The sequence below is a fragment of the Leisingera methylohalidivorans DSM 14336 genome (genome assembly GCF_000511355.1).
Taxonomy (GTDB): Bacteria; Pseudomonadota; Alphaproteobacteria; order Rhodobacterales; family Rhodobacteraceae; genus Leisingera; species Leisingera methylohalidivorans.
This window is the reverse complement of record NC_023135.1, coordinates 279784-336558: the sequence shown is the minus strand read 5'-3', so window position 1 is coordinate 336558 and position 56775 is coordinate 279784. Positions and strand designations below refer to the sequence as shown.

51 protein-coding genes, 1 tRNA gene and 2 pseudogenes (2 of these 54 cut by a window edge) are annotated in these 56775 nt (G+C 63.1%); 27 read left to right on the top strand and 27 right to left on the bottom strand.

The features are described from left to right. A protein-coding gene (locus METH_RS01730) for a DUF2254 domain-containing protein (RefSeq protein WP_024088673.1) crosses the window boundary here: on the top strand, window positions 1-673 show its 3' portion. Its footprint begins 521 nt before the window's first position; 673 of the gene's 1194 nt are visible here — the last part of the coding sequence; its start codon lies beyond the left edge, outside the window; the stop codon is at window positions 671-673. A 159-nt stretch (window positions 674-832) separates the two neighbouring features. On the opposite strand, the gene gltX is transcribed toward METH_RS01730, so the two are convergent. The 4 genes from gltX to METH_RS01710 form a co-directional block, all read right to left on the bottom strand. Beyond that, complete coding sequence (gene gltX / locus METH_RS01725) at window positions 833-2158, bottom strand: glutamate--tRNA ligase (protein ID WP_024088672.1); 1326 nt, start codon at window positions 2156-2158, stop codon at window positions 833-835. 158 nt (window positions 2159-2316) lie between these two features. After that, window positions 2317-2745, bottom strand: a complete 429-nt coding sequence (locus tag METH_RS01720) for a DUF1801 domain-containing protein (protein WP_024088671.1) — start codon at window positions 2743-2745, stop codon at window positions 2317-2319. 187 nt (window positions 2746-2932) lie between these two features. Next, window positions 2933-4264 carry an NAD(P)/FAD-dependent oxidoreductase gene (locus tag METH_RS01715; RefSeq protein ID WP_024088670.1) on the bottom strand — a complete coding sequence of 444 codons (1332 nt, stop codon included), beginning with the start codon at window positions 4262-4264 and terminating at the stop codon, window positions 2933-2935. 179 nt (window positions 4265-4443) lie between these two features. Next, window positions 4444-6102 carry an NAD+ synthase gene (locus tag METH_RS01710; RefSeq protein WP_024088669.1) on the bottom strand — a complete coding sequence of 553 codons (1659 nt, stop codon included), beginning with the start codon at window positions 6100-6102 and terminating at the stop codon, window positions 4444-4446. A gap of 180 nt (window positions 6103-6282) precedes the next feature. Between METH_RS01710 and METH_RS01705 the strand changes: the two genes are divergently transcribed. Beyond that, window positions 6283-7686, top strand: coding sequence for an MORN repeat-containing protein (locus METH_RS01705; RefSeq protein ID WP_024088668.1), 1404 nt, complete (start codon window positions 6283-6285; stop codon window positions 7684-7686). Between the two features lie 47 nt (window positions 7687-7733). Here METH_RS01705 and METH_RS01700 read toward each other — a convergent pair whose 3' ends face one another. Then, window positions 7734-8399 (bottom strand): pyridoxamine 5'-phosphate oxidase family protein, encoded by a 666-nt coding sequence (locus METH_RS01700; RefSeq protein ID WP_024088667.1) that lies wholly within the window; start codon window positions 8397-8399, stop codon window positions 7734-7736. Between the two features lie 96 nt (window positions 8400-8495). On the opposite strand from METH_RS01700, the gene pdxR reads away from it, so the two are divergent. After that, window positions 8496-9869, top strand: coding sequence for a MocR-like pyridoxine biosynthesis transcription factor PdxR (gene pdxR, locus METH_RS01695; RefSeq protein WP_024088666.1), 1374 nt, complete (start codon window positions 8496-8498; stop codon window positions 9867-9869). Window positions 9870-10111: 242 nt separating this feature from the next. Beyond that, window positions 10112-11710: a 2-isopropylmalate synthase gene (locus tag METH_RS01690; RefSeq protein WP_024088665.1), complete on the top strand. Its 1599-nt coding sequence runs from the start codon at window positions 10112-10114 to the stop codon at window positions 11708-11710. Window positions 11711-11782: 72 nt separating this feature from the next. On the opposite strand, the gene METH_RS01685 is transcribed toward METH_RS01690, so the two are convergent. Both METH_RS01685 and METH_RS01680 read right to left on the bottom strand, forming a co-directional pair. Beyond that, on the bottom strand, window positions 11783-13519 hold the full coding sequence (locus METH_RS01685; protein WP_024088664.1) for an adenylate/guanylate cyclase domain-containing protein: 1737 nt from the start codon (window positions 13517-13519) through the stop codon (window positions 11783-11785). Between the two features lie 95 nt (window positions 13520-13614). After that, window positions 13615-14409 (bottom strand): 23S rRNA (adenine(2030)-N(6))-methyltransferase RlmJ, encoded by a 795-nt coding sequence (locus tag METH_RS01680; RefSeq protein WP_024088663.1) that lies wholly within the window; start codon window positions 14407-14409, stop codon window positions 13615-13617. Between the two features lie 168 nt (window positions 14410-14577). Between METH_RS01680 and METH_RS01675 the strand changes: the two genes are divergently transcribed. From METH_RS01675 to METH_RS01645, 7 genes are all read left to right on the top strand, one after another. Then, window positions 14578-15312 carry a lysozyme family protein gene (locus tag METH_RS01675; protein WP_245602945.1) on the top strand — a complete coding sequence of 245 codons (735 nt, stop codon included), beginning with the start codon at window positions 14578-14580 and terminating at the stop codon, window positions 15310-15312. A 219-nt stretch (window positions 15313-15531) separates the two neighbouring features. Further along, window positions 15532-16578 carry a rod shape-determining protein gene (locus tag METH_RS01670; protein WP_024088661.1) on the top strand — a complete coding sequence of 349 codons (1047 nt, stop codon included), beginning with the start codon at window positions 15532-15534 and terminating at the stop codon, window positions 16576-16578. Between the two features lie 65 nt (window positions 16579-16643). Further along, complete coding sequence (mreC, locus tag METH_RS01665; protein WP_024088660.1) at window positions 16644-17585, top strand: rod shape-determining protein MreC; 942 nt, start codon at window positions 16644-16646, stop codon at window positions 17583-17585. Next, window positions 17578-18117, top strand: coding sequence for a hypothetical protein (locus METH_RS01660; RefSeq protein ID WP_024088659.1), 540 nt, complete (start codon window positions 17578-17580; stop codon window positions 18115-18117). Before mreC ends, METH_RS01660 begins: the two co-directional genes overlap by 8 nt. Continuing rightward, window positions 18114-20060, top strand: a complete 1947-nt coding sequence (gene mrdA, locus METH_RS01655; RefSeq protein ID WP_024088658.1) for a penicillin-binding protein 2 — start codon at window positions 18114-18116, stop codon at window positions 20058-20060. The genes METH_RS01660 and mrdA overlap by 4 nt, the downstream gene beginning before the upstream one ends. Then, window positions 20057-21208 carry a rod shape-determining protein RodA gene (gene rodA / locus METH_RS01650; RefSeq protein ID WP_024088657.1) on the top strand — a complete coding sequence of 384 codons (1152 nt, stop codon included), beginning with the start codon at window positions 20057-20059 and terminating at the stop codon, window positions 21206-21208. The genes mrdA and rodA overlap by 4 nt, the downstream gene beginning before the upstream one ends. Window positions 21209-21225: 17 nt before the next feature. Next, window positions 21226-22158, top strand: a complete 933-nt coding sequence (locus tag METH_RS01645) for a 2-hydroxyacid dehydrogenase (protein ID WP_024088656.1) — start codon at window positions 21226-21228, stop codon at window positions 22156-22158. A gap of 132 nt (window positions 22159-22290) precedes the next feature. On the opposite strand, the gene METH_RS01640 is transcribed toward METH_RS01645, so the two are convergent. The 7 genes from METH_RS01640 to METH_RS01610 form a co-directional block, all read right to left on the bottom strand. Then, window positions 22291-24306 (bottom strand): M3 family metallopeptidase, encoded by a 2016-nt coding sequence (locus tag METH_RS01640; RefSeq protein WP_024088655.1) that lies wholly within the window; start codon window positions 24304-24306, stop codon window positions 22291-22293. 479 nt (window positions 24307-24785) lie between these two features. Beyond that, the gene (locus METH_RS01635; RefSeq protein WP_024088653.1) at window positions 24786-25136 is read right to left on the bottom strand and encodes a hypothetical protein; all 351 of its coding nucleotides are present in this window, start codon (window positions 25134-25136) and stop codon (window positions 24786-24788) included. Between the two features lie 21 nt (window positions 25137-25157). Beyond that, entirely contained in the window at window positions 25158-26198 is a 1041-nt protein-coding gene (locus METH_RS01630; protein ID WP_024088652.1) for a HesA/MoeB/ThiF family protein, read from the bottom strand. Further along, window positions 26198-26653, bottom strand: coding sequence for a dUTP diphosphatase (dut, locus tag METH_RS01625; RefSeq protein WP_024088651.1), 456 nt, complete (start codon window positions 26651-26653; stop codon window positions 26198-26200). The genes METH_RS01630 and dut overlap by 1 nt, the downstream gene beginning before the upstream one ends. A 39-nt stretch (window positions 26654-26692) precedes the next feature. Then, window positions 26693-27889: a bifunctional phosphopantothenoylcysteine decarboxylase/phosphopantothenate--cysteine ligase CoaBC gene (coaBC, locus tag METH_RS01620; RefSeq protein WP_024088650.1), complete on the bottom strand. Its 1197-nt coding sequence runs from the start codon at window positions 27887-27889 to the stop codon at window positions 26693-26695. Window positions 27890-28107: 218 nt separating this feature from the next. After that, entirely contained in the window at window positions 28108-28947 is an 840-nt protein-coding gene (locus tag METH_RS01615) for a ChaN family lipoprotein (RefSeq protein WP_024088649.1), read from the bottom strand. After that, the gene (locus METH_RS01610; RefSeq protein ID WP_024088648.1) at window positions 28944-29822 is read right to left on the bottom strand and encodes an RNA polymerase factor sigma-32; all 879 of its coding nucleotides are present in this window, start codon (window positions 29820-29822) and stop codon (window positions 28944-28946) included. Before METH_RS01610 ends, METH_RS01615 begins: the two co-directional genes overlap by 4 nt. A gap of 282 nt (window positions 29823-30104) precedes the next feature. On the opposite strand from METH_RS01610, the gene cobU reads away from it, so the two are divergent. The 4 genes from cobU to METH_RS01590 all read left to right on the top strand — a co-directional run bounded on the left by cobU (window position 30105) and on the right by METH_RS01590 (window position 33566). Further along, entirely contained in the window at window positions 30105-30623 is a 519-nt protein-coding gene (gene cobU, locus METH_RS01605; RefSeq protein ID WP_024088647.1) for a bifunctional adenosylcobinamide kinase/adenosylcobinamide-phosphate guanylyltransferase, read from the top strand. Continuing rightward, the gene (locus tag METH_RS01600) at window positions 30620-31201 is read left to right on the top strand and encodes a histidine phosphatase family protein (protein WP_024088646.1); all 582 of its coding nucleotides are present in this window, start codon (window positions 30620-30622) and stop codon (window positions 31199-31201) included. The genes cobU and METH_RS01600 overlap by 4 nt, the downstream gene beginning before the upstream one ends. Window positions 31202-31259: 58 nt before the next feature. Further along, window positions 31260-31943 (top strand): glutathione S-transferase, encoded by a 684-nt coding sequence (locus METH_RS01595; protein WP_024088645.1) that lies wholly within the window; start codon window positions 31260-31262, stop codon window positions 31941-31943. Between the two features lie 114 nt (window positions 31944-32057). After that, window positions 32058-33566 carry a YifB family Mg chelatase-like AAA ATPase gene (locus METH_RS01590; protein ID WP_024088644.1) on the top strand — a complete coding sequence of 503 codons (1509 nt, stop codon included), beginning with the start codon at window positions 32058-32060 and terminating at the stop codon, window positions 33564-33566. Here the strand turns inward: METH_RS01590 and METH_RS01585 are convergent. From METH_RS01585 to rsmI, 4 genes are all read right to left on the bottom strand, one after another. Continuing rightward, a complete protein-coding gene (locus tag METH_RS01585; RefSeq protein WP_245602944.1) occupies window positions 33537-34430 on the bottom strand; it encodes an alpha/beta hydrolase fold domain-containing protein in 894 nt (297 codons plus the stop codon). The genes METH_RS01590 and METH_RS01585 overlap by 30 nt on opposite strands. Window positions 34431-34459: 29 nt before the next feature. After that, window positions 34460-35398: a glutathione synthase gene (gene gshB / locus METH_RS01580; RefSeq protein WP_024088642.1), complete on the bottom strand. Its 939-nt coding sequence runs from the start codon at window positions 35396-35398 to the stop codon at window positions 34460-34462. A gap of 71 nt (window positions 35399-35469) precedes the next feature. Beyond that, complete coding sequence (locus tag METH_RS01575; protein ID WP_024088641.1) at window positions 35470-35844, bottom strand: YraN family protein; 375 nt, start codon at window positions 35842-35844, stop codon at window positions 35470-35472. A 3-nt stretch (window positions 35845-35847) separates the two neighbouring features. Further along, window positions 35848-36705 (bottom strand): 16S rRNA (cytidine(1402)-2'-O)-methyltransferase, encoded by an 858-nt coding sequence (gene rsmI, locus METH_RS01570; protein ID WP_024088640.1) that lies wholly within the window; start codon window positions 36703-36705, stop codon window positions 35848-35850. A gap of 87 nt (window positions 36706-36792) precedes the next feature. Between rsmI and METH_RS01565 the strand changes: the two genes are divergently transcribed. Genes METH_RS01565 through murJ form a run of 3 tightly spaced genes read left to right on the top strand, consistent with a single transcriptional unit; the run spans window position 36793 to window position 42306 of the window. Then, window positions 36793-37959: a penicillin-binding protein activator gene (locus tag METH_RS01565; RefSeq protein ID WP_024088639.1), complete on the top strand. Its 1167-nt coding sequence runs from the start codon at window positions 36793-36795 to the stop codon at window positions 37957-37959. Beyond that, window positions 37919-40759, top strand: coding sequence for a [protein-PII] uridylyltransferase (locus METH_RS01560; RefSeq protein ID WP_024088638.1), 2841 nt, complete (start codon window positions 37919-37921; stop codon window positions 40757-40759). The genes METH_RS01565 and METH_RS01560 overlap by 41 nt, the downstream gene beginning before the upstream one ends. Next, a complete protein-coding gene (murJ, locus tag METH_RS01555) occupies window positions 40756-42306 on the top strand; it encodes a murein biosynthesis integral membrane protein MurJ (protein ID WP_024088637.1) in 1551 nt (516 codons plus the stop codon). The genes METH_RS01560 and murJ overlap by 4 nt, the downstream gene beginning before the upstream one ends. 112 nt (window positions 42307-42418) lie before the next feature. On the opposite strand, the gene METH_RS01550 is transcribed toward murJ, so the two are convergent. Further along, window positions 42419-43120, bottom strand: coding sequence for a rhomboid family intramembrane serine protease (locus METH_RS01550; protein ID WP_024088636.1), 702 nt, complete (start codon window positions 43118-43120; stop codon window positions 42419-42421). 101 nt (window positions 43121-43221) lie between these two features. Here METH_RS01550 and trpS point away from each other — a divergent pair, with 101 nt between their 5' ends. Together trpS and METH_RS01540 are read left to right on the top strand one after the other, a co-directional pair. After that, on the top strand, window positions 43222-44250 hold the full coding sequence (gene trpS, locus METH_RS01545; protein ID WP_024088635.1) for a tryptophan--tRNA ligase: 1029 nt from the start codon (window positions 43222-43224) through the stop codon (window positions 44248-44250). A 144-nt stretch (window positions 44251-44394) separates the two neighbouring features. Further along, entirely contained in the window at window positions 44395-46155 is a 1761-nt protein-coding gene (locus METH_RS01540; RefSeq protein WP_024088634.1) for an OmpA family protein, read from the top strand. Between the two features lie 57 nt (window positions 46156-46212). Here METH_RS01540 and METH_RS01535 read toward each other — a convergent pair whose 3' ends face one another. The 5 genes from METH_RS01535 to paaG all read right to left on the bottom strand — a co-directional run bounded on the left by METH_RS01535 (window position 46213) and on the right by paaG (window position 49677). Next, entirely contained in the window at window positions 46213-46422 is a 210-nt protein-coding gene (locus METH_RS01535) for a hypothetical protein (protein ID WP_024088633.1), read from the bottom strand. Window positions 46423-46525: 103 nt separating this feature from the next. Beyond that, window positions 46526-47122 carry a TetR/AcrR family transcriptional regulator gene (locus METH_RS01530; RefSeq protein WP_024088632.1) on the bottom strand — a complete coding sequence of 199 codons (597 nt, stop codon included), beginning with the start codon at window positions 47120-47122 and terminating at the stop codon, window positions 46526-46528. A gap of 15 nt (window positions 47123-47137) precedes the next feature. Next, entirely contained in the window at window positions 47138-48448 is a 1311-nt protein-coding gene (paaK, locus tag METH_RS01525; RefSeq protein WP_024088631.1) for a phenylacetate--CoA ligase PaaK, read from the bottom strand. A 15-nt stretch (window positions 48449-48463) separates the two neighbouring features. Continuing rightward, window positions 48464-48889 (bottom strand): hydroxyphenylacetyl-CoA thioesterase PaaI, encoded by a 426-nt coding sequence (paaI, locus tag METH_RS01520; protein WP_024088630.1) that lies wholly within the window; start codon window positions 48887-48889, stop codon window positions 48464-48466. A 2-nt stretch (window positions 48890-48891) separates the two neighbouring features. Further along, on the bottom strand, window positions 48892-49677 hold the full coding sequence (gene paaG / locus METH_RS01515; RefSeq protein ID WP_024088629.1) for a 2-(1,2-epoxy-1,2-dihydrophenyl)acetyl-CoA isomerase PaaG: 786 nt from the start codon (window positions 49675-49677) through the stop codon (window positions 48892-48894). A gap of 126 nt (window positions 49678-49803) precedes the next feature. Here paaG and paaZ point away from each other — a divergent pair, with 126 nt between their 5' ends. From paaZ to METH_RS01500, 3 genes are all read left to right on the top strand, one after another. Then, complete coding sequence (paaZ, locus tag METH_RS01510) at window positions 49804-51834, top strand: phenylacetic acid degradation bifunctional protein PaaZ (RefSeq protein WP_024088628.1); 2031 nt, start codon at window positions 49804-49806, stop codon at window positions 51832-51834. A gap of 83 nt (window positions 51835-51917) precedes the next feature. Then, on the top strand, window positions 51918-52718 hold the full coding sequence (locus tag METH_RS01505) for a PaaX family transcriptional regulator C-terminal domain-containing protein (RefSeq protein WP_024088627.1): 801 nt from the start codon (window positions 51918-51920) through the stop codon (window positions 52716-52718). 199 nt (window positions 52719-52917) lie between these two features. Further along, window positions 52918-52994, top strand: a tRNA-Met gene (locus tag METH_RS01500). A 502-nt stretch (window positions 52995-53496) separates the two neighbouring features. On the opposite strand, the gene METH_RS24645 is transcribed toward METH_RS01500, so the two are convergent. Beyond that, complete coding sequence (locus METH_RS24645) at window positions 53497-54084, bottom strand: transposase (RefSeq protein ID WP_245602943.1); 588 nt, start codon at window positions 54082-54084, stop codon at window positions 53497-53499. 43 nt (window positions 54085-54127) lie between these two features. After that, a pseudogene (locus METH_RS25330) lies at window positions 54128-54346 on the bottom strand (hypothetical protein); the annotation flags it as partial. Window positions 54347-54616: 270 nt separating this feature from the next. Between METH_RS25330 and METH_RS22910 the strand changes: the two are divergent. The 4 genes and pseudogenes from METH_RS22910 to METH_RS23720 all read left to right on the top strand — a co-directional run. Then, window positions 54617-54841 (top strand): annotated as a pseudogene (locus METH_RS22910) (IS256 family transposase); the annotation flags it as partial. A 119-nt stretch (window positions 54842-54960) separates the two neighbouring features. Beyond that, complete coding sequence (locus METH_RS01485) at window positions 54961-55116, top strand: PTS sugar transporter subunit IIA (RefSeq protein WP_169731231.1); 156 nt, start codon at window positions 54961-54963, stop codon at window positions 55114-55116. Window positions 55117-55235: 119 nt separating this feature from the next. Continuing rightward, window positions 55236-55712 carry a putative HlyD family type I secretion protein gene (locus tag METH_RS01480; protein WP_024088624.1) on the top strand — a complete coding sequence of 159 codons (477 nt, stop codon included), beginning with the start codon at window positions 55236-55238 and terminating at the stop codon, window positions 55710-55712. Further along, window positions 55713-55880, top strand: coding sequence for a hypothetical protein (locus METH_RS23720; protein ID WP_024088623.1), 168 nt, complete (start codon window positions 55713-55715; stop codon window positions 55878-55880). Between the two features lie 345 nt (window positions 55881-56225). Here METH_RS23720 and METH_RS01475 read toward each other — a convergent pair whose 3' ends face one another. Continuing rightward, window positions 56226-56775, bottom strand: the 3' portion of a protein-coding gene (locus tag METH_RS01475; protein ID WP_024088622.1) for a D-amino acid dehydrogenase. 710 nt of this gene lie beyond the right edge of the window; the window shows 550 of its 1260 coding nt (coding positions 711-1260); the start codon falls outside the window, past its right edge; its stop codon occupies window positions 56226-56228.

Here is a 56775-nt window from a genome sequence, read left to right as displayed (position 1 = left end):
CCGCGCCAGCCTGCGCGCCCGGATAAAAAAGCCCTGCCTGGGCGGGGTATGCGCGCTTGAAGATTCCAAACCCGAAGACGCAGTGGATATTCCCGCCGCCAAAAGCGGCTTTGTGCGCTTTGCCGGGCTCGCCCAGCTGGATGAGCTGGCCGCCGAGGCCGGCACGCAGATCACCCTGGCGCTGGCACCGGGCGAATACATCCTGCGCGGCCAGCCGGTCGCCTGGGCCACCGCCGGCGACAACAAGTTCTGCAAGGCGGCCTCTGCCGCGATCGACATCGGCGATGTGCGCAGCTTTGATCAGGACCCGTCCTTTGGGCTGTCGCTGCTGGCCGAAACCGCGCAAAAGGCGCTGTCACCCGGTGTCAATGATCCCGGAACAGCGGTTGAGGTCATGGGCCGCTTGGAACGGCTGCTGTGGGAAAACACACCCGCGGATAAGGTCAGTGACGCCCGCGAGGCCACCTATCCCAATGTCAATGTGCCGCCGGTGACCGCGCCGCAATTGCTGGCCTGCGCCTTTCCGCCGATTGCCCGCTGCGGCAGCGATGCCCCTTCGGTGATGCGCTGGATGGAGAAATCCCTCGTTGCGCTTGGCGAACATCCCAACCCTGAGATGGCCGAGGCCGCCAAGGGCCTGCGCCAGGAACTGCAGGACGGGCGCTGGGATTGAACGTTCCGTTTCCAGCAAAAAGATATTCTCCCGCTTGTTCCGGCGCATGAAACAGGCAGTTTTCCCAGACGGGCATGGGATCGCATCCGGCGGGAGCGTTCCACAGCTTAGGGGCGGTGCTCTGCAGCACCGCCCTGTTCCACTTTCAGAAGCAACCGGTCAGCCGCGGGCGCGCACTTTTTCCATCAGCGCCAGCAGCGCCGACATGTCGGGGCCGCGCTCCATACCGGTTACGGCCTTGCGCAGCGGCATAAACAGGCCTTTGCCCTTGCGGCCCGTCGCCTCTTTCACGGCAGCGGTCCACTTGCCCCAGCTTTCGCTGTCGTACGGGCCTTCCGGCAGCAACGCCATCGCCTCGGCGATGAAATCCTTGTCCTCATCCGCCACCAGCGGCGCGGCACCATCGCGGCACAGCTCCCACCAGCCGCCCAGATCCTTGAGCGTGGTGATGTTTTCCTTGGCCATGTCCCAGAACGCCGCCTGTTTCGCGGCAGGCACACCCAGCGCGTCCACTTCTGCCTGTACCGCGTCCAGCGGCAGCGACTGCAGGTGGCGGGCAGTCAGCGGATAGAGGTCCTCAACATCAAACTTGGTCGGCGCGGCGCCGAAGCGATTGATATCGAAGCCGTCGATCAGTTCCGCCAGTTCGCTGCGCAGCTCGACCGGGTCGGAGGAGCCCAGGCGGGCCATCAATGACAGCAGGGCCATCGGCTGCACACCCGCTTCACGCAGGTCGCGCAGGGCAAGCGTACCAAGGCGTTTGGACAGAGCCTCGCCCTGGGGGCCTGTCAGCAGCGAATGGTGCGCGAACGACGGCACCGTGCCGCCCAGCGCTTCGATGATCTGGATCTGGGTCGCGGTGTTGGTCACATGGTCGGAGCCGCGCACCACATGGGTCACGCCCATCTCGGTGTCATCCACCACCGACGCCAGCGTATAGAGAAACTGCCCGTCGCCGCGGATCAGCACCGGGTCGGAGACCGAGGCCGCGTCGATGGAAATATCGCCAAGGATGCCATCCGTCCACTCGATGCGCTGGTGATCCAGCTTGAAGCGCCAGACACCATCGCCGCGCTCCGCGCGCAGGGCAGCTTTCTCCTCGTCCGGCAGAGCCAGCGCAGCGCGGTCATAGACCGGCGGCTTGCCCATGTTCAGCTGCTTCTTGCGCTTCAGGTCCAGCTCGACCGGAGTCTCGAATGCCTCGTAAAAGCGGCCGATCCCGCGCAGCTTATCCGCCGCGGCAACATAACGGTCGAGCCGTTCCGACTGGCGCTCCACCTTGTCCCAGGTCAGACCCAGCCATTCCAGGTCCTGCTTGATGGCATCGACATATTCTTCCTTCGACCGCTCCGGGTCGGTGTCGTCGATGCGCAGAATGAAGGTGCCGCCGGCCTTGCGGGCGATCAGATAGTTCATCAGCGCGGTGCGCAGGTTGCCCACATGGATGTAACCGGTGGGCGACGGGGCAAAACGGGTGGTGGTCATCACGGTTCTCCTGTTGCCCTGCCCCTTGTCACATAGGCCGCGGTTTGTCCAGTTTCAGCAAAATTAACGCACCCTTGGCGCTTGCCTCCCCTCCCGGCAGCAAAGCCGCCTGCCCTGCAGCGGGCGCGGGTATCTTTCCAAAGAAGGAACTGCCCTCGTCAGAATGGCTGCACCGGCCAGATCGCGTCCAGATCCTTGAGGCCCGCGTGGATTAGTTCTGCCAGAACGTTCAGGTCAATATCGGCGAGCTTGTTCACGTAAAGACAGCTTCTGCCCAGCTTGTGCTTGCCCAGACGCGCCAGCAGAGCACCGTAGTTCTGATAGCCCGGCAAGATGTAAATCGAATGCCGCGCCTTGCGTGGAGAAAAACCGGTGGCGAGGAAATCGCCTTCGCGTCCGGTGGCATAACGGTAGTGGTAGCGCCCATAGCCAATGATCGACGGCCCCCACATCTGCGGCTCATACCCCGTAACCTCGCGGAACAGGCTGTCCAGCTGCTGCGCCTCCTCTGCTTTGCGCTCCGGCTCAACACCGGAAAGGAATTCCGCAACGCTGGCACCGGTGGGGACTGTCTTGTTCTGGCTCATATGCAGCCCTCCTCGGGCTGATACTGCCTTATTACGGCCCTTCTGACAGCCCCCTGCTCTTCCTTGCTGGGGTCCACTGCTGCCGGTCTTGGACCGGCACCCGCGATCTGATGCACCATACATTGGCGGCAGTCTTTGCCGGCATCAGCCGGCGCGCTGTCAGCCGAATTAATACGGCGGCGCCTTTTCAATAGCCGGTTTGCGGCCCGAACCTGCTGCCGTCCGCAAACCGGGACAGGCGGAAGTCATGCGGGTCCACCACCGGCTTGTCGCCGGTGACCAGATCGGCCGCGAGCCTGCCCGCGCCGGGGCCGATGCCAAAGCCGTGGCCGGAGAACCCGGTGGCGATGACCAGACCCGGCAGCCCATCAGCCTGGGAAATCACTGGAATCGCATCCGGGGTCACGTCGATCAGCCCGCCCCAGCTTTGCACAACATCGGCACCCTGCAGCACCGGAAACGCATTTTGCGCCGATGCCCAGCCGCTTTTCAGCGCCTTTTGCGACGGCGCAGGGTCCAGCACCCGGCACAACTCAAACGGGGTGGTCTGGTTCGGCTGCCAGCGGCGGTCCTGGGCCGCCTCTTCGCGCCAGCGGTCGGACAGGCGGAACTGCAGCGCCCGCCATTCCTGCCGGTAGCTGGGCAGAAACTTCCAGCCCAGGCGAAAGCTGTCCGGCACGATGTCAACGATGTTTTCATGGGCATCCGCCACCGTGTAACCGCCGTCGGCGCGTTTGCGCAGGCCCAGATTGGCACTGCGGATGGCGGTCTCCGGCCCGCCCTGCACAGGTGACGTGCGCAGGACAGAGTTCAGAACTTTCAGCTGCGGCAGGTTCACACCTGCGTTGCCCAGGAACAGCCGCGACCAGGCCCCGCCCGCCACGACTACAGCAGTGCAGGCTACCCGGCCGCGCTCGGTCATCACGCCGCTGATGCGGCCGGCCGCCGTCTCGACGCTGCGCACTGCGCATTCGGTCATGACTTTTGCACCCGCTGCCTGTGCGGCACTAGCAATGGCGTGCGTCGCCATCTGCGGTTCAGCCCGTCCGTCCATCGGCGTCAGCAGCCCGCTGCGGGTTTTGGTCTGATGACCCGGCATCAGCAGCTCCAGCTGATCGCCGCGGACCATGCGGACGCCCTGGTCATAGCCGTCAAGATTACGCAGCCAGCGTTCCAGCTGCGCCTCGCGCTTGCCGGTTTCTGCCGTGTAGAGGATGCCTGAGCGGGTAAAGCCGGTCTGCCGGCCCGTGCGTGTGTTCAGCCCCTCCCAGAGCCGCAGCGCTAGGGCCATCAGCGGGATTTCCCGCGGGTCGCGGCAGGACATCCGCACCCACCCCCAGTTGCGCGAGCTTTGCTCACCCGCGATCTGGCCCTTTTCACACAAGAGCACGGAATGTCCGCGTTCCGCCAGCTCCAATGCAGTGGTCGCGCCAATGATACCGCCGCCGATCACCACGGCGTCAACGGCCCTTGGCAGGGCCAAATCGGATTGGAAATGGGGCAGTCTTGGTCCAGGCATGAAGGCATCTATGCCTGCAGTGGAAACCCCGGTCCAGCATCCATGCGACGCGCTATGCCCCGCATACCGCCATTGTGTTTTTTCCGCCGCATGACAGAGCATTACTGCCGCCGGAGCGGTTTGATTTACGTAACCTAGCGCGCAGAAATTCACGCCGTTTCAAAGGGTTAAAGCGAAACTCAGGACGGATCTCGCCAGCGGTTCACAATCGGATAGCGACGGTCCAGCCAGAACGCGCTTGGGGTCAGGCGGGCGCCGGGTGCGGACTGGAAGCGTTTGTATTCGCTGATATAAACCAGATGTTCGACCCGTTTGGCCACATCGCGGTCAAACCCGGCCGCAACACAATCAGAGATTGAACCATCGTTATCGACGAGGATTTCCAGGATCGCGTCCAGCTCCGGGTAGTCCGGCAGGCTGTCGCTGTCCTTCTGATCCTCGCGCAGCTCGGCACTGGGCGGCTTGTCGATCACATTGGGGCGGATGACCTCCCCCGCCGGGCCCTTCATCCAGGGGCGGTGGTTGGCGTTGCGCCAGCGGCAGGTCTCGAACACGCGGGTCTTGTAGAGATCCTTGATCGGGTTGTAGCCGCCGTTCATGTCGCCATAGATGGTGGCATAGCCCACCGCGACTTCGGATTTATTGCCGGTGGTCAGCAGCATTTCCCCGAACTTGTTGGACATCGCCATCAGCAGGAGCCCGCGCAGTCGGGACTGGATATTTTCTTCGGTGAGGCCCGGCTCCATGCCCGCAAACAGCGGCGCCAGCGTGTTGGTGATTGCGTTGCGGCCTTCGGAAATCGGCACATAGTCGTAGTGCACGCCCAGCGCCTTGGCGACAGCCTCGGCATCCTCCAGCGACTCGTCAGAGGTGTATTCCGAAGGCAGCATCACGCAGCGGACGTTTTCGGCGCCCAGCGCATCCACCGCAATCGCCGCGACAATGGCCGAATCGACACCGCCCGAGAGTCCCAGCAGCACCTTCTTGAAGCCGGTCTTGCCCATGTAGTCGCGCAATGACTCGACCATCACCCGGTAGTCCTGCTCCCATGCGTCCGGCAGATGCGCCTTTTCGCCCTCGACCGCGTGCCAGCCGTCTTCGGTCCGCTCCAGATCAAGATGGGCATAGGCTTCGTCAAACACCGGCATCTGCAGCGCCAGGGCGCCGCCCGGATTCAGCACAAAGGATCCGCCGTCAAACACCTGATCGTCCTGGCCGCCGACCATGTTGAGGTAGATCACCGGCAAGTGGGTTTCGACGGCGCGCGCCACCATGTGGTTGAAGCGCACTTCCATCTTGTCGCGGAAATAGGGCGAACCGTTGGGGATCAGCAGGAATTCGGCGCCGGTTTCGGCCAGGGTCTCGGCCACATCCTGGTGCCAGCCATCCTCGCAGATCGGTGAGCCGATGCGGGTATTGCCAACCGCATAAGGGCCGCCCAAGGGACCGGCGTCATAGACGCGGACCTCGTCAAAGACGGTCTCATTCGGCAAGTGATGCTTGAGGCTGCGCGAGGCAATCCTACCGCCCTTCAGGATCAGGTAAGCGTTGTAGAGCCGCCCGCCCTCGATCCACGGGGCGCCGATTGCCAGCGCCGGGCCATCGGCACAGTCCGCCGCCAGCTTTTCCACCTCGGCAATGGCGGCCTGATGAAAGACCGGCTTCATCACCAGGTCCTGGGTGTTGTAGCCGGTGATGAACATTTCCGGCAGCGCCACCAGATCGGCGCCGGCCTTGCAGCCCTCTTGCCAGGCATCCCTGGCCTTGACGGCATTGCCCGCCAGGTCGCCCACCGTGGGGTTCAGCTGCGCCAGTGTCACGCGGAAACGGTCTGCCATGCTGCTTTGGCCCTTTGCAAAACTCACTGAGAGTCGTTTACCAGATTGAACGCTAAGTAAAAGAGCAAGGCGCGGAGGCCGGGTAAAAGACATTGCGGCCCCGCCTGCGGTAGCTTAGTTTCCGGGCGAGCAACCCAATATGGCAGCAGCACCGTAATTCCTGGGCAGGCAGAGGCTTCAATGACCCGTTTCGGCACCGCATTCGCGCTTTCCACACTTCTGGCACTGGCCGCACCGGCGCTGGCCCAGGAGGGTGACGTCATTACCACTCAGGACGAAATCGGCGGGGTCTACGAGGGCACCTTCCGCAACGGGCTGCAACATGGCACCGGCACCTACAAACTGCCCAACGGATATGAGTACACCGGCGACTGGGTTGATGGCGAGGTCCGTGGCCATGGCGTCGCGCGGTTCCCCGACGGCTCAGTCTACGAGGGCGGGTTTGCGCAAGGCAAGCCGCATGGTCTGGGTAAACTCACCCGCGCCGACGGCAGCACCTATGAGGGCGGCTGGCAGAATGGGCAAATTCACGGCGACGGCACTTCGGTCTATGCCAGCGGTGTGCGCTATCAGGGCAGTTTCGCTGAAGGCGAACGCCACGGCAAAGGTGTGATGTCGTCGCCTGACGGGTATACTTATGACGGTGACTGGGTTGCGGGACGCCAGCAGGGGCAGGCTAGGATCACCTATGCCGAGGGCACTGTCTATGAAGGCGCCGTGGCTGATGGCCAATTGCAGGGTCAAGGCAAGCTGGAGACCTCGGACGGGCTGGTCTACGAGGGCGAATGGGCCGCCAGCCAGATGCACGGCACCGGCAAACTGATGCAGCCCAATGGTGATATCTATGAGGGCGAGCTGAAAAAAGGCCGCCGTCATGGCACCGGCACGCAGAGATATGCCAACGGCGATATCTATACCGGCGACTTCCAGAACGATCAGCGCCACGGCACCGGCACCTTCACCGAGAAGGACGGCTACAGCTATACCGGTGAATGGGTAAAGGGGCAGATCGAAGGCAAGGGCAAGGCGGTCTATCCCGACGGCTCAGTCTATGAAGGGGATTTCCGCGATGATCTGGCCGAGGGTCAGGGCAAGATCACCTATCCCGACGGCTCCACCTATGAAGGCGCCTGGGTGGCCGGCGTGATTGAAGGCACCGGCACTGCCACCTACCCCAATGGCATCACCTACACCGGTGAATTCCAGAATGCCAAAAACCATGGCCAAGGCGTGATGACCTATGCCGACGGCTATCGGTATGAGGGCGGCTGGCAGGACGGGCAGCGCCACGGCGAGGCCAAGGTGACCTACGCCGATGGCTCGGTCTATACCGGTGCGTTCGCGGACAGCCAGCGGCACGGTCAGGGCAAGATCGTCATGCCCGACGGCTTCTCCTACGAAGGAGAATGGCGCGAAGGCAAGATTTTCGGTGAAGGCGTGGCCACTTATGCCAATGGCGACATTTACGAGGGCAGCTTTGTCAACGGCAAGCGCCAGGGGCCGGGCACGATGAAATATGCCAGCGGCCAGCAGGCGGAAGGCACCTGGGAAAATGGTGCATTGGTCAGCAAAGACGGCGGGTAAGGCGGAAATGGATCGGGGCGCTGTGCAGCGCCCCTCCTTTTATCCGGTCAGCCGATGCGGATGCGGCTGAGATGATCCGGCATCGCCACGCCTTCCAGATTGGCCGGATCGGACTGCGGCGGCTTCAGTTCCATTGCCATCGGCACCACGCCCGCCCAGATCGGCAGCGCATAGTCTTCCTCGTCATCCTTGGGCGGGCCGCTGCGGATCTTGGCGGCGCCTTCCTCAATCGGCATCCGCAGCAGGGCCGTTGCCTTCAGCTCCTGACGGGTCATGGGGCGCAGCGCGTCCCAGCGGCCGGGGAAGATGTGGTCCACCATGGTCTTGAGGCTGGCAGCCTTGGCGTCTTCATCGGTCACCTTCTCAGCCGTTCCGAACAGCATGACGGAACGGAAATTGACCGAATGGTGAAAGGCTGACCGCGCCAGCACATAGCCATCCATGCAGGTGACGGTCAGGCAGACCTCCGCCCCTTCCATCGCCCGGATCGCGCGGCTGGCTGCGGAGCCGTGCCAATAGACGTGATCGCCCTCGCGCCATTGCAGCGTCGGCAGCACGGACGTGGCCCCATCGAGCTGATAACCGATATGGGCAAGCGGCAGGGCGTCGAGAACCTGATAGACAGCGCCGCGGTCATAAAGGCCGCGCTCGTGCGCGCGCCGCAGGCGGCTGCGTTCGGATTTCAGGGCGTTTTCCGGTTCGGACTGGCTCATAGGCTGACCTCTTGTTCCTGATTGTCTTTCCAGGACAGCTATGCGCAAACTGGACTACAATTAACGTCCAGTTTCAGACAAAAAGAACAGTCCACTATGATTGACCTCTCCGGCATGGTGTCAGGGAACAACGCTGAGCCGCTATACCTGCAAATCGTCACCGCGCTGCGCCGCCGGATCAGCGATGGCAGCCTGGGTATCGGCACCCGCCTGCCCTCGTCCCGGGCGCTGGCGCAGGATCTGGGCGTGGCACGGTCCACTGTAGTGACAGCCTATGACCAATTGGTGGCCGAGGGGTTCGCCGGAACCCGGCGCGGAGCGGGGATCTTTGTTTGCGATATCGCACCGATCCGCCCGCCCGAGGCCCCGTCCCGGTCTTTGCCCGCCGTGACACCGCCTGCCCCGGGAATGCTGCTGCCCGGCGCACCGGACCCGGAGGTGTTTCCTGCCCGCCCCTGGGCGCGTTGTGTTTCACGTGTGGCAAGGATGGATCCGCTGAGCCTCAGCCACCAGGAAGATGCCTTTGGCGATCCTGAGCTGCGCCGCGAGATCGCTGCATATGCGGCCCGCTGGCGGGGGATCGAATGCAGCGCCGGCCAGGTTCTGGTCACCAGCGGCGCCCGCGAGGCGCTGGAACTGACGATGGATTTCCTGGTTGGCGGTGAGGACATCGCCCTGGAGGCGCCAGGGTTCACTCCGACCCAGCGGTTTGCCCTGGCGCGCGGCTGGGACGTGCGCTGGCTGCGCGCGGGAGCGCGCGGGGCCGAGGTTCCAAGGCAGATGGCCAAGGTCACGCTGCTGACCCCGTCGCATCAGTTCCCCCTTGGCGGCACCCTGCCGGTTCCGCAGCGGCAGGCCTTTTTGCAAGCGGCCAAGAACCGGGGCGGCTGGATCATCGAAGATGATTTCGACAGCGAGTTCCGCTATGCCGGGCAGCCGGTCCCTGCCATGGCCGCGCTCGACCGGGAGGGCCGTTGCATCTATGTGGGCACGTTCTCCAAGACATTTTCCCACGCATTGCGGCTGGGATATGCGATCCTGCCGCCCGCACTGGTGCCGCAGTTCCGCGCCCTGTTCATCCACCCAAGTGCAGGCGCAGCCATCACCGCGCAGCGGCCCTTGGCGGACTTCATGGCTTCAGGGCAATATGACCGCCACATCCGCCGCGCCCGCAGGCTGTATGCGGAACGCTATGCTGCAGCCGCGGAGGCCCTGGAAGCATGGCCGGATTGGCTGGGATATTTCCAGCGCCACAATGCCGGGATGCAGATTGCCTTTCATCTGGCCGGCGAACAAAGCGACACGCAGATCTGCCGCCGCGCGGTTGACGCGGGCTATGCCGTCAGGCCTCTGTCCCCGCATGATCCGGCCAAGCAGTCCCAAGGGCTGCTTATCGGATTTTGCCAAGGCTCCCCGGATGCGCTGCCCGACCAGATTGCCGGGCTGCGGCGGATCGTGGAGCAAAGCTGAAATTCTCTGCCTATGGGCTTTTCATTTACAATTGCCTCTGTATAAATCCTCTGCATGAGCATTTGCGCAGATATCCCCCTTGCCGCCGCCGCGTCCCGCGGTGCCGCTCTGCGCGCCCTACTGATCCTAGCCCGCCTCTGAGCGTGCCCTTCCGGCGCGCCCGCTCAGAGGATTGCCGCACGCGCGCCATCGAAGGCTTATGATGCCCCAAAGGGCCTAGGACAGAGACAAGAGACACCAGCATGACCAACACTTCCCCGATTACCGGCCCGAACTCCGGCGACAAATCCCGTGTCGTGATTTTCGACACCACCCTGCGCGACGGCGAGCAGAGCCCCGGTGCCACCATGACCCATGACGAGAAGCTGGAGATTGCCGGCCTTCTGGACGAGATGGGCGTGGACATCATCGAGGCCGGCTTCCCGATTGCCTCCGAAGGCGACTTCCGCGCGGTGTCCGAAATTGCCGAACGCTCGAAAAATTCCGTGATCTGCGGCCTGGCGCGCGCCAGCTTCAAGGATATCGACCGCTGCGCCGAAGCGGTGCGCAAGGCCGCGCAGCCGCGGATCCATACCTTCATCGGCACCTCGGCGCTGCACCGCGCCATCCCGAACCTGACCATGGACGAGATGGCCGACAAGATCCACGAAACGGTCACCCATGCCCGCAATCTGGTGGACAACGTGCAGTGGTCGCCGATGGATGCGACCCGGACCGAGTGGGACTATCTGTGCCGGGTGATTGAGATCGCCATCAAGGCCGGCGCCACCACCATCAATATCCCCGACACCGTGGGCTACACCGCGCCGATGGAAAGCGCCGACCTGATCAGGCGCCTGATCGAAACCGTACCGGGCGCGGATGAAGTGGTCTTTGCCACCCATTGCCACAACGATCTGGGCATGGCGACCGCCAACGCGCTGGCGGCAGTTGCCGGCGGTGCGCGGCAGATCGAATGCACCATCAACGGCCTTGGCGAACGGGCCGGCAACACCGCGCTGGAAGAGGTGGTGATGGCGCTTAAAACGCGCAATGACATCATGCCCTGGCACACTGGTATCGACACCACCAAGATCATGCATATCTCGCGCCGCGTTTCGACCGTGTCCGGCTTTGTGGTGCAGCCGAACAAGGCCATTGTCGGAAAAAACGCCTTTGCCCACGAAAGCGGTATCCACCAGGACGGGATGCTGAAGAACCGCGAAAACTTTGAAATCATGCGGCCCGAGGACGTGGGCCTCTCCGGCACTTCCCTGCCGCTTGGCAAACATTCAGGCCGCGCTGCGCTGCGCGACAAGCTGGAGCACCTTGGATATGAAGTCGGTGACAACCAGCTGAAGGATGTTTTTGTCCGTTTCAAAGAACTGGCCGACCGCAAGAAAGAGGTGTTTGACGACGACCTTATCGCGCTGATGCGCACCGGTGTGGACGCCGAGAACGACTACCTCAAGATCGTTTCCATGAAAGTGGTCTGCGGCACCGGCGGCCCGGCAGAATCTACAGTCGAGATGGAGATCGACGGCAAGGACGTCACCGAGACCGCCGAGGGCGACGGCCCGGTTGATGCCACCTTCAAGGCGATCCGCATGATCTATCCGAACACCGCCCGGCTGCAGCTGTATCAGGTGCACGCGGTGACCGAGGGCACCGACGCACAGGCAACTGTTTCAGTACGGCTGGAGGAAGACGGCATCATCGCCACAGGCGAAAGCGCGAACACCGATACGGTGGTGGCTTCGGCCAAGGCCTATGTGAACGCGCTGAACCGCCTGATCGTACGCCGCGGCCGGGTTGGCGAAGGCGCCGATACACGCGAGATTTCCTACAAGGATCTGGCTTGATCCCTTTCTTCCAAGCCAAACCGGAAAAGGGTGCCTGTGCGGCGCCCTTTTTTCGTTTTCCCGGCAGGCAGCCTAATCAAACCCGGCCTTGCGAAGCCCTTCGCTGAAATGTTCGGCGTCCTCGCTGCGGCCATAATGCAGTCCGGCCAGCAAGGCGGGAATGTCCGCCGCCGGATCCTGCTCGCGGACGTGGCCTGCGTATGCTGCGGCCTGTTCCAGATTGCCAAGCCAGCCATGGCTGGCGGCCACCAGTGCCGATTGAACGGCATCCAGCGCCGGCAGCCGCATGAAATCGGACAACGCCTGCTCATAGAGCCGGGCGGTGAAATGCGCCTTGCCCAGATGGCTCCAGAAGCGGGCCGGAAAATGCGGATTTAGACGCATCGCCTTTTCGATCCACTCAGCGCCCTCTTCCGGCCGGCCGGTCCAGGTCAGCAGTTCGCCCATCTGGACCACCGACAGGTCGTAATTCGGGTTCAGCGCCAGGGCCCGTTCCTGGTGGTAGCGCGCCCGCTCCAAATCGTTGCGGACAATCCCGAGCGCCGCCATCAGACGGTGCACATCCGCGTCGTTGTCATCCATTGCCGCGGCCTTTTCGATCGACTCGCTGGCCAGCGCCAGCATCGCGTCGCGATCGTCGCACCAGCCATAGCCCCAAGCCTGGCCGCGGATACAGCCGCGCCAAGCGTGCGCATGCGCGTATTCCGGATCCAGCTCAATCGCCCGGCCGATCAGCTTCATTGCCTCGGCATTGTCCTCGCGGGTGCTGCGGTGATGCAGCACCTTGGCGGCCAGAACGCAGTCATAAGCCGCAAGGCTTGAAGGTTTCTTGCGCGCCACTTCATCCTGCTGCGAGGCTTCGATCCGCCCTGGCAAGGTCGCCACGATGGAGGAGGTCACCTCATCCTGTATCGCAAAGATATCATCCAGGCCGCGGTCGTATTTCTCCGCCCAGATATGGGAGTCGTTGCGGCTGTCGATCAGCTGCACGGTAACCCGCAGGCGGTTGCCCGCCTTGCGCACACTGCCTTCGACGATGTAGCGGGCACCAAGTTTCTCCGCCGCCTCGCGCACATTCACCGCCTGCCCCTTGTAGACAAAGGTCGAGTTGCGCGAGATCACGAACAGCTCATGGCGGCGGCTGAGTTCGGTCAGGATGTCCTCTGTCAGCCCGTCGGCAAAGAATTCCTGATCGGGATCTCCGCTCATATTGGCGAAGGGCAGCACCGCAATCGAAGGCTTCACCACCGACGCCGGCCTGCCGGCGCCCTCCGGTGACGCGGCGGACACCTCCTCGCCCAGCAGCAAACGGTAAATCCGCACAGGCTCGGAAATGTTTTTCAGGGTCTGCTCGCCCAGATCCTCAAACAGCAACCCGGACGTGTTGCGCACTTGCCCGTAGACCGCGGCGGACACGCAGATCTCCCCCGCGCCAGCCGTCTGTTCCAGCCTGGCCGCCACATTGACGCCGCTGCCGTAGATGTCGCCGTCCTCAAAGATAATGTCACCAAGGTTGATTCCGACCCGAAACTGAATGCGCTGGTCCGGCGCCACGTCCGCATTGCGCTTGCGCATCCGGCCCTGCACCTCGGCGGCACAGCCCACTGCATCCGACACGCTGGCGAATTCCACCAGCATCCCGTCGCCGGTCGTCTTGATGATGGAGCCGCGGTTTTTGGCGATCGAAGGGTCGATCAGCTCGATCCTGTGGGTCCGCAAACGGGCAAGCGTGCCTTGCTCATCCGCGTCCATCAGGCGGCTGTAGCCAACCATATCCGCCGCCAGCACGGCGGCCAGCCTGCGTTCCATTCGGCACTCCTTCTGCCAGAATTCTAGCCTGCGGAGATCCGAAATCCACTTAAATACCGCAGTCGGCCTTCAATGGAGAGGCGGGCGGTGCGCGGTTACTTGCGGGAAATCCCTTCGAACAGCGCCGACAGCCGGGCGGCCTCTTCTTCGATGCCATAGGGGGCGTTGACCACAAACATGCCGCTGCCAATCATCCGGTGCCCGTCACGGACCGGCGGAAAGGAGACCTCGTGGCGCAACGCGCCAGGCAGGCCTTGCGCCTCCAGCGCCGTCAGCATCTGTGTATGGGCGCCGTCCTTGAGGATCGGATACCACAAAGCGATGATCCCCACATTCCACTTCTTGTGCAGCTGGCCGATGATACCGGGAATACGGGCATAGTCGGTTTTAATTTCGTAGCTGGGGTCAATCAGAATGAGGCCGCGGCGGGGGGTTGGCGGCGCCAGAGACATGGCCAGCTCAAACCCGTCCTGCTGATGCACTTTGGCCTTCCAGGGTCTCAGCGCGGCACGCAGGGCTGCGTTTTCCTGCGGGTGCAGCTCGGCAAAATGCAGCGCGTCGCCCGGGCGCAGCAAAGAGGCGGCGACCAGCGGCGAGCCTGGATAGGCCGCCCCGCCATGCTGATTGCGGGTTTCCGTCAGGGCGTGGTGCAGCGGGTGATCCGCTGCCAGGCCATGGTCCGCCAGAACCCGTGTGATGCCTTGTTCGGCTTCGCCGGTCTTGACCGCCTCTGCCGCGTCCAGCTGATAGAGGCCCCGGCCGGCATGAGTCTCGATATAGCTGAGCGGTTTGTCCTTGCGGGTGAGGTAGGCCAGTGTCCAGGCAAGCAGCGCGTGCTTCTGAACGTCAGCCAGATTCCCGGCGTGGTATATGTGCTGATAGGAGAGCATAGGCCCCCTCTAGCGGCAATTCCCGCAGGGCGGAAGGGGCTGCGGCCGCAGGATAAACGGAATCTCAACCTCGACACGGCAGACTGCAGCCTGTCGAGATACCGCAGAATGCAGGTTCCTATGCCCTTCAGAACGAGCGCCGTTGCCCTCTTCCTTACATTTCTTGCCATGCTGCTGTGCGCAGCGGCAGCGGTCAGCGCGCAAGGCTATTCGCTGGTCGGCAACCAGTTCTTCCTGCACAAAGCCTCTGCCCCGCAACCGGGTTCCGCGCCGGGCCCGGCACCGCAGGCAATCGCCAGCCTGCTGCCCGATACCCTGCCCGGAGCGGCCACCGGCCGGGGTGCGGTGTCGCTTGATCCCGGTGCCGCCAGCCTGTTCCGCGGCCGCAGCGGCGGCAGCCTGTTTGCGCCGGCCCTCAGAACGCCGCCAAGCGCAAGCCAGCTGCTGTCTTTGATCGCCAGCGCCGAAGCAGGCAAGGCGAATTATGATGCCGTGCAGCTTGGCGCCAAACGAAAACCGCCGAAGAAACCTACCCAGATGACTGTTGCCGAGATCAACGCCTGGATCAATGCAACGCCAGGACAGCCCCATGCCATCGGGCGCTACCAGCTGATCCCCGCAACATTCCGGCGGCTGGTCAAACATCAGGGCGTGAAGCCGCAGGCGCGGTTTTCGCCCGAGCTGCAGGACCGTCTGGCGCATCAGCTGATCGAAGAAGCCGGTTACAGCGCATTCCTGAAGGCAGAAATGCCGCGCAAGACCTTCATGCTGAACCTGGCCAAGATCTGGGCCGGGCTGCCGACGTCCAACGGAAAGTCGTATTATGAGGGCTATGCCGGCAACAGCGCCAGCCTGACCTGGTCGCATTTTGATACTGAAATGAAGCGGATTTTCTCCAGTTGACCTGGCCCCGCTGCTGCCGGCCCAGGCAAGGCCCTGTGCCAGTCCCGGCCTTGCCGCCAGGACAAAGCCGGTATTGACACCGTGGACTTGGCGGAAAGGCGCTGTTTCACCATAATACGCCCTTTCGCGGTCCTGCACTGCCGCTTATAAGGTTGGTGCAGGCGGCTCCTCCGGGAGTCGCCTAAGGTATAATGGCAGCACTCACAGGATCCCTTTTATATGGCGTTTTTCGGAAACTTGGGCGGTCTGTTCACTTCGGACATGGCCATCGATCTCGGTACTGCCAATACGCTGGTCTATGTAAAGGGCCGCGGCGTGATCCTGTCCGAGCCTTCAGTGGTGGCCTACCACGTCAAGGATGGCGTCAAAAAGGTGCTGGCGGTGGGCGAAGACGCCAAGCTGATGCTGGGCCGCACCCCCGGCTCGATCGAGGCGATCCGGCCGATGCGCGAAGGCGTGATTGCCGACTTCGACACCGCCGAAGAAATGATCAAGCACTTCATCCGCAAGGTGCATAAGCGCTCGACCTTCTCCAAGCCCAAGATCATTGTCTGCGTGCCGCATGGCGCCACCCCGGTTGAAAAACGCGCGATCCGCCAGTCGGTGCTGTCCGCAGGTGCGCGCCGCGCCGGGCTGATTGCCGAGCCGATTGCTGCGGCCATCGGCGCCGGCATGCCGATCACCGACCCGACCGGCAACATGGTTGTCGACATCGGCGGCGGCACCACCGAAGTGGCGGTTCTGTCGCTGGGGGATATCGTTTATGCCCGTTCGGTCCGCGTTGGCGGCGACCGTATGGATGAGGCGATCATTTCCTACCTGCGCCGCCAGCAGAACCTGCTGGTGGGCGAAGCCACGGCGGAACGCATCAAGACCTCCATCGGCACCGCCCGGATGCCGGACGACGGCCGCGGCCAGTCGATGCAGATCCGCGGCCGCGACCTGCTGAATGGCGTGCCGAAGGAAATCGAGATCTCTCAGGCGCAGGTGGCCGAAGCGCTGGCCGAGCCGGTCCAGCAGATCTGCGAAGCAGTGATGACCGCGCTGGAGACCACACCGCCGGATCTGGCCGCCGACATCGTCGACCGCGGCGTGATGCTGACCGGCGGCGGCGCGCTGCTGGGGGATCTGGATCTGGCCCTGCGCGAACAGACCGGCCTGGCCGTGTCGATTGCGGATGAAAGCCTCAACTGCGTGGCACTGGGCACCGGCAAGGCGCTGGAATACGAAAAGCAGCTGGCCCACGCCATCGACTACGACAGCTAACAGCCCCTGCCCGCCAAAACGGCATCGGCTGACTGCGGGCTGGAGGGGCGGCTGGAAGGAGAGACGTGGCCAAAGACAAGTCACAGCGCGACGATTATGCAACCCCGCTGCGGCGTCTGCTGACAGCGGTGCTGTGCCTGTGCCTGGCTGCAGTTTTTATTGTCTGGCGGATCGACAGCCCGCGGGTGGAGCGTTTCCGCGCCCAGGTGGCGGACCGGGTGGTGCCCAGCATGGATTGGGCCATGGTGCCAGTCACCGCCGCTATTAACCTGGTGCGCGATTTCCAAAGCTATCAGCGGCTTGCCGAGCAGAACCGCGAGCTGCGCAGCGAGCTGCGCCAGATGCGGGCCTGGAAAGAGGCGGCGCTGCAGCTGGAGCAGGAAAATGCCCGGCTGCTGGACTTCAACAATGTGCGGCTGGACCCGCAGCTGACCTATATCACCGGGGTTGTGATGGCCGACAGCGGTTCCCCCTTCCGGCAGTCGGTACTGCTGAATGTGGGCAGCCGCGACGGGGTGCATGACGGCTGGGCCGCGATGGACGGGATCGGGCTGGTGGGCCGGATTTCCGGTACCGGGCGCGACACAGCGCGTGTTATTCTGCTGACCGACGCCGCCAGCGCTGTTCCGGCTGCCATCCAGCCCTCCGGCCAGACCGCGCTGGTCACCGGCGACAACAGCGCCGCGCCAGTCCTGAGCTTTCTGGAAAACCCCGATCTCGTGCGGCCCGGCGACCGGGTGATTTCCTCCGGCGACGGCTCGGTGTTTCCGGCAGGCCTGCTGATCGGCCAGGTGGCCAAGGACCGCTCGGGGCGGATGCGGGTGCGGCTGTCCGCCGATTACAGCCGGCTGGAGTTTCTGCGGGTGCTGCGCCATCACGGAACCGAAGTGATCCAGGATCCCGGCGGGCTGGTCGGTGCAGCCCCGGGTGATCCGATTCCGCAGCCGCGGCCTGAAGGGCTGGGAGACGGCAGCGCTGAAGGAACGGCTGAGGCGGGCAATGGCTAACACTTCGCCTGCCCGGATCTGGACCATGCGCCTGACCTTTCCAGGGCTGGCGCTGATGATCATGTTTTTTCACCTGCTGCCGCTCAACACCGAGCCTCGGTTTTGGGCGCCGCCGGATTTCCTGCTGCTGCTGGCCATGACCTGGTCGCTGCGGCGGCCCGACTTTGTGCCCGCGCTGTCGATTGCCCTGGTCATGCTGCTTGCGGATTTTCTGTTCCAGCGCCCGCCCGGATTGCTGGCGCTGCTGGCGGTGCTGGCCTGCGAATACCTGAAAGGGCGCGCGGCGCCGCAACGGGAAAGCACATTCGCCAGCGAATGGCTGGCGGCTGGCGTGACCCTGACCGGGGTTTTCACATTGAACCGGCTGGTTCTTGTGGTGTTTGGCGTGGAACAGGCGCCGCTGAGCCTGACCGTGATCCAGATTGTGATGACCATCCTCGCCTATCCGCTGGCAGTTTGGGTCAGCCAGACTATTCTGGGCGTCCGTAAACTCTCCCCGTCCGAAGCCGAAACCCTGATGAGCCGCCGATGAAACGCAACTCCAAGGATCTGGACGTCTCGCACGGCAAGATGACCCGGCGCGCGTTGCTGCTGGGCGGGCTGCAGCTGGCCTTTGCAGGCGGGCTGGCGGCAAGAATGCGTTTTCTGCAAGTGGATCAAGCGGATGAGTTCCGCCTGCTGGCCGAGGAAAACCGGATCAACATCCGCCTGCTGCCGCCTGCCCGCGGGCAGATCTTCGACCGCAACGGGCTGATCATCGCGCAAAACTCCCCGTCCTACCGGATTACAGTGGTGCCCGAGGATGCCGGCGACGTGGAGGCGGTGATTGATAAATTGTCGCGCCTGCTGCCGCTGGATCCCGAAGACCTGGAGCGCGCCCGCACCGAGATGCGCCGGTCGCCGCCCTTCCTGCCGATCACCCTGGCCGACCGGATCGGCTGGGAGGATATATCCAAGGTGGCAGTGAACGCCCCGGCCCTGCCAGGTGTGACGCCCGAGGTCGGCCTGACCCGGGTCTATCCGCAGCTTGGCGACTTTGCCCATGTGGTGGGCTATGTCGGGCCGGTCTCGGATTATGACCTGAGCAAGATGGAAGACCCCGAGCCGGTGCTTCTGATCCCGCGCTTTCAGATCGGCAAGGTAGGTTTCGAGGCCAAGCGCGAGGACGTGCTGCGCGGCAAGGCCGGTGCCAAGCGGGTGGAAGTGAACGCCACCGGCCGGGTGATGCGTGAGCTGGACCGGCGCGAGGGCATATCCGGCTCAGACATGCAGCTGACCACTGACGCAGAGCTGCAAAACTATGTGCAGGCCCGGCTGGGCCGGGAAAGCGCGGCGGCGGTGGTGATCGATTGCGAAGACGGCGATATCCGCGCGATCTGCTCTTCACCCAGTTTCGACCCCAATCTGTTCGTGCGCGGCATTTCGGTGGCCGATTACCGGATGCTGACCGAAGACGAATACCGCCCGCTCTCCAACAAGACCGTGCAGGGCACCTACCCGCCTGGCTCTACTTTTAAGATGATCACCGCGCTGGCGGCGCTGGAACAGGGTGTGATCGGACCTGAGGAAACCGTCTGGTGCCCGGGCCATCTGAAAGTTGCCGGCCGCCGCTTCCATTGCTGGAAACGGGCGGGCCACGGGCATGTGGACCTCAATACTTCACTGAAACGGTCCTGCGATGTTTATTACTATGACGTGGCAATCAAGACCGGGATCGACAACATCTCTGCCATGGCCAACAAATTCGGGCTGGGCATCAGGCACGATCTGCCGATGTCGGCTGTGGCACAGGGGATCACGCCGACTAAGGAATGGAAAGCCCGCTCTTACGGCAAGGACTGGCTGATCGGCGACACAGCGAACTCCTCAATCGGCCAAGGCTTCACGCTCGCCTCGCCGTTGCAGCTGGCGGTGATGACCGCACGGATCGCCACCGGGCGCAGCGTGACGCCGCGGCTGCTCAAATCGCTTGACGGGGTGGAACAGCCCAGCGGCGCGGGCGCTCCCCTGGATGTCAGCGAAAACAACCTGCGCATGGTGCGGCGCGGCATGTACTCGGTCAGCAACGACCGCCGGGGCACCGGCTACCGCTCCCGCATCATCGCTGACAACATACGGATGGCCGGCAAAAGCGGCACCAGCCAGGTCCGAAACATCACCGCCGCCGAACGGGCCGCAGGGGTGATCCGCAACAAGGATCTGCCCTGGGACCGGCGCGACCATGCTCTGTACGTCTGTTTTGCCCCCTACGATAACCCGAAATATGCCGTGGCCGTGGTGGTCGAGCATGGCGGCGGCGGCTCCAGAGCGGCGGCGCCGATTGCCCGCGACGTGTTGCTGCAAGCACTCTACGATGGCACTCCGCCGCTGGAAGCCTACCCCAAAGGGGACCGCAGCCGCATCAAGGCACAGCAGGAGCGGCTGGAACGCGAGCGTGTCAAGCGCCCCCTGGGCAGCAGGAGCAGCAAGGCATGAGCTATCTTGAGTATCACGCCAAATCGACACCCTCCGGCCTGCGCAAGATCCTGTATCTGAATTGGGGGCTGACGCTGCTGCTGATCACGGTGTCCAGCGTCGGCTTTCTGATGCTTTATTCGGTGGCGGGCGGCTCCTTCAGCCCCTGGGTGGAGCCGCAGGTCAAACGTTTTGCCCTCGGTCTCGGCGTCATGTTTGTGGTGGCGATGATCCCGATCTGGTTCTGGCGCAACGTGTCGGTGCTGGCCTATCTGGGGTCCCTGGCGCTGCTGGTCGCGGTGGAACTGTTCGGCACCGTCGGCATGGGTGCACAGCGCTGGATCGATATCGGCTTCATGCGGCTGCAGCCATCCGAGGTGACCAAGATCGCCTTGGTGATGCTGCTGGCGGCCTACTACGATTGGCTGCCGCCTGATAAAACCTCGCGCCCCTTGTGGGTGCTGCTGCCGGTGGCGCTGATCCTGCTGCCGACGGCGCTGGTGCTGAAGCAGCCGGACCTTGGCACCTCGATCCTTTTGTTGGCGGCCGGCGGCGGGGTGATGTTCCTGGCCGGTGTCCATTGGGCCTATTTCGCCGCCGTGATTGCTGCTGGCGTCGGGCTGGTCAGCGCCGTGTTTCAAAGCCGCGGAACCGATTGGCAGCTTCTGAAAGACTATCAGTTCCGCCGCATCGACACATTTATGGACCCCTCGCAGGACCCTCTGGGTGCAGGCTACCACATCACCCAATCCAAGATCGCGCTTGGCTCCGGCGGCTGGTCCGGGCGCGGTTTCATGCAGGGTACGCAGTCGCGGCTGAACTTTCTGCCCGAGAAGCACACCGACTTCATCTTTACCACCCTGGCAGAGGAGTTCGGCTTTATAGGCGGTGTGACCCTATTGTCCATTTACATGCTGATCATCCTGTTCTGCATCGCTTCGGCGATTGCCGCCAAGGACCGGTTCTCGTCACTGGTGATCATGGGCATCGCCATCACTTTCTTTCTGTTTTTTGCCGTCAACATGTCGATGGTTATGGGGCTGGCACCAGTGGTCGGCGTGCCGCTGCCGATGGTCTCTTACGGCGGCTCGGCCATGCTGGTGCTGCTCGGGGCTTTCGGCATTGTGCAAAGCGCTCACATCCACCGGCCGCGGCAATCCTCACGCTAGATATTGACGGAGTTCCTATGACTGCAAATGTTCTGTTCGCCGGCCGCGCGGATGCCTGGCCCGCCTATGAACCGCTGTTAAAGGCAGAACTTTCCCGGTTGGGCACCGATGCCGATCTGCGCAATGAATTTGCACCTGAAGACGTGGACTATATCGTTTTTGCCCCCAGCGGGCCGGTCAGCGACTTTGCCCCTTTTACCCGGTTGAAAGCGGTGCTGAGCCTGTGGGCGGGTGTTGAAAAGATCGTGCCCGTCGTGCCTGTCGGCGTGCCCCTCACGCGGATGGTGGATAGCGGGCTGGCGCAGGGTATGACCGAATGGGTGGTTGGGCACACGCTGCGCTATCACTTGGGGATGGATGCCCATCTTCGCGGCCAGAACGGCATTTGGGAGCCTCAGGCACCGCCGCTGGCGAAGGACCGCCGGGTGACAGTGCTTGGCCTGGGCGCCCTCGGCACCGCGTCCGCCCAAGCGCTGGCCACCCTGGGATTTCAGGTGTCCGGCTGGAGCCGGTCGCAAAAGGAGATCGAAGGCATTACCTGCCACACCGGGCCTGAGGGCCTGAAGGCCGCGCTGGCGCAAGCGGAAATCGTGATCCTGCTGCTGCCTGATACGCCCGCCACCGAAAACACGCTGAATGCAGAGACGCTGGCCATGCTGCCCAAGGGCGCGAGGATCATCAATCCGGGCCGCGGACCGCTGATTGACGACAGCGCCCTGCTGGCAGCGCTCGGCAGCGGCCAGATCGCGCACGCAACGCTGGATGTGTTCCGCGTTGAACCGCTGCCGCCGGAGCATCCCTATTGGGCGCACCCCAATGTGACGGTAACCCCCCATATCGCCTCGGAAACCCGTGAAAGCACCGCTGCCGAAGTGATTGCCGAAAACATTCGCCGCGGCGAGGCTGGAGAACCGCTGCTGCATTTGGTTGACCGGAGTTTCGGTTATTAGGACGGGGCTTTGCCCCCTGCGCCTGACGGCGCATTCCCCCAGAGTATTTTCAACCAGAAAGAAAGCCGGGGCCTATCGCTTCTTTCTGGTCTTAAATACTCTTTTCCGGGGCATCGCCCTGCGCAACGCCAGCTATGCTGCGGTTAGGCCGCGGCCCTTCAACAGCGCTTCCACCCCCGGCAATCGTCCGCGGAAAGCCATGTAGAGCGCGGCCGGGTCAACCGACCCGCCAGTGGAAAGAATATGCGTCTCCAACGCTTTGGCGCGTTCGGCATCAAAGGCACCGCCAGCCTCCTCAAAGGCTGCAAAAGCGTCGGCATCCATCACCTCGGACCACATGTAGCTGTAGTAGCCCGAAGAATAGCCGTCGCCGGCAAAGACATGGGCAAAATGCGGCGTGGCATGGCGCATGGTGATGGCACGCGGCATGCCGATTTCCTCCAGCACTTCGGCTTGCTTCGCCATCGGATCGGACACAGCAGGACCGTCGTGAAAGGCCAGATCCACCAGTGCGGAGGCGACATACTCCACAGTCTGGAACCCCATGTCGAAGTTGGCGGCACCCAGCACTTTCTCCAGCATGTCCTTTGGCATCGGTTCGCCGGTTTCCGCATGGGTTGCGAATTCCTGCAGGACCTCCGGCACTTCCAGCCAGTGTTCATAGAGCTGGCTCGGCAGCTCCACAAAGTCGCGCGCCACCGAAGTGCCCGAAATGCTTTCATAGGTCACGCTCGACAGCATCTGATGCAGTGCGTGGCCGAATTCGTGAAACAGGGTACGGGCATCATCCCAGGACAACAGTGCCGGATCGCCTTTGGCGAAGTTACAGACATTGATGACAACCGGGGTCTGGGTTTTCGGGAACTTGGCCTGCTGGCGCATCGCCGAGCACCAGGCGCCTGAGCGTTTAGAGCCGCGGGCAAAGTAATCGCCGATGAAGACCGCCACATGAGCGCCGTTCCGTGTCACTTCCCAGGCGCGGCAATCCGGGTGGTAGAGAGGCACGTCCAGCGGTGCAAACTCCAGCCCGAACAGGCGGTTTGCGCAGGTAAAGCTGGCTTCGATCATCCGGTCAAGCTGCAGATAGGGTTTCAGCGCCGCCTCATCCAGATCATGCTCAGCCTTGCGGCGCTTGGCGGCGTAGTAGCGCCAGTCCCAGGGCTCCAGGCTGCCATTGATACCGTCCGCCTGCATCATCGCGGTCAGCACTTTTGCGTCAGCCTCCGCACGGGATTTGGCCGGGCCCCAGACATCCATCAGCAGGCCGCGGACCGCCGCCGGCGTTTTGGCCATTTCAGTTTCCAGCTTGTAGGCGGCAAAGTTTTCATAGCCCAGAAGTTTCGCCCTCTCCTCGCGCAGTTGCAGGATTTCTGCGGCGATGGCGCGATTGTCGGTGTCTCCGCCATTGGCTCCCCGGGCAGCCCAGGCATTGAAGGCTTTCTCGCGCAGGTCGCGGCGCGGCGAGAATTGCAGGAAAGGTGTGATCAGCGAGCGCGAAAGGGTAACCACCGGACCATCCTTGCCCTTTTCCTCGCCGGCCGCACGGGCAGCGCTGACCACAAACTCCGGAAGCCCTTCCAGATCGTCTTCGGAGAGTTCCATGAACCAGCCCCGCTCATCCGCCAGCAGGTTCTGGGTGAACTCTGTGCCGAGGGTCGCCAGCCGCCCCTTGATCTCCTGCATCCGCCTGTCGGCATCGCCTTCCAGCGCTGCGCCGCCACGCACAAAGCCGCGGTGGGTCAGCATCAGAACGCGTTGCTGCTCCTGGTTCAGATCCAGCGCATCGCGCTTGTCCCAGACCGCCTTGACCCTTGCATACAGGACCTTGTTTGCGGTGACTGCGGAAAAATGCGCGGCAAGCCTGGGTGAAAACGCCCGCTGCAGTTCTTCCCGCTTGGAGTTGCTGTCGGCTCCGGCCACGGTGAAAAACACGCCTAAAACCTGTTCTAATTCGCGGCACGGGGTCTCCAGCGCCTCGATCACATTGGCAAAACCGGGTGCCTCGCTGCTGTTTGCGATGGCGTCGATCTGTGCGGAGTGCGCCTGCAAGGCCTGCTCCAGCGCGGGGGCGAAATCGTCATCAGAGATGCTGCCGAACGGGGCAATTTCAAACGGCGTGTCCCAGCGGGACAGAAGCGGATTGGGCATAAACGGGTCTCCTTTGCTGGGGACGCTAACGGGAAACCAATAGGGCTGCAATTGGGCTTCCAATGCCTGGGCACTGCTGCCCGGAACTTTAGGGATGTCAGGGGGTTTCGATGGCCAATGGCAATATCCGCAAAGGCAATCAAACCACTGCGACCGGCGCTGAAGAGACGGCGTTGCCGGCGACAGGTGCTTCGGCGCCGCCGCTGCATATATCTTCCACCCTGGTAACCGGCGCCACCGCAGGGGTCCCGGCACCTGTTCATGGCTAAGATACTTCCAGCATCACGCCTGCCGCCCCCCCCTGTTCGCTGGTGTTCTGGATGGAGACGGCAGGGCTGATGAAGGCACTCTTCCGCCTGGCCCCGGCGCAGGCAGCTGAATACTGCGCCGTTTTATACTACCTGCCCGTCGGGTTGTTGCGGCCCGAAGACTTGATCGCTGATCTGTGCCGGGTGCTGTGTGTCAGTGGCGCGGACCGGTCAGCCGCCCGCGCCATCGCCTACGGCAAGCGCCGCCGGCACGATGCGGACCGGGACATCCGCGATATTGGCTGCCCGGGCGATCCGCCACTCGAAGCGGCCCATTCTGCCATCGGTATCAATCAGAACCACCACCGGCTCCTTGCCGGTGACTTCTGCTGCGAACAACACCTGCTGGATGCTGTCCAGGCTGCTGCGCTTGTCGAGGCCGAACTCGATGACCCGGTTTTCATTTTCGCAGTCCGTTCTGATCGACGCCGCACCACCGGGATAGGTGAACGCATGCACTGTCTCCGGTTGGCCGCCGAACAGGGCGCCGCAAAGCAGCGTAATGAAATAAGCTTCGTTCACAGGGCGGTCTCGTTAGGCGTTTCAAGCGTTGCCGCAGACCGGGCAACCTTGCCGCCTGGCCATGCGGATCTTGCGGGTTTCGCCATAGAGCCCGTCATAGATCAGCATCTCACCTTGCAGAACCGCACCGGCCCCGGTGATCAGCTTGACCGCCTCAACTGCCATCATAGACCCGACGACACCGGGCAGCGGGCCGGCCACCCCGGCCTCTGAACAGCTGGGGGCGAGGCCGGGCGCCGGCGCCTCGGGAAAAATGCACTGGTAGCAGGGCCCGCCTTTGGCCGGGTGAAAAACGCTCAACTGGCCTTCCCATTGCGACAGCGCGCCAGAGATCAGCGGCTTGCCCAGCGCCACCGCGGTACGGTTGGCGAGATAACGGGTCTCGAAATTGTCGGTGCCGTCGAGAATCAGGTCATAGTCCGCAAACAGCTCTGCCGCCGTTTCTTCTGTCAGGCGGCGGTTGTAGGGGCGCACGTCGACAAAAGGGTTTTGCGCCTGCATCGCGGCCTGGGCCGAAAACACCTTTGGCTTGCCGATGTCTGCGTCGCGATGGATCACCTGACGCTGCAGGTTGGCATTGTCGACCACGTCATCGTCGATCACCCCGACGGTCCCCGCTCCGGCGGCAGCCAGATACTGCAACACAGGGGCGCCAAGGCCGCCGGCACCGATCACCAGCACCCTGGCCTGCTTCAGCCTCTTCTGCCCCGAACCGCCCAGCTCCCGCAGGACGATATGGCGGGCGTAGCGGTCAAGTTCGCTTTCAGTGAAGGTGCTTGCCGGCTGGCTCATCTGTGTATCCTGAGGCTGGGCGCGGGTCTTAAGGCCGGCAACGATACGCGCATAAAACCCGGCCACAAGGGCAAAGCCGCCCAAGAGCAGCCAGGGCGCCGCCGCGCCGCCGGTGCCTTCGCGCAAGGGGTGCCCATCCGGCAGGGTCAGCTGCACCGCCAGCACGGCTGCAAACAGAATTGCCAGCAAACCGAAACGCAGGTTGCGCGGCAGGCCAAGGAATCGCCCGCCCCACCAGATCAGCGCTGCCAGAAACAGAATGCGAAGCATCAGCCGCGCCCAGTGGAGCCAAAGCCGCCATCGCCGCGGCTGGTGCCTGAAAGCGTCTCCGCAAGCTCAAACCGGGCTTGCAGCACCGGTGCGACCACCATTTGCGCGATGCGTTCGCCATGGCGGACCTCAAAGGGCTCCTGCCCTGCATTCAGGAGGATCACGCCCAGCGGGCCACGGTAGTCACTGTCGATTGTTCCGGGCGTGTTCGGCAGAGTGATCCCGTGCTTCAGCGCCAGCCCGGAGCGCGGGCGGATCTGCACCTCGTAGCCTGCGGGAATTTCCAGGCGCAACCCGGTTGGCACCAGCGCCCTGGCACCGGGTTCAAGCGTCAGTGCGCCCCGGTCCGGCAAATTGGCACGGATGTCCGCCCCGGCGGCGCCCGCCGTTTCATAGGCCGGCAGCGGCACATTCCGGTCCGCGTCTTCGTCGTGGATTACACGGATGGCAACCATTGCTGCTCCCCTGCTTCATCTTTGTTCAAATACTCAAATTCACCCGGCCAGCGCCGCAGCGATCCGCGCTGCCAGTTTGCGGGCCACCTCATCCTTGCCCATACGCGGCCAGTCCTCGGCGCCATCATCAGAGATCAGCACCACCGCGTTTTCGCTGCCGCCCATGATGCCGGTAGCGGGAGAGACATCATTTGCAACGATCCAATCACAGCCCTTGCGCTTGCGCTTGGCGGTGGCGTTATCCACCACATCGTTTGTCTCAGCGGCAAAGCCGACCACCAGCTTGGGACGTCCCGTTGTCATCCGTGCAACTGTTTTCAGAATGTCGGGGTTTTCCGCAAATTCCAGCACCGGCAGCCCGTCCTTGGACTTCTTCAGCTTGCGGTCCGAGGCGCTGGCAACCCGCCAGTCTGCCACCGCGGCGGCAAAGACCCCGGCATCAGCGGGCAATGCCGCTTGCACGGCCGCCTCCATTTCGCGCGCACTTTCCACCTCGATCACCTGCACCCCCTCAGGAGGGCGCACCGTTGCCGGGCCCGTGACAAACACCACTTCCGCGCCCAGATCGCGCAGCGCACGGGCCACAGCTGCCCCCTGCGCCCCCGAGGAGCGGTTGGCGATGTAGCGTACCGGGTCGATCGGCTCATGCGTCGGGCCAGAGGTCACCAGAATACGCCTGCCATTCAATGGCCCATCCGAAAGCTTGGCGGTGATAGCAGCCAGAATCTCATCTGGTTCCGCCATCCGGCCCGGGCCGAATTCACCGCAGGCCATACTGCCGTCATTCGGACCCACGAAAGACACCCCATCCTCCTTCAGAACCGCGATGTTGCGATGTGTCGCCGGATGCTCCCACATGCGCACATTCATCGCAGGCGCCAGCAGCACCGGGGTGTCGGTGGCCAGCAGCAGGGTTGAGGCAAGATCATTGGAGTGGCCGTGCGCCATCTTGGCCATCAGGTCCGCCGTGGCCGGCGCCACCACCAAGAGATCGGCGCTGCGCGATAGCTGGATATGGCCCATCTCGGCCTCAGACGTCAGGTCGAACAGCTCCTGATGCACAGCGGTTCCGGCAAGGGCCGAGACCGACAGAGGTGTTACAAATTCAGCGCCGGACTTGGTCAGAACCGGGGTCACGCGCCCCCCCTTGTCCTGCAGGCGGCGGATCAGCTCCAGCGACTTATAGGCCGCGATGCCGCCGCTGATTATCAAAAGAATATGTCTGCCAGCCAGCATCTGTCCGCCCTTACCCCGTTTCCCGCGACCTTACTGCGCCGCGGCAAAAGTGTGAAACGGTTTTCCCGGCGGGAGACCTCCAAGGCCAATGTCTCCCGCCCCCGCGCGGCACGGGCCTGTGGGCCCCCGCCCCCCCCGGCGGCGTTGGGCCGGGCGCCGTGCTGCGCACGGCGCGGTGCCGTTTTCAAGCAGCCCGGCCCCTCGCTGCCCGGTGTCTGTCAGCCTCCGTTCCGGAAGGTCAGGCACGGATCCGGGCGGCTGACCGCAGCACCCGCGTCGAGCAGAAGATCGAATTTCCCGCTGATCTGTCCGCCCTCGGACTGGCCCAGGCTGCGGATCTGCACCGCTGGACGGGCCCTGGCCAAGTAGACCGCCAGCCCGCGGTCGGTGCGGGCATGGCCATTGCCGGTGATCACAGCCACTGGACCGCCGGTTTCCGCAAGTGCCCTATCCGCGGCCTCTGCCAGGGCAGCGTCCCGCAGGCGTTGGAAGTCCACCAGGACAGGCAGCATCTCAACCGGCATCGCATTGCAATGATTGGCCTGCTGGTCCGCCTCTCGCGCGGCCTGCTCTGCCTCCGGCAGCGGCCGGTCAAGGCCAAAGCGGGCCGCGTCTTCAGCCCCGAAATAGGCAGCTACGCCGTTTTTCAAAGCCTCCGAAGCCTCGGCCCGCGGCACCTGTGCGCCATACTGGCGGGCACTGGCAGCAGCTGCAAATACCGGGGCATAAAGGCTGAAGTCCGGCCAACCGGAATTCACCCAATCCAGCTGCCGGGCCGTCCGCTTTGCATTCGTCAGCGTTTCAGGATCCAATGCAGCTGCCTGTTTTGCTGTGATCATCTCCCAGACCACAGCCTTGGGCTGCAGCTGTGCCAGCAGCATTGCCTGCCGCTGGTGATGCACAGGATTGTCATGCACTTCGCCGAGAATCACAACATCTGCGCCGCCCAGCAGCCGGGCTGCCGCGGACACCTCATCCGCCCGGACGCCAGACATGCTGAGCGCCGCCAGAAAGGCGGCGCTCAGCACGATTGTCAGGAAATTAATCTGCTCTCTCATGAAAGCAGTCTGTGCACCTCGCGCGACTGGCCCTCAAGGCATTTGCGCATTTTCTGGAACGCCCCGGCCTCGAGCTGGCGGACCCGTTCCTTGGAGAGCCCCAGTTCGGTTCCCAAGCTTTCCAATGTGCGCGGGCGTTCGCGCAGCTTGCGTTCCGTGATGATGAAGCGCTCACGGTCATTCAGCGCCTGCAGCGCAGAAACCAGCCATTTGCGCAGCTGGCGGCGGTCGTGCCGCTCCTGGACCAGCTCATCAGCCTGAGACGTGTCATCTTCCAGTGCGTCTATCCATTCGCGGCCTTCTTCATCGCTGGACTGCACCGCATTGAGCGAAAAGTCGGCACCGGACAAGCGCCCCTCCATCATCTCAACATCGCGCAGCGGCACCCCGATTTCAGTCGCAATCTTCTGATGCAGCTGATGCCGGTCCAGCCGCGCGCCCGACGCACGCGCCTCGCGCTCCAGCTGCGCCTGCACCCGGCGCATGTTGAAAAACAGCGATTTCTGTGACGACGTGGAACCGGTGCGCACCATCGACCAGTTGCGCATGACGTAGTCCTGAATCGACGCTTTGATCCACCAGACCGCATAGGTCGAAAACCGGACTCCCCGGTCCGGATCAAATTTGTCGGCGGCTTTCATCAGGCCCAGGCCCGCCTCCTGTATCAGATCGTTCATCGGCGCCCCGTAGCGCTTGAACTTGGCCGCCATGGAAATTGCCAGGCGCATGTAAGCATTGATGAGCCGGTGCAGCGACTTTACATCGCGGTCATCACGCCACGCGTAAGCCAGACGCCGCTCGGTTTCAGCATCCAAAAGTTCTGCCTTCATCGCCTGCCGCGGCAATGGGTTTTCGAATGTGGAATCTAGTGCCATTTTATTTCCCCCCGGAAACTAATTAACAAACTACCGATGCCTTGGGGCACACATGGAACAAAGTTGAACCCGGGTCTTCTATAGGCCGGCAGCATCAGCGCACTGGATACGAGTCTTGCCATATCCACAGGCCAAAAAATGGAAAAGCAAAATGGTTTTTTGGCCCCTGTGCAGACTGTCCCGGCCTTAATAAGTGGAACCCCGGGATACTGCGGTCTCTTGTCTTAACCGGGCCCTGCGTTTACCCACAGGAACGGCTTCGTTCTTACAGGTTAGCAAAAAATGCCTGCAAATGTAACTTTTATTCTAGGGGGGGCGGCCTCTGGAAAGTCGGCCTTTGCCGAACAGATCTGTATAAACACTGAAAAAGACAGGTTTTACTGGGCCACCGCACAAATTTTTGACAGTGAAATGCGCGAGAAAGTGTCCCGCCACCTCGAGCAAAGGGGTTCGGGGTGGACAACTGTCGAAGAACCGGAAACAGCCAGCCGGGTTCTGGATGCGCTGACCGCCAAACAAGTCTGTCTGATGGACTGCGCCACCATGTGGCTGACCAACCATCTGCTGGCCGGGAATGACCTGTCTCTTGCACAGGAAGACCTGCTGGCGGCAATCGGGCGCTGCCGCGCAGATCTGGTAGTGGTGTCCAACGAAACCGGCCTAGGCATTGTGCCCGAGAATAAATTGGCCCGCCGTTTCCGCGAAGCGCAGGGGCGGCTCAATATCGCATTGGCAACGCGTGCAGATACTGTTGTGCAAGTGACCGCCGGGCTGCCGCTGGTGCTGAAGGGGGCGTTATGACCACCCGGCTGTTCCTGGTGCGGCACGGGCCGACACACGCTAAATGCATGGTGGGCTGGTCGGATCTGCCTGCAGATCTGTCCGACACTTCCGCGCTGAAACGCCTGTCGGATTACCTGCCGGCTGACGCATTAATCGTCTCCTCCGACCTGTCGCGCGCAGTTGATACCGCCAGCGCCATTCAGGGCAGCCGTCAGCGCCTGCCCCATGTCGAGGCGCTGCGCGAAATCCATTTCGGCGCTTGGGAGCTGAGAACCTGGGCCGAGGTGGACGCCGAGGACCCGGACCGGATCCGGGCCTATTGGGAAACGCCGGGCGACGTGACCCCGCCGGGCGGCGAAAGCTGGCATCAGGTCTGTGCCCGGGTGAATGCGGCGGTTGACGGGCTGATCAACGCGAATCAGGGCCGCGACTTGATCGTCGTGGGGCATTTCGGGCAAATTCTGACCCAGATACAGCGGGCGAAGTTACTGACTTCCGAAGAGGCCTTCAGCCATCGGATCGACAACCTGTCGGTCACCGAGGCCACTGTGGGCCGTAATGGCTGGCAGACAGGCGCCATAAATCACCTTCCGTGATGAAATGCATCACAAACATTCCATTTTAGAATGTAAGTTCACGCGGTAGCCTTGCCTCATGTCTTATGAAATCTATATCGGCGACCGCATGTTCTCCAGCTGGTCATTGCGCGGCTGGCTCATGCTCGAAAAATTTACGCTTCCCCATACAGTGCATCTGGTGGGGTTGTTCACAGGAACCATGGCGGAAGAGATGGCGCATCTGGCCCCGGCCCGGCTGGTGCCCGCACTGCGCACGCCAGAGGGCACAGTTGTTGGCGAAAGCCTGGCGATAGCCGAGACGCTGGCCGAACAGAACCCGGACGCAGGGCTTTGGCCCGTGGACCCGTCACAGCGTGCCGCCGCTCGCTGGCTGGCGGCTGAAATGGTCGCGGGCTTTGGCGCGCTGCGCGGCGAATGCCCGATGCAGCTGGCACATATCTACGAAGGGTTTGAGACCTCCGGCGCAGTTCAGGCGGACCTGGACCGGATCGAAACGCTGTTTGCTTTTGCGCGCAACGTTTCCGGCCTGGCAGACGGCTATCTGTTCGGAGATTATTCGCTGGCGGAGGTGTTCTATACCCCTGTTGCCGCGCGCATAATCGGCTACGGGCTGCCGGTCTCTGCCGCAACCCGCACCTATTGCAAGCTGCTGCTGTCCGACCCGGCCGTTCTGCGCTGGCAAGAACAGGCACATGAGGTCAACTACGATCCGGAACCCTATGCGCGGGATCTGCCGCGGCGGCCTTGGACTCTGGATTGAACCGGCCGCCAGCGCGAATTCTGCGTGAATTCGCCCGTCAGCACCCCAAACGTTAACGACTCGGAAACCACGAACGCCAAGCATTTCTCCCTGAACCAGAAGGGGCGGGGAGAAATGACAGCACGGTCCTACACAGTTGCCTTTCAGGGGGTTGAGGCCCGCCTGGTCGAGGTGCAATGCGCCGTCGCTCCCGGCCTGCCGGCGTTTTCCGTCGTCGGATTGCCGGACAAAGCGGTATCCGAAGCCCGGGAACGGGTGCGTGCCGCCTTTGCGGCGATGTCCATCGCCCTTCCCTCCCGCCGGATCACCGTCAACCTGTCACCCGCAGACCTGCCCAAGGAAGGCAGCCATTTCGACCTGCCGATTGGGCTGGCTCTGCTGGCGGCAATTGGCATCATACCAGCGGAAAAGGCCGAGGAGACCATCGCCCTGGGCGAACTGTCGCTGGACGGCCAGCTGATGCCTGTCGCAGGCGCCCTGCCCGCGGCCGTCACCGCAGCAGAGGAAGGGCGGATGCTGCTCTGCCCGAAACCATCCGGCCCCGAGGCTGCCTGGGTCGATGCAGCACAGGTGATCGGTGCCGCCACGCTGACCGAAGTGGTACAGCACTTCACCGGCCAGCGCCGCATTGAACCCTCCGCCCCGGGCGAGGCCGTCAGCGGGCTGGGCGGCAAGGACCTGCGCGACGTCAAGGGCCAGGAACAAGCCAAAAGAGCGCTGGAGATTGCTGCCGCGGGACGTCACCACATGCTGATGATCGGGCCGCCCGGGTCCGGCAAATCGATGCTGGCGGCGCGGCTGCCTTCGATTCTGCCGCCGCTGTCACCGGCCGAGGCATTGGAAACCTCGATGATCCATTCCTTGTGCGGCCTGATTGATGCAGGCGGCATCAGCCGCGCCCGCCCTTTCCGCGAACCGCATCACACCGCCTCCATGGCCGCTATTGCCGGTGGCGGACGGCGGGCGCAGCCGGGGGAAATCAGTTTGGCGCATAATGGGGTGCTGTTTCTGGATGAGCTGCCTGAGTTCGGCCGTCCCGTGCTGGAAACGCTGCGCCAGCCGCTGGAATCCGGAGAGGTGATGGTGGCGCGCGCCAACGCACACGTGAAATACCCCAGCCGTTTCATGCTGGCCGCTGCGGCCAATCCCTGCAAATGCGGTTATCTGGCTGACGCCAACCGCGCCTGTTCGCGGGCACCAATGTGCGGTGCAGACTATCTGGGGCGGATTTCCGGCCCTCTGCTGGACCGGTTCGATCTGCATTTGGACGTGCCGCCGGTGGATGTGTCCGACCTGGAATTACCGCCCAGCGCCGAGGGCTCGGCCCAGGTGGCGCAAAGGGTCGCGGTTGCCCGGGAAACGCAGACAGAGCGGTTCCGCGGCTTCCCTGGATTGCGCCAGAACGCGGATGCCGAAGGCGCTGTGCTGGAGGATATTGCAGCGCCGGATGCCGAAAGCCGTGATCTTTTGCTCCGTGCCGCCGAACGGTTTGGCCTCAGCGCCCGCGGATACCACCGGGTTCTGCGCGTTGCGCGCACCATTGCCGACCTGGCCTGCGAAGACCGGGTGCAACGCCAGCATTTCGCCGAAGCGCTAAGTTTCAGGCTGCCCCCATCCCGGTAAGCCGCCGTCGAAAGCGGATATGGCAAAGGCAGCAGCTTCATCCAATGCAGCCTGCCCCTCCGGCAGATGCCCAGCCATGAATTGCCAGACGTGCGGCACATCCGGCCACAGGCTGAGCCGCACCGCGCCGCCTGTCTCCTCCAGACGCCGCGCCATACGCTGCGCATCCGACAGCAACACCTCGGTATCCCCGGCCTGAATCAGCACCGGCGGCGGGTTTGCGAACTCTGCGAACAAAGGCGAGGCCCGGACATCTGCCGGATCTGCACCTGCCAGATACTGATCAACGGCTTCCTTCATCCGCCCGGCAGGAATGATCACATCCCTGAAGCGGTTGACCTTGATGCTTGCCCCGCTCAGCGTCAGATCGCACCACGGCGACAGCGCAATAAGCCCCGCGGGCCGTTCCCCCTCGGCGAGAAGGCCGGCAAGCAGCGCCAGCGCCAGCCCGCCCCCGGCGCTGTCGCCTGCGAGCAGGATACCGTCAGCCCCATACCCCGTGCAGCGCAAATACCGCCAGGCCGCCCGCGCATCCTCGAAAGCAGCCGGAAACGGTGCCTCTTGCAGCAGCCGGTAATCGGGCACCGCAATCTCCACGCCTGCGGCAAAAGACAGACGCGACAGCATGCCCTGATAAGCGCGGGCGCTGCCCGCCAGATAGGCGCCGCCGTGCAGGAAAAGGATAATCTGCCGGTTCCGCGTCCTGCCAGCGGACAGCAGGTACAACGGCACTGGCGCTGGCCGCCGCAGCAGCCGTGTAAAGGGCAGCGCCGGGCAGAACAGCGGCGCCGCAAGCTCAAAACTCTTGCGCGCCAACTCCGGACTGCTGGTGCACTGCAGCACCGGTTTCATGCCATAACGCATCCATGCGTTTACGGCCCGGCGCTGCCAGCTCATCCGCTGATCTTGGCTTCAATCGCCTGCCAGACCTTTTCAGCGATATTCACGCCGTCAAACCGCTCCAGCTCCTGAATGCCGGTGGGAGAGGTCACGTTGATCTCGGTCAGGTAGTCGCCGATCACGTCAATGCCGACAAAGATCTGGCCCTTTTTGCGCAGCAGAGGTCCGATGGCAGCGCAGATTTCCAGATCCCGCTCGCTCAGCCCGGTTTTCTCGGGCCGTCCGCCCACATGCATGTTGGAGCGCGTCTCGCCCGCGGCCGGCACGCGATTGATGGCGCCGACAGGTTCGCCGTCAACCAGAATCACCCGTTTGTCGCCGTTGCTGACATCCGGCAGGAACTTCTGCACAATCAGCGGCTCGCGGCTGAAACCGGTGAACAGCTCGTGCAGCGAAGTGAGGTTGCGGTCATTGGCATCCAGCCGGAACACGCCGGCACCGCCGTTGCCATAGAGCGGCTTCAGGATCACATCGCCATGCTTTTCCTTGAACGCCTTGATGGTTTGCAGATCGCGGGCAATGGTGGTCGGCGGTGTCAGGTCCGGGAAGGTCAGAACCAGCAGTTTTTCCGGACAATTGCGCACCCAGAACGGATCATTCACCACCAGCGCCTGGTCCTTCAGCATGTCCAGCAAGTGGGTCGAGGTGATGTAGTGCATATCGAAAGGCGGGTCCTGCCGCAGCCAGACCACATCAAACTCCGCCAGATCCACCTCGCGCTCCGGACCGAGAACTGCCGGGGCATCTGCCACCCGCTGCACCGTCATATCGTGGCCGCGCGCGGTGATGCGGCCTTCCTGATAGGCCAGCTGATCGGGGGCATAGTAGAACAGCTCATGCCCGCGCGCCTGCGCTTCTTCAGCCAGGCGGAAGCTGCTGTCCGCGTTGATGTCCACGCCCATGACCGGGTCCATCTGAAAGGCGATTTTCATGGCAGTATCCCTTGTAAACTGGCCGAATACATGGCCCACCCCGCCCCGGGGTTCAATGGGGCAGCTGCGGATCAGTCAAAGCCGAAAGCGTTTTCGATAATCTCCACCGCACCCGTGCCGTTGACCAGCGCCGCGTCGAACCGCACCGGCGTCAGCTGGCCCTGCGGCTCGTTCTCCAGGTATTGCCCGGCGCTGGCATAAATGCGTTCTGCCTGCCGGGGCGTGATGCGCAGGGCGGCAGCGGCACTGGTTGAGCTGTGTTTCACCTCCACAAATACCAGCCCGTCCGGACCGCGCAGAATCAGGTCTATTTCGCCGCCTGCCCCGCGCCAGCGGCGTTCCGCAACGGTGTAGCCACGGTTCTCATAGTGGCGTGCGACAATCTCTTCCGCCGCCTCTCCGGCCAGATGGGCGCGGGCACCGCGATGCTGGCGGGCGCGGGACATGTCTCAGCTGCCCTTGGCCAGCTGCAGCGCCAGCTGGTAGATCTTGCGCCGCGGCAGCCCGTGCATTTCGGCAACAATGCCGGCGGCATCCTTGACTGAATTGCCCTGAAGTGCCGCAAGCAGGTCGCTTTCCAGATCGCCCTCGCTCACCTCGGTCTCTTGCGCCCGGTCAACCAGCAGCACGATCTCGCCCTTGACTGGTTTTTCCTCCAGCCCCGCGGCCAACTCGGCAAGCGGGGCGCGGCGCACTTCTTCAAACTTCTTGGTCAGCTCGCGGCACAGTGCAGCGGAGCGGTTGCCCAGCACCGCGGCCATGTCGGCAACCGAGGCGGCAATACGTTTCGGTGATTCATAAAAGATCAGCGTGCCGGGGATGTCCCGCAGCTCCTCCAGCCGCTTGCGCCGCGCGCCGGAGGCATTGGGCAGGAAACCTGCAAAGAAAAACGCATCCGTAGGCAGCCCTGCCAGCGTCAGCGCGGTTGCCGCCGCCGAGGCGCCGGGGGCGCAGGTGACCGTATGCCCGGCCTCCGCCGCAGCACGGCTTAGGTCAAAACCCGGATCGGCAATCAGCGGCATCCCGGCCTCTGACGCATAGGCAACAGACTTCCCCTCCGCGACCGCCTCCAGCAGTTTGGCGCGGGCGCCTGCGCCGCTGTGGTCGTGGTAAGCAATGATCCGCCGCCCGCTTAAGGGAACACCGTGAATCTCCATCAGTTTGCGCAGCGAGCGTGTATCCTCAGCTGCAAGCACATCGGCCGAGGCCAGCACATCCAGCGCACGCAGGGTAATGTCGCGGGCAGTGCCAATGGGCGTGGCAACAAAGTAAAGCCCCGGGGACAATATGACATTCTGGTGATTCAACGCTGGACCCGCCTTTTTGGTCGTTTATGATCCGCCCTTAAACCCACACGGTGCAGCCGCGCCGGGAGAACGGAGTTTCAAGCCATTATGTTTGCTGTTTTCAAACGCGCCCGCAAGGCGGCACTGACAGCCGCTGCGGCACTTTCCGCACTTGCCCTGACTGCCTGTGACCCGGTTTCCCTCAGCACTGGTCCGACAATCAACACATCAAAACCGGTGCCGGTGGCGCTGCTGGTACCGCGCGGATCAGCCCAGCAGGGCGACAGAGTGCTAGCCCAAAGCCTGGAAAACGCTGCCCGCATGGCGATTGCCGATCTGCAAGGCGTGCAGATTGATCTCCGGGTCTATGACACAGCGGGCGGACCCGAAGTGGCTTCGGGTGCTGCGCAGCAGGCGCTGCAGGACGGCGCCCGTGTCATTCTGGGTCCGGTGTACGCCGAAGCCGCAAATGCGGCGGGCATCGCGGCCCGCCAGCGCGGCGTCAACGTGCTGGCCTTCTCAAACAACCCAGCAATTGCCGGCGGCAACGTCTTTATCCTGGGGCCTACCTTTGACAATACCGCACGGCGGCTGACCCGCTTTGCCGCCCGCAACGGCAAGCAGAACATTCTGATTGTCGGCAGCAATGATGCTGCCGGCCTGGCTGGCCGCACTGCCATTCAGCGCGCGGCCAGCCAGACCGGTGCCAATATTGCAGGCAGCGTCGGCTATGAGCTGTCCCAGCAGGGCGTGATCAACGCCATTCCGGCGATCCGCAATCAATCCCGCCAGGCAGATGCGGTGTTTCTGACTTCGACCACAGCAGGCGCCTTGCCGCTGCTGGCCCAACTGCTGCCCGAAGCCGGTGTGGACCCGGCAGAAAAGCAGTACATCGGGCTGACCCGCTGGGATATTCCGGCCCAGACCCTGGCTCTGCCCGGCGTGCAGGGCGGCTGGTTCGCAATGCCCGATCAGGGCAAGGTTCAGCAGTTCAGCGCCCGCTACCAGGCGAACTATGGCGGATCGCCGCATTCGATCGGCAGCCTGGCCTATGACGGGATTGCTGCAATCGGCGCGCTGGTGGCTGCAGGAAAATCCGACGCTTTGACCGGTGCGGCTCTGACACAAGGCGCCGGTTTTCAGGGTGCCGGCGGCATTTTCCGCCTGCGCCCTGACGGCACCAATGAACGCGGCCTGGCGGTTGCTACCATCCAAGAACAGAAGGTCGTGATCATTGACCCTGCCCCAAGCAGCTTCACCGGCGCCGGGTTCTGAACCCGCTGCCGGCCTCGCGCAGTACGCCGCCGACGGCTTTCCCCAACCGCAAGGGCCGTTGATCTGCGATCCCGCGGACATCTTTGATGCCGCGGCTGTCCGGGCCCGGATCAGAACCTTGGCGGAAGACAGCACCGCTGCGGATCTGCGCGGGGAAACGGTGAAGATCCTGAAGGCGGCAAACAAAGCCGGCCGTGCAGTGATTGCCGAAGCCTTCGCCGCGACCCCCTTTGCGGCGCGGGACCTGACCCGATCCTACACATTCCTGACCGACGGTCTGGTGACCACGGCACTGTATGTCGCGGGCGAATTGCTTCACCCGCTGGCCAACCCGACCCGGGGCGAGCGCATCGCGGTAATCGCGGTTGGCGGTTATGGCCGGGGGGAAATGGCCCCTGCCTCGGACGTCGATCTGCTGTTTCTGACACCCTACAAGATCACCGCCTGGGCCGAGAGCGTGATCGAATCCATGCTCTACATCCTGTGGGACCTGCGGCTGAAGGTCGGCCATTCCAGCCGAACCATCAAGGACTGCATCCGGCTGGGCGGCGAGGATTACACGATCCGCACCGCAATGCTGGAGCACCGGTTCCTGGCCGGCCACGTGCCGCTGGCAAGGGAGCTGGAAAAGCGGTTGAAGGCAGAGCTGTTTTCGCAGGACGCGTCTGACTTCATTGAAGCCAAACTGGCCGAGCGCGACGCCCGCCATCTGAAGCAGGGCCAGCGGTATATGGTTGAACCCAATGTGAAGGAAGGCAAAGGGGGCTTGCGCGATCTGCAATCGCTGTTCTGGATCGCCAAGTACCTTTACCAGGTGCAGGATGCGGAAGACCTGGTGCCGCTGGGCCTGTTCCGCCCCGCTGAGCTGGAGCGGTTTGCCAAAGCCGCGACATTTCTTTGGGCCGTGCGCTCGCATCTGCATCTTGCCACCGGCCGCGCCACTGAGCAGCTGACCTTCGACTTGCAGGTCGAGGTGGCCAGCCGCATGGGATACAAGGACAAGGCCGGCCGCCGCGGGGTGGAGATCTTCATGCAGGAGTATTTCCGCCATGCGACACGGGTCGGCGACCTGACCCGGATTTTCCTGACCAAGCTGGAGGCCAGTCAGCAAAAAGGCGCGCCGCTGCTGGAACGCATCTTCCGCCGGCGCCCGCGGATCAAGCCCGGCTACAAAGTGGTGCACAACCGGCTGGATGTGCTGGATCCGGAAGCATTTCTGACCGACCGGGTGAATTTGCTGCGGATTTTCGAGGAAGCCCTGCGCACCGGTATGCTGATCCACCCCGATGCCATGCGGCTGGTCACGGCCAATCTGCGTCTGATTGATGACGGCATGCGCAACAACAAGGAAGCCCGGCGCATCTTCCTCGACCTGCTGCTCAAGCACGGCAATCCGGAGCGCGCGCTGCGGCGGATGAACGAACTGGGGGTGCTGTCTGCCTTCCTGCCCGAGTTCGAGCCGATCGTGGCAATGATGCAGTTCAACATGTACCACTCCTACACGGTGGACGAACACACAATCCAGGTGATCGCCAATTTCGCCGCCATCGAACGCGGCGAGCTGGAAGACGAGCTGCCGCTGTCCTCGGGTGTGCTGCGCAAGGGGCTGAACCGCAAGGTGCTGATGGTGGCGATGCTGCTGCATGATATCGGCAAGGGCCGGGAACAGGATCACTCGATCCTCGGCGCCCAGATCGCCCGCAAAGTGGCGCCCAGGCTGGGGCTGAAACCGTCTGAATGCGAAACCGTGGAATGGCTGGTGCGCTATCACCTGCTGATGTCCGACATGGCACAGAAACGCGACATTGCCGATCCGCGCACCGTGCGCGATTTCGCCAAGGCTGTGCAAACAGTCAAACGGTTGGACCTGCTGCTGCTGCTGACCGTTTGTGACATCCGCGGCGTCGGCCCGAACACCTGGAACAATTGGAAAGCCGCCCTGCTGCGGGCGCTTTACGGTCAGACCCGCGCGGCGCTTGAAGGCGGCATGGAGGCGCTGAACCGCGAACACCGTGGCGCCTCGGCCAAGAAGGCCCTGCGCGAGGCGCTGAAGGAGTGGTCCAAAGCCGAACTTAAAACCGAAACGGCACGGCATTACCCGCCCTACTGGCACGGGCTGCACGTCACCGCGCATGTGGATTTTGCCGAGATGCTGCGCGACTACACCACCACGGGAGATCCTGGCGAAGTGATGATCCGGCTTTACCCGGATGTGGACCGCGACGCGACCCGCGCCTGTTTCGTGATGGAGGATCACCCAGGCATTTTTGCCCGTATTGCCGGTGCGCTGGCGCTGGTCGGGGCCAATGTGGTGGATGCGCGCTCTTACACGACCAAGGACGGATACGTGACCGACGCCTTCTGGATTCAGGACAGCGAAGGCCACCCCTTCGATCCGATGCGCCTGCACCGGCTTAAGCAGATGCTGGAGAAGACCCTGAAGGGCGAAGTGATCACCCGCGACGCTCTGAAATCCCGCGACAAGATCAAGAAACGGGAGCGCGCCTTCAAGGTGCCGACCCATATCACCTTCGATAACGACGGCTCGGAGATCTACACCATCATCGAGGTGGATACGCGCGACCGCCCCGGGCTGCTGTATGATCTGGCCCGGGCGCTGGCGTCGGCCAATGTCTATATCGCCAATGCGGTGATTGCGACCTACGGCGAGCAGGTGGTGGATGCCTTTTATGTCAAGGACATGTTCGGCTTGAAATATTACGCCGACTCCAAGCAGCGGACGCTGGAAAAGAAACTGCGCGAGGCTATCGCCGCTGGTGCAAAACGGGCGGATACATGAAGCCGATCAAACTGCTATCTGGGTTCCTGACCGTCGGGTTCTGGACATTGGCCAGCCGTGTGCTGGGCTTTGCGCGCGAGATCCTGATTGCCGCCTTTATCGGCCCCGGTCCGGTGCTGGACGCCTTCATCGTGGCCTTCCGCCTGCCCAACATGTTCCGCCGTTTCTTTGCAGAAGGCGCTTTCAACGCGGCCTTTGTGCCTGCCTTTTCCAAGCGGTACGAGGCCGGTGAGGATGCCAGGCACTACGCACAGCAGGCGTTCAATCTATTGGCCGCTGCGGTGCTGGCCCTGGTGGGGCTGGGCATGGTGTTCATGCCGGGGCTGGTCTGGCTTACGGCAGGCGGGTTTGTGGGCGATGCCCGTTTCGGCATGGCGGTGGGCTACGGCTACATCGTCTTTCCCTACATTCTGTTCATGTCGCTGGCGGCATTGTTTTCCGGGGTTCTGAATGCCACCGGCCGCTTTGCCGCCGCCGCCGCCGCACCTGTCCTCCTCAACATATTTGCCTGTGCGGCCATGGCTGCCGGCGCCCTGCTGGGCGGCGAAGTCGTCCTGTGGCTGGTCTGGACAATCCCGGTTGCGGGTGTCGCTCAGCTGGCCCTGGTTTGGGCGGCCGCGGCGCGTGCAGGCATTGTCCTGCGCCCCGGCCTGCCCCGCTGGAACTCCGAGATGCGCAACCTCGTCCGCGTCGCCGTGCCGGCTGCGCTGGCCATGGGGGTCACTCAGATCAACCTGGTGGTCGGGCAATACGTGGCCTCTGACATCGAAAAAGCGGCCAGCTGGCTGTTCATCGCCGACCGGCTGTACCAGCTGCCATTGGGCGTTGTCGGTATTGCTGTCGGCATCGTGCTGCTGCCTGCTCTGTCGCGCCGTCTTCGGGCCGGGGACAGCACCGGTTCGCAAGACGCCCTGTCGCGCGCAGGAGAATTCTCGCTGCTGCTGGCAGTGCCCTCTGCCGTCGCCTTTATTACCGTGCCCGTGCCGCTGGTCTCGGTCCTGTATGAGCGCGGCGCGACCGGCCCCGAAGATGTAGCGGCTATTGCCATTGCGGTCGCCATATATGGCGCAGGCCTGCCGGCCTTCATGCTGCAAAAGGTGCTGCAGCCGCTTTACTTTGCCCGCGAGGATACCAAGACCCCGTTCCGCTATGCGCTGGTGGCGATGGCAGTGAACGCCGCGCTGGCCTTTGGCCTGAAGCCTGTGCTGGGCTGGATTGCCCCCGCGATTGCCGCCTCTGCCGCAGGCTGGATGATGGTGGCGCTTTTGGCGATCGGTGCCCGCCGCATGGGGGAAGAGGCCCGTTTTGATGCCCGCTTCCATACCCGCGCCTGGCGCATCGTTGTTGCCTCAGCCGCAATGGGCGCGGTTCTATACACCGTCACCTCGGCAGCGGGCTGGCTGTTTACGCTGGATTACTGGCGCTACTTGTCCCTGCTGGGCCTGGTGGCACTGGGCGGCACGGTCTATTTTGCCGCCGGCCAGGCCCTTGGCGCCTTCCGGCTGTCCGAATTCCGGACTGCTTTCAGCCGCCGGAAGCAGGTCTGACCCCTCGCACCCGCTCCGGCGAACCCCGCAGCGCGCACATGCGCTCTGCCCGGCCCAACGGCTGGAATTGCCCCGCCAGAGGCTGTGACAGCCGGCGGGAGCGCCCCCGGGTTCAATCGTGGCGAATACGGTTGCGGATACGCGCCCAGCCCCCGGGTGCCAGGAAAAACGACAGCCCGAACCCGGTGGCAAAGCCTGCCAGATCCGCGACCCAGTCCTTTTGCCCGCCAAACAGCAATCCAAACAGCAGCTGTGCCCCCATCAGGAAAGCTATCAGCGAAAATGCCCGGCTCTGCTGAGCACCGACCGAGGCCAGCGAGCGCCACAGCAGGAAGGTAAATGCCCCGATAAGCCCGTAAACCGCCGGGAAACCGCCGATCAATGGCTGGCCTCCGCTGACCAGAAGCGCATAGCCCAGCGCACCGCCTGCACCGGACAGCATAAAGATGATCACCATCGCCAGATCGCCCATCACCTCGCCCACCATTTTGCCCATTGCCAGCACAAATACACAGACAAACAGCGCGTGGGAGAAGGCGCCGTGCACAAAGGGATACGATACAAAACGCAGCAGATGCTCCGGCAGCCAGCGCCCGCTTTCCTGCATCCACCAGAAGATCTCGCTGGAAAACGCATAGGACTGGATTGCCTCCAGCCGCCAGCCGATCGCCTCCGGCCCGCCCAGGATCCCGCGGGCGCCGAGCGAGAACACCGCTTCGATCGCGATGATGATCAGCACCAGCGCCACCACGGCGGCGGGCAGCGGGTTGACGGGGGCCCGGTTGACTGGGGTATTGGGGGGCTGGCTGCTCATCCGGGCTCCTTGCGGCGCGGAATCCCCCGCGCCTGTTGACCTATCCAAGCCCCATGGGTAAGCCACCGGGGTTGCTATTTCCAGACGGGAGTTACGCCTAGATGAGCGAAACCACATTCACCCCGCGCGTCTTTTCGGGGATTCAGCCCTCCGGCAACCTGCACCTGGGCAATTATCTCGGTGCCTTGAAGCGGTTCGTCGACTGGCAGGCCAATGATGTGGAGACCATCTATTGCATGGTCGACCTGCATGCGATCACCGTCTGGCAGGATCCTGCCGATCTGCGGAAATCCACCCGTGAACTCTGTGCAGGCTTCCTGGCTTCTGGCCTGGATCCGGAGAAATCCATCCTGATAAACCAGTCCCAGGTACCCGAGCACGCGCAGCTGGCCTGGATCTTCAACTGCGTCGCCCGCATGGGCTGGATGCAGCGGATGACCCAGTTCAAGGACAAGGCCGGCAAGAACGCGCAAAACGCCTCGCTTGGGCTGCTGGCCTATCCGTCGCTGATGGCGGCGGACATTCTGGTCTACCATGCCACCCATGTGCCTGTGGGCGAGGATCAGAAACAGCATTTGGAACTGACCCGCGACATCGCCGCCAAGTTCAATCATGACTATGGCGTCGATTTCTTCCCGATGACCGAACCGGTGATCGAGGGCGCCGCCACCCGGGTGATGAGTTTCCGCGATGGCTCCAAGAAAATGTCAAAGTCCGACCCGTCGGACGCCAGCCGCATCAACATGACTGATGATGCCGACACCATCGCCAAGAAGATCCGCAAGGCGAAGACTGATCCGGAAGGGTTGCCGTCCGAAGCCGAGGGCCTGGAAGACCGCCCCGAAGCGCGCAACCTGGTTAATATCTACGCCGCCCTGAACGAGCAGACCGTAGATCAGGTGCTGGCGGATGTCGGCGGCAAGCAGTTCTCGGAATTCAAGCCGATGCTGGCGGATCTGGCCGTGTCGAAACTGGCACCGATCTCGACCGAAATGGCCCGGCTGATGCAGAACCAGGATGAGATCGACAAGATCCTGTCCCGCGGCTCGGAGCGCGCGCGCGAAATCACCGCGCCGATCCTGCGTAAGACCTATGACATCGTCGGCATGGTTCCGCCCGTAAGCCTCTGAAACGGCCTGCTGCTGGCGGAAACCAGCCAGACCACAGCCGCCCCTGCCGGGGCGGCTTCTTTTTTGCCGGGATGCGCGGAAACTTTTCCTGCTCTCAGCGGTTACCTCCGTACGGCCCCGTGCCGGAGCAAGGAAGGAACCGCAATGAAACCGGGAATTTTCAAATCGACCACGGCGCTGGCAGTGATGGTCTCGCTGGCAGCCCCGCTGCCCGCCCTGTCGCAGGACAAGGGCAACAAGCGTATTGACCTCACCGAGATGACCAACGCCGAGATCGGCGAACTGGTCGAGCGCTGCCGGAACCGCGCCGAGCGGCGGCAGAAGGAACTGGCCGCAGGCGAAGAAGTCCAAGATAAAAAGGGCCGGATTGCCAAGTTCTGCAAGGCCTATGCCACCGGCGCCTTTGACGCCGGCCTGCCGGGTGAACTGCAATCCGCCAGCGTTCTGGCCAGCGCCGCAGAGATAACTGCCGGAACTGAGGCTGAAGCCGGGGCAGAGGCCTCCGGTTCTGAAGCAGGTGTCGAGGCCGGTTCTGAGGCCGGTGCCGAAACGGAGGCGGCCACCGAAGCAGAGCCTGCCGCAGACTCTGCGACCGCCCAGGAATCGGATGAGGCCGCGGCTCTGGCAGAGGCACTGGAACAGCAGACCGAAGCGCAGGCCGGCGCACAGAACGGGCAGGCCGAAGCAGACCAGCCCGCCGAGGCAACCGCTGCTGACCCGGCCCCGTCGCAGAGCGAAGCCAGCGAGCAAACTGACAACCCCGAACTGGTTGAACTGGACAGCCAGGCCCAGGCGGACGCTCAGGCCGCAGCTGAGACGGACACCGCAGCAGCTGCCGCAGCCGCGGCGGAAAACACCGGCGGCAAGGCCGAGGTGATCGAGGAAACGGTGACCGAAGACACCGTGCGCAGTTCGGACGAGGAGTTTGAAACCGAAGCCGGCGAAAACGCCCGGGCTGCGGCTGAAGCCCCCGCCCCGCAGGCCAATAGCGCCCCGGAACAGGATGACGGCGGCCTGTCCGATCAGCAGCGCAACGCGCTGCTTGGCCTTGGCGCCCTGGCCATCGGCACGCTGCTCAACAATGGCGGCAAGGTTGTCTCCAACACCGGCGACCGCGCCATCGTGGAACAGGACGGCCAGTACCGCGTCCTGAAGGACGACGACGCGCTGCTGCGCCAGCCGGGCTCCAACGTGACCACCTACCGGTTCCAGGACGGCTCCACCCGCACTGTGGTCACCCGCGATAACGGGGTTGAGGTGGAAACCATCCGCTCCGCCGAAGGCCGGGTGCTGCGCCGCACCCGTATCCTGCCTGATGGCCGCAGCGTAGTTCTGTTCGACGACACCCAGAAGGCCGAAAAGGTCGTCGTCAACGAGCTGCCGCAGGTTCAGGACAACCGCCGCGCCTTCTCCAGCACCGGCACAGTCTCAGCAGAAGACCTGGCCGCAGCGCTGGCCGCGCAGCAGGCACCGGAAGTGGGCCGCAGCTTCTCGCTGGCGCAGATCCGCAATATTGACGCCGTGCGCCGGCTGGTGCCGGTGATCAACGTGGATTCGGTGAATTTCGACACCGGCTCTGCGGTGATCCGTACCCACGAGGCCGAAGAACTGGCGGCCCTGGGCAACGCGCTGCGTGAATTGGTCGACCGCAACCCGGGCGAAGTGTTCCTGATCGAGGGGCACACCGATGCGGTGGGTGCAGCCACCTACAATCTGGCGCTGTCCGACCGGCGCGCTGAAACCGTGGCGCTGGCTCTGACGGAGTATTTCGACGTGCCGCCGGAAAACATGGTGGTGCAGGGCTATGGCGAAAGTGATCTGACCGTGAGGACACTGGCCGCTGAACGCGCCAACCGCCGCGTCGCCGTGCGCCGCATCACGCCGCTGCTGGGCAGCGAAGGCTGATCGTTTAGCAAGATCAGTTGCGCCCGGGGGGCTGCCCCTCCGGGTGCTTCCCGGTCTCTACTCCACCGGTGTCCTGCGCCGGGACATGAGCCCGTACTTCAAGGCAAAAGACCTGATCGAGAACCGGCGGCCAAAGGATTTCAGTTGCGGCCGGCCCGACTGGCGGTCGAATTCATGGATGTCTATCACCCGTTCGGCGCAGCCGCAGCCCTCGCCCAGCCCGACCTTTTTGTAGTAGAACTTTTCGAAACTGTCAGAGTTTGCCATGCCGCCCTCCTTGAGGTCCGCAAGTCTAGTGCAGGCCGACGCAAACGCAAAAGAAACTCTGCGGCGTTTTCGGGTCACGCTTCCGTGCTGAACATCAAGGGCGTCAAAGGCCCTTGATTCCATTCAGAACCAGATCTGCCGCCAGCCGCGCATAGTCCTCGCGCGCCTTGGAGCCCGCACCGGAATTCCACATGTAATACCAGTTCAACATGCCGAAGACCGACATGGTTGCGCCGCGCAACTTGGCATTTTCGCCCTCGAACACCTCCGGAGCCACCGCCGCCAGCGCGCTGCTGACAACCTGCACCATCTCGCGCTGGTAAGCGCGCAGCAGCTTCTTCTGATCCTCCGGCAACGCCCCCATGGCGCTGATCTGCACCTGATGCTCGTGGTCCGCGCCCTGATAGGCCAGCATGATCTCCGACACAATACGGCGCAGCCTGTCCTCCGGGCCGCAGACCTCCGCCTCCACCCCGCAAACCCGGTCGCGCAGGTCGCAAAGATAGGTATCAAGAAGGCCGAAAAGCACGGCATCCTTGCTGTCGTAATAGTGGTAGATGTTCGCCTTGGAGATCCCGCATTCCCGCGCCAGCTGTGTCATCGACGCGCGGTCATAGCCCGCTTCCGCAAACACCTTGGCTGCGGATTTCAGGATCTGGGTGCGTTTCTGATCATGGTCTTTTGCGATGGTGCGGGCCAAAACTCACTCCCTCATTCAGGACTTGCCACGGTTGTCGACGACGCGTTTGGCCTTGCCCTGGCTGCGCTCAACCGATCCAGGGTCGCCTACAATGATCTCGGTGGAAACGCCAATCATATCCTTGATCCGCTTGGTCAGCATCCGTGCCGCGGCGGTTCTGCTCAGCTCATCCGTGGCATCCGGATTTGCCTCCACATAAACCCGCATCGCATCCATCCGCCCGGACTTGTAAAGCTCGATCTGGTAATGCGGCGCCAGCCCGCCGGTAGCCATCAGCTGTTCTTCCACCTGACTGGGGAAGACATTGACGCCGCGCAGGATGATCATGTCGTCGCTGCGGCCAGTGATCTTTTCCATCCGCCGCATCGAGCGCGCGGTGCCCGGCAGCAACCGCGTCAGATCGCGGGTGCGGTAGCGTATCATCGGCAGGCCTTCCTTGGTCAGCGTGGTGAACACCAGCTCGCCCATCTCGCCATCCGGCAGTACTTCGCCGCTCTGCGGGTCAATGATTTCCGGAAGGAAGTGGTCTTCCCAGATCACCGGGCCGTCCTTGGTTTCAACGCATTCATTGGCCACACCCGGCCCCATAATTTCGCTGAGGCCGTAGATGTCGACCGCGTGCATATCGAAGGCCTGTTCAACCTCCTTGCGCATCGCATCGGTCCAGGGTTCGGCGCCAAAGATGCCGACCTTCAGCGAGCTTTCACGCGGGTCCAAGCCAACCTTGTGAAACTGCTCCAGAATGTTGAGCATATAGGAGGGCGTCACCATGATCCCGTCGGGCTTGAAATCGGTGATCAGGCCGACCTGCTTTTCGGTCTGCCCGCCGGACATCGGCACGACGGTGGCACCCAGCCGTTCGATCCCGTAGTGGGCGCCCAGCCCGCCGGTGAACAGCCCGTAGCCATAGGCGTTGTGCACCATATCGCCCTTGCGCAGGCCTGCCGCACGCAAGGACCGCGCCACCAGATCCGCCCAGTTGCTGATGTCATTCGCCGTGTAGCCCACAACTGTCGGCTTGCCGGTAGTGCCGGAGGACGCATGCAAGCGGATGATCTCACTGCGCGGGACGGCGAACAGGCCAAAGGGATAATTGTCCCGCAGGTCATTCTTGTAGGTGAAGGGAAACTTGGCGAGGTCCTTCAGTTCCTGCAGGTCGTCCGGATGCACGCCTGCCTCATCGAACCGCTGCTTGTACATCGGCACGTTGTCATAGGCATGGCGCACCGACCACTTCAGCCGCTCGAGCTGCAGGCTGCGGATTTCGTCGATCGAGGCGATCTCAATCGGGTCCAGTTCACCCTTCTTGGGGCTCAGGTCTTCCATAGCGTCCTCCACACCTTATGCGTCAAACAACTGGCCTTTGACCGCCCGGGAGAATCCCCGGAATTCGGCGATCTGCTGGCCGTTCTGATTGATTACAGTCACGTCATAAATACCGCTGCGCCCCGTCAGGGAAATCTCGCGGGCCTTGGCGGTCAGCCTGTCGCCAAGCCGACCCGGCGCGGTGAAGCTGATCACGTTGTGCTGCGCCACGGTGGCCTGGTTGCGGCTGTTGCAGGCAAAGGCAAAGGCGCTGTCGGCCAGCATGAAGGTCACACCGCCATGGCAGATGCCGTGGCCGTTGCAGTGGTGCCGGGCGATGGTCAGCTCCAGCGTCGCCTCGCCCTCATCCACATGGGTGATCTCCATCCCCGCCCATTTCGAAGCGTGGTCATCCGCCCACATGGCGGCAGCAGATTTTTCAGCGCGTTCTTTCGGGGTCATGGTCACCTGCCCTTGAACGCTGGTGCGCGTTTTTCCAGGAAACTGGCCACGCCTTCAGCATAATCCGAACTTTCGCCGCAGGTTTTCATCGCGTCGGCTTCGATATCCAGCTGATCGGACAGCGTGTTGACCGCCGCCGCCTGAAGGCACTGCTTGGTCAGTCCCAGGCCCAGAGTGGGGCCGTTTGCGAATTTCTCTGCCAGCGCGCGGGCCTCAGCCATCAGCTCGTCATCGGGCAGCGCCTTCCAGATAAGCCCCCAGTCTTCGGCCTTTTTCGCAGGCAGCGGTTCGGCGGTCAGCGCCAGCCCCTTGGCCCGCGCTTCGCCCAGCAGCCGCGGCAGATGCCAGCTGCCGCCGGTGTCGGGAATCAGGCCAACCTTGGAGAACGACTGGATGAATTTGGCGCTCTCACCCGCCAGCACCATGTCGCAGGCTAACGCCAAATTGGCCCCGGCCCCGGCGGCCACGCCATTGACCGCACAGATCACCGGAAAGTTCAGCGACCGGATCAACCGCACCAGCGGCGCATAGAATGTGCGCACGGTCTTGCTCAGGTCCGGCGGCCCGTCCATCTTGCGCGGATCGCGGTCGCCCAAATCCTGGCCCGCGCAAAAGCCGCGGCCCGTCCCGGTCAGAAGCACTGCACGGGCACCCCCATCACGCGCCGCTTCCAGCGCGCCACGCAAGGCGTTGTGCATCTCCTCGTTGAAACTGTTCAGCCGGTCCGGGCGGTTCAGGGCAATCTCCACCCAGGTCCCGTGATCCTCTACCAGAATCGTATCGCTCATCGTTCCCTCACCCTGTCAGCGACGCATTTGACAAACACCTTGCATAAACCGACCGGACGGTCAATATATCTCAGCATCGGATTCCAGCCAGCCGGTTCCCACCGGCGTGACGAAAAGGACAGCATCATGAGCCTTCTTGAGATTTCCAGCTTTGCAGCGGGCCGATGGGTCGCACCGGGTGCAGGCGCCCGCAACATCGCCAGCGCCATCACCGGCAAGGTGATCGCCAGCGCCGGCAATGACGCGCTCGATGTGCAGGCGATGCTCGACTACGCCCGTACGGTCGGCGGGGCCAACCTGCGCAAACTGACCTTCCACGACCGAGCCCGGATGCTGAAGGCGCTCGCAGGCCACCTGAACAAGCACAAGCAGGCGCTGTATGACCTCAGCTTCGACACCGGCGCCACCCAGTCCGATCACATGATCGACATCGACGGCGGCATCGGCACCATGTTTGTGTTCGCCTCCAAAGGCCGGCGCGAGATGCCCGACGGTCATGTCTACCTCGACGGCGATGTGGAGCAGCTGAGCCGCAACGGCACCTTCCTGGGCCAGCACATCTGCACCCCGCTGCGCGGTGTCGCGGTACATATCAACGCCTTCAACTTCCCGGTCTGGGGCATGCTGGAGAAGCTGGCCCCCACACTTCTGGCAGGTGTTCCGGCCATCGTGAAACCCGCCACCAACAGCTGCTACGTCACTGAACTGGCGGTGAAGCTGATGCTCGACAGCGGCATCCTGCCCGAAGGCGCACTGCAGCTAGTGTCGGGGGGCTTGGGCGACATGCTGGACCACCTGACCATGCAGGACGTTGTCAGCTTTACCGGCTCGGCGCAAACCGCGCTGAAGCTGCGCGCCAACCCGGTGATTCTGGAAAACTCGGTCCGCTTCGTCGCCGAGCAGGACAGCCTCAACGCCTCGATCCTTGGCCCCGATGCGCAGCCCGGCACGCCGGAGTTCGACCTGTTCGTCAAGGAAGTCAGCCGCGAGATGACCACCAAGGCGGGCCAGAAATGCACCGCCATCCGCCGCATCATCGCGCCGCAGGCGCAGGTGGATGCGGTGATCGAGGCACTGTCGGCCCGCCTCTCCAAAACAACAATCGGCGACCCCCGTCTGGAAACCACCCGCATGGGTGCGCTGGTCTCCAACGGCCAGAAACGCGACGTGCTGGAAAAGGCCGCGATCATCGGCCGGGAAGCGGAACGCGTCTTTGGCAATCCGGACAGCTTTACCGTCGACGGCGCTGACGCCGACAAAGGCGCCTTTGTCCCGCCGATGCTGTTCCACTGCGCCGAGCCGGACAAGGCGCAGCGCGTGCACGACACCGAGGCCTTTGGCCCCGTCTCCACCATCATGGGCTACCGAGATCTGGACCACGCCATCGATCTGGCCAACCGCGGCCAGGGCTCGCTGGTGGCCTCGGTCATCACCCACGACCCGGCCGTCGCGCGCAAGGTTGCCATTGGCGCCGGCGCATATCACGGCCGCCTCTACTTCAACAACCGCGACTCGATGAAGGAAAGCACCGGCCACGGCTCCCCCCTGCCCCATATGGTGCATGGCGGCCCCGGCCGCGCCGGCGGCGGCGAGGAACTGGGCGGCGTGCGCGGCGTCAAACACTACATGCAGCGCACCGCCATTCAGGGCTCGCCCGACATCCTGTCGGCGATCGGCGAAAAATGGGTGCCCGGCGGCACCGAGGTCAAAGGCCCGGCGCACCCCTTCACCCGCAAGTTCGGCGAGCTGGCGATTGGCGAGACCCTGCTCACCGCGCCCCGTACCGTGACGCTGGAGGATATCGAAACCTTCGCCCATTTCACCGGCGACACCTTCTATGCCCATATGGACGACGCGGCCGCCAAGCGGAACCCGTTCTTCCCGGGCCGGGTTGCGCATGGCTACCTGCTGTTGTCCTTTGCCGCCGGCATGTTCGTGCAGCCGGACGAAGGCCCGGTTCTGGCCAACACCGGCCTGGATAATCTGCGCTTCATGAAACCCATTTCCGCGGGCGAAAGCATCAAGGTCCGCCTGACGGTCAAGAAAAAGACCCCGCGCAATGAGGAATACGGCGAAGTCCGCTGGCACGTCACCCTCACCAATCAAGACGACGAGATTGCAGCGGAATATGAGCTGCTGACCATGAACGCCTTTTGAACCAATGTTAAAGCAGCAGGCAGCGGTAACGCGGCTCCCGCCCGGACTGGTCTAACCCGTCCGGGCGGACTATGTTTATCGCTATGAACGAACAGCTAAACCCCTGGTTTGACGCCACCGTCCAGCAACTGAATGACCCCCAGAACCAGCGGGTCTGGTCGGTGATTGTGTCGCTGTTCGGCGATCTGGCCCAGGAAAAAGGCGCCCGGATCAGCGGCGGCGCCCTGACACGCATCATTACCCCGATGGGAATCAAGCCCGAGGCAATCCGGGTAGCCCTGCACCGGCTGCGCAAGGACGGCTGGATCGAAAGCGCCCGCGCTGGCCGTGCGTCAATCCACTATCTGACCGAATACGGCCGCAACCAATCTGCCGCCGTGACGCCCCGGATTTACGGCCGCAGTGCCGCGGCGCCGGGCGACTGGCATGTGCTTATCGCCGAGGACGGCACCGGCCAAAGCACTCTGGACGACGTTCTGCTGCTGCCTAACTATGTAAGCGTGAACCGGACCACTGCCCTGGGGCATGGACCGGTACCGCACACTCTGGATGACCTGATGGCCGCAGAGGTCAGCAGCATCGCCGTGCCAGGCTGGCTGAAGGCACGCTTGTTCCCTCTGCAACTGTGTAAAGCCTGCAAGGAATTGCAGCAGGACCTGGAACAAATCACACCGCCGCCATCCCGGCTGACCCCGGCTCAAACCGGCACTCTGCGCACCTTGATCGTACACCGCTGGCGCCGCGTCGTTCTGCGCCATCCGGATTTACCGCCCGGCTTTCATCCTGCGGACTGGGCAGGTGAAACTTGCCGCGCACTGGTGTTTGGCCTGCTGGACCAGCTGCCCCTGCCCGAACTGGCTGCCCTTGACGCTCCGATTGACTAAGGGCCCGCCAGACTTGGCTTACCGCCGCCTCCCGCGGCTTGCCTTGCTGGCCTATGACGCGCACCTCCTCCGGCATAAGCACTTATTTTAGATCAACATAATTTACAGCCTGAACAAAACTCCGGGAAATCCGGAATTCTTCCGCTTTTCTGCTTGACCCGACCGGCAGCATTCCGTAAATCGCGTCCACACAGCGAGCGGCGGAGTAGCTCAGTTGGTTAGAGCAGCGGAATCATAATCCGCGTGTCGGGGGTTCAAGTCCCTCCTCCGCTACCACAACTCACTGTTTTCAAACGATTATTCAGGATCGTTTGCCTGCGAATGACTCCCCAGATAAGTTACACACGATCAGGACGTGACGCGTGTCTGGAAATTCAAATAACAAAATCTCTAAGCTGAAGCAGGTCCGAACCGGACTGGCGATCTATCAGACAGGCCGTAGCCCGTTCTGGTCCGTGCGCCTCTGGGATCCGGTCGCGAAGAAGTACGTCCGAAAATCTACCAAAGAAGTCAGCAGGATAGAGGCGGCAGAAGCCGCAATCGAGTTTGCGGATCCGTACAAAAAGAACGTCGACCCATCCCTGGCAGCCATGAAGGACCGAAGATTCTAGTCGTATGCCCGCAAGCTAGACGCATTCAACAAGGCCAAGCGCGGGAATGAACGAAGCTATTCCGACGGCCACAAGATTCTGTTTCGCAAAGGTGACGGCCTGATCTCATATTTCGGCAAGTTCGAAGTCGCCAAAATCACTTCAGGCGATATGCTGGACTAGCCCGTTCATCTCGATTCCCGACGCCCTGCCCCGCCAGCGAACTCGACCAAGGCGGCGGAATGCATGATGGTGCGGCAGGTTCTGGTGGCCGCGGCGGGCCCGGATCCGGACAAAGAAGGCGTGGAGCGGAGCCAGTGCCTTTGCCACGGCCCGGGCTGCCCCGGCCAGCATCGCGCGGGCATGGCTGCGCCCGGCCTTGCTGATCCGGCTATGTTGGGCGGGCTATGTTGGGCGGGCTCCAAACCGGGTTGGCGCCCCCGCGGGTTCAGCCCGAAATAGCTCACCAGTTTCCGGGGAGAGGCGAACCGGGCGATGCTGATGATCGCCGCCATCAGCCCGGAAGCCACCGTCGGATTGACGCCGGTGATAGCCAGAAACCTCCGGAACGGTTCGTCCTCCAGCGCGTCCTGGGCGATGTCGCGGCCGAGTTGGGCGAGATCTGCCCCGAGCCGGGCCGGCTCCCGGATATGACGCGCAATCGCTGCCCGTTCGTCCTCCGGCACCGGCTGGCCGTTCAGCCAGTCGCGGCCGCGCTTGTTGAAGAGATCGGCATGCGGGCATTTGGGGATCAGATGCGCGGGGCAGGATGGCATGCACCTCGCTCTTGATCCGGGTCCGGTGCCGGACAACCTGATAGCGGCGCGCGACAAGCCTGCGCATCCCTTCTGTGGCTGCATCCGGGGGCCGGATTTCCGGCAGGCAACCGGCCGCATACAGGCTGGCCAATGTGCCTGCACCGACCTTGCCGGTCTTCACATGGGCATGGGCATGGGCATGGGCGATTGCCTCGACCTGAAGCGGCTTGGCAATCACCACCAGATTCACATGGGGCGACAGGATCCGGGACACTGCCATGCAGTTTCCGGTCGCCTTGATCACGCGTCGCATGCGCTCCTCCCTTGCCAGTGACAAAAGCGGGAGCGGCGGGCGGCACGGCACCTGCGGATTCGCGCGCTCGGCGCAACCCGACGCGCCGCAGAAGCGGCCGGCTATTACCACGCGCTCGCGGCTCATCGTATACATCGGCCTGCCCGCATCTTCGTGCTCCCGGTGCCTCTGCCGCGGATGCTCGCAGCATACAGCCCGGACCGAGAACCGGGGCCGAACTTTGGCACCAGGATCTGCATACCGGTTACAAATCCAATAGAGAGCACATTCGCCACCGTGCGTCGTTGCACCGGCAATACCAAAGGCTGCCTCAGCCGCAAGACCGGGCTGGCCATGGCGTTCAAGCTGATGATGTCAGCACAGGGAAAATGGCAATAGCTGAACGGGGCAAACCGGATACCCGAGATCATTCAGGGCATTGCCTTCATCGACGGGATCAAACAAATTCTAACCGCCGCCTGATCACGCCGTTACCAACTTTCTGGCATAGCTCGACCCCGGTCTACGAAACGGTGACTGGCGATGGCCGTCTGATGCCAATGGGGGGCCTGCGCACCTTGCAGAGCCAACATGGCGGCCGCGTGACGACCGTTCTTGTGCAGCAGGGTTCGGAGGTTCGGGCCGGGGATCCGCTGGTCACCTTCGACCGGTCACGCGGCCTGCTGCAGCTGGAACAGCTGAGAGTGCGCGAAGCGGCGCTGCGCCTGGAACTGGAAATGGAACTGGAAATGAACTAGCAGTCTGCGATCCTGAATGGCACGGGGTTTACGCCCTACAGCAGCTGGAAGGCCGTCCTGAGCCAAAACCAACAGGTTTCCTTTCTGGCCGAAGCCGCCGCGACCAAGACCAGGCCGAATTGAGCCTGATTGAGGTGCGCGAACAGATTGATGTTGTGACGGCCAGGAAGCGGACTGCGGAAAGCCCGGCGCGAAAAGCCGAATACCATTCCGGCCGAAAAGGTTCGGCAGCCCGTACCGTGGTCGTCACCGAAGCCAAGCTGGCCGAACGCGGCGAGGAAATCGCCCGCTACCGGCTGCGCGCCGGCTGCGGTGTTCTGATCACCCCGGTTGACTGCGTGGTCCAGGCTGTCGAGGTCGACACCAAAGGGAAGGTCATCGGACCGGGCGGAACCGTGGCTGAAATTGTCCCTGACGGGGTGGAATTATTTGCCGAAGCCCAGATCCCGGCCAGCCGGATCGGCGGTATCGTACCCGGCTTTGAAGGCGCGTTGACACTGCTGACCTTCGACGCCTCACAGTTCGGGCCCCTTGCAGACACAGTTGTATCCGTTTCCTCCAGTTCAGATATCCCGGACAGCCGCGAAGCTGTGTAAATGGCGCGGATGCGCATCACGCCGGAACCGGGGACTGGACTGCAGGAACTGAAACTGCGGGCCGTCTTGTCGGTTTCCGCGGACATCAGCCTCGGCAGCAAGACGGTGCTCGAATACTTCCTCAAACCTTTGCGGGCGATCCGCATTGCCGCTTTCTCGGAACAATGACCCGGCGTGGCACCGCACCCGTGCGGACCACAGCAAGGCCGAGGCAATGGGATGAACCGACCCGGCGTTGTCCGCTTGTTTAAGCCTGATTGAGGAAAGCCGATGGTTTCCCGGCCGACCGAAGATACGTCCAATCGGCGAAAGATATGATTTCGCCGGGAACCCGAAGCCTTTGCAGCGCGGCTCAACGGCGGGGACCTTCATGCTCCGCGCCTCATTCACAGAAGGCCGGATACTCTCCCAAAGATCGCCGGCTGAAAAACTCCATCACTCATCAGCCACCTCCGGCCTCCTGCTAGGTTCAAACGCTTGGCACACCGCACCGGCCCGCCGCTGCATGCTGACTTATTTTTGGTAGCGCGCGGCTGTGAGGCCCTCCAGTGAGATTTCGGGCGTCCTGCCCAGCACTGTGTCCGCGACCGCACGCCCTGAACCGCAGGCCATCGTCCAACCCAATGTTCCATGACCGGTGTTCAGGAACAGGTTTTCATACCGTGTCGGCCCCAAGACCGGTGTTCCATCCGGCGTCATGGGCCGCAGACCTGTCCAGCCTTCCGCGCGCGAGATATCCCCGCCCTTAGGGAACAAATCGCCGATCACATGTTTGACCGTATTGGTGGCATGTGGCCCTAAACGGTTGGAATAGCCCGCAATCTCGGCCTGGCCTGCAACACGGATGCGGTCGCCCAGCCGTGTGATTGCAACCTTGTGGGTCTCGTCCATAATCGTGGACTGCGGCGCGCAGGCATCGTTTGTCACCGGCAAAGTGACGGAATAACCTTTTACGGGATAAACCGGCAGTTTGATCCCGATAGGATTCAGCACGCCCGTGGCATAGCTGCCCATGGCGCAAACATAGGCATCGCCCGAGATGCGCCCGGCAATCTCGGTATCA

Excerpts from the sequence above, each read along its gene's own strand:
- METH_RS01640 (WP_024088655.1), bottom strand. The coding sequence starts at position 24,306 with ATGCCCAATCCGCTTCTGTCCCGCTGGGACACGCCGTTTGAAATTGCC.
- paaK (WP_024088631.1), bottom strand. The coding sequence starts at position 48,448 with ATGGAAGACCTGAGCCCCAAGAAGGGTGAACTGGACCCGATTGAGATC.
- METH_RS01680 (WP_024088663.1), bottom strand. The coding sequence starts at position 14,409 with ATGCTCTCCTATCAGCACATATACCACGCCGGGAATCTGGCTGACGTT.
- METH_RS01690 (WP_024088665.1), top strand. The coding sequence starts at position 10,112 with ATGACCAACACTTCCCCGATTACCGGCCCGAACTCCGGCGACAAATCC.
- coaBC (WP_024088650.1), bottom strand. The coding sequence starts at position 27,889 with ATGCTGGCTGGCAGACATATTCTTTTGATAATCAGCGGCGGCATCGCG.
- dut (WP_024088651.1), bottom strand. The coding sequence starts at position 26,653 with ATGGTTGCCATCCGTGTAATCCACGACGAAGACGCGGACCGGAATGTG.
- murJ (WP_024088637.1), top strand. The coding sequence starts at position 40,756 with ATGAAGCCGATCAAACTGCTATCTGGGTTCCTGACCGTCGGGTTCTGG.
- cobU (WP_024088647.1), top strand. The coding sequence starts at position 30,105 with ATGCCTGCAAATGTAACTTTTATTCTAGGGGGGGCGGCCTCTGGAAAG.
- METH_RS01685 (WP_024088664.1), bottom strand. The coding sequence starts at position 13,519 with ATGGAACGCAGGCTGGCCGCCGTGCTGGCGGCGGATATGGTTGGCTAC.
- METH_RS01675 (WP_245602945.1), top strand. The coding sequence starts at position 14,578 with ATGCTGCTGTGCGCAGCGGCAGCGGTCAGCGCGCAAGGCTATTCGCTG.
- METH_RS01645 (WP_024088656.1), top strand. The coding sequence starts at position 21,226 with ATGACTGCAAATGTTCTGTTCGCCGGCCGCGCGGATGCCTGGCCCGCC.
- METH_RS01595 (WP_024088645.1), top strand. The coding sequence starts at position 31,260 with ATGTCTTATGAAATCTATATCGGCGACCGCATGTTCTCCAGCTGGTCA.
- rodA (WP_024088657.1), top strand. The coding sequence starts at position 20,057 with ATGAGCTATCTTGAGTATCACGCCAAATCGACACCCTCCGGCCTGCGC.
- paaG (WP_024088629.1), bottom strand. The coding sequence starts at position 49,677 with ATGAGCGATACGATTCTGGTAGAGGATCACGGGACCTGGGTGGAGATT.
- METH_RS01540 (WP_024088634.1), top strand. The coding sequence starts at position 44,395 with ATGAAACCGGGAATTTTCAAATCGACCACGGCGCTGGCAGTGATGGTC.
- gshB (WP_024088642.1), bottom strand. The coding sequence starts at position 35,398 with ATGAAAATCGCCTTTCAGATGGACCCGGTCATGGGCGTGGACATCAAC.
- paaI (WP_024088630.1), bottom strand. The coding sequence starts at position 48,889 with ATGACCCCGAAAGAACGCGCTGAAAAATCTGCTGCCGCCATGTGGGCG.
- pdxR (WP_024088666.1), top strand. The coding sequence starts at position 8,496 with ATGATTGACCTCTCCGGCATGGTGTCAGGGAACAACGCTGAGCCGCTA.
- METH_RS01565 (WP_024088639.1), top strand. The coding sequence starts at position 36,793 with ATGTTTGCTGTTTTCAAACGCGCCCGCAAGGCGGCACTGACAGCCGCT.
- METH_RS01615 (WP_024088649.1), bottom strand. The coding sequence starts at position 28,947 with ATGAGAGAGCAGATTAATTTCCTGACAATCGTGCTGAGCGCCGCCTTT.
- METH_RS01590 (WP_024088644.1), top strand. The coding sequence starts at position 32,058 with ATGACAGCACGGTCCTACACAGTTGCCTTTCAGGGGGTTGAGGCCCGC.
- trpS (WP_024088635.1), top strand. The coding sequence starts at position 43,222 with ATGAGCGAAACCACATTCACCCCGCGCGTCTTTTCGGGGATTCAGCCC.
- METH_RS01705 (WP_024088668.1), top strand. The coding sequence starts at position 6,283 with ATGACCCGTTTCGGCACCGCATTCGCGCTTTCCACACTTCTGGCACTG.
- mrdA (WP_024088658.1), top strand. The coding sequence starts at position 18,114 with ATGAAACGCAACTCCAAGGATCTGGACGTCTCGCACGGCAAGATGACC.
- METH_RS01630 (WP_024088652.1), bottom strand. The coding sequence starts at position 26,198 with ATGCTTCGCATTCTGTTTCTGGCAGCGCTGATCTGGTGGGGCGGGCGA.
- METH_RS01670 (WP_024088661.1), top strand. The coding sequence starts at position 15,532 with ATGGCGTTTTTCGGAAACTTGGGCGGTCTGTTCACTTCGGACATGGCC.
- METH_RS01505 (WP_024088627.1), top strand. The coding sequence starts at position 51,918 with ATGAACGAACAGCTAAACCCCTGGTTTGACGCCACCGTCCAGCAACTG.
- paaZ (WP_024088628.1), top strand. The coding sequence starts at position 49,804 with ATGAGCCTTCTTGAGATTTCCAGCTTTGCAGCGGGCCGATGGGTCGCA.
- METH_RS24645 (WP_245602943.1), bottom strand. The coding sequence starts at position 54,084 with ATGCCATCCTGCCCCGCGCATCTGATCCCCAAATGCCCGCATGCCGAT.
- METH_RS01535 (WP_024088633.1), bottom strand. The coding sequence starts at position 46,422 with ATGGCAAACTCTGACAGTTTCGAAAAGTTCTACTACAAAAAGGTCGGG.
- gltX (WP_024088672.1), bottom strand. The coding sequence starts at position 2,158 with ATGACCACCACCCGTTTTGCCCCGTCGCCCACCGGTTACATCCATGTG.
- METH_RS01585 (WP_245602944.1), bottom strand. The coding sequence starts at position 34,430 with ATGCGTTATGGCATGAAACCGGTGCTGCAGTGCACCAGCAGTCCGGAG.
- METH_RS01720 (WP_024088671.1), bottom strand. The coding sequence starts at position 2,745 with ATGAGCCAGAACAAGACAGTCCCCACCGGTGCCAGCGTTGCGGAATTC.
- METH_RS23720 (WP_024088623.1), top strand. The coding sequence starts at position 55,713 with ATGGCGCGGATGCGCATCACGCCGGAACCGGGGACTGGACTGCAGGAA.
- METH_RS01600 (WP_024088646.1), top strand. The coding sequence starts at position 30,620 with ATGACCACCCGGCTGTTCCTGGTGCGGCACGGGCCGACACACGCTAAA.
- METH_RS01710 (WP_024088669.1), bottom strand. The coding sequence starts at position 6,102 with ATGGCAGACCGTTTCCGCGTGACACTGGCGCAGCTGAACCCCACGGTG.
- METH_RS01715 (WP_024088670.1), bottom strand. The coding sequence starts at position 4,264 with ATGCCTGGACCAAGACTGCCCCATTTCCAATCCGATTTGGCCCTGCCA.
- METH_RS01660 (WP_024088659.1), top strand. The coding sequence starts at position 17,578 with ATGGCTAACACTTCGCCTGCCCGGATCTGGACCATGCGCCTGACCTTT.
- METH_RS01575 (WP_024088641.1), bottom strand. The coding sequence starts at position 35,844 with ATGTCCCGCGCCCGCCAGCATCGCGGTGCCCGCGCCCATCTGGCCGGA.
- METH_RS01700 (WP_024088667.1), bottom strand. The coding sequence starts at position 8,399 with ATGAGCCAGTCCGAACCGGAAAACGCCCTGAAATCCGAACGCAGCCGC.
- METH_RS01610 (WP_024088648.1), bottom strand. The coding sequence starts at position 29,822 with ATGGCACTAGATTCCACATTCGAAAACCCATTGCCGCGGCAGGCGATG.
- METH_RS01550 (WP_024088636.1), bottom strand. The coding sequence starts at position 43,120 with ATGAGCAGCCAGCCCCCCAATACCCCAGTCAACCGGGCCCCCGTCAAC.